Here is a 57,671-nt window from a genome sequence, read left to right on the forward strand (position 1 = left end):
GCTGACGGTGGCCCGCAGCAGCGGCAGCGTCAACCAGACTATTTATGTGCGCCTGCGCAACACGATTGCGGCCGGCAGCTACAGCGCGGGCAGCGTCACCAACGTCAGCGGTGGCTTCGCGGCTTCGGTAGCCTTGTCGGGCACGGTAGCGGCTCCGGCTTCGCTGGCCGCCGAGCCCACCACGGTGGGGGGTATCACCTTCGGGGCCATCACCAGCACGTCCATCCGCGTGAACGTGACGTCCGGCGACGGCAGCGGCCGCCTGCTGGTCGTGCGGCAGGCAACGCCCATCACCGCCGACCCGATTGATGGCATTGCCTACACGGCCAGCCCCGCCTTTGGGGCCGGCAGCGAAATCGGGAGCCAGAACTACGTGGTGCTGCGCAGCCCGGCCAATACCCCCGGCGTGACGGTGACCGGCCTGACGCCCGGCGTGACGTACTACTTCCGCCTGTATGAGTACAACGGTACCGGCGGCAACACCAACTACCTGACCAACCTCACCGCCAACAACGACGCCACCACCAGCGCTCCGGTAGCCACCACCGGCCCCGGCGAGCTGTACATGGAAGAGGCCTTCGACTACCCGCTGGGCACCACGCTCACCGCCACCGGCAACTGGACAGCGTTCAGCGGTGGCACCACCAACGCCATCCAGACCGATAACCTGACCCTGAGCGCCAGCCAGTACGGTACGCCCAGCCTGGGCACGGCCGCCAAGCTCGACGCCGACGGCCAGGATGTGCGCCGCACGTTCTCGCCCTCGCTCACGGCCGGTACGCTCTACACCTCATTCCTCGTAAACGTGGGCGCCAACGGTATCGGCAGCAATGATGACTACTATGTCAGCCTTTCGGGTGCCGGCAACGGTGAAACCCGGGGTCGAATTCACTTCCGCGCCAACGCCAGCGGCCCCGGCTACAACATCGGGGTGAGCTTCGCCGGTAGCACGGGTGGCAGCAATACCCTGATCAATTATGCGGCCGATGGCAGCGGCCCGCTGGCGTACGCCTACGGCCAGACCTACACCGTCGTGATCCGCTACACCCGCAACCCGGGCTCCAACGACGACGTGCTGCGCCTCTACGTACTCGACCAGAATACGCCTGTGGTGGAACCTACTGTTCCGCAGGTCGCCGACTTCCCTATCACTTTCGGCGGCAGCGGTGCCTCAGAGGTGGATATCAACTCAGTGGTGCTGCGCCAGAACTCCAACAACCAGAACCTGGTAGTTGATGGTATTCGGGTGGGTAGCGGCTGGGGTGCCGTGGTAGGCCGCCCGCGCTTCGTCGATGAGCAGTTTGCGCTGCGCGCCGGCAACTACTACGATGTAGAAGTGAACCTGCCCTCGGCTTCCGAGGCCGTAGCCGTGCTGGGCATGGCCACGGTGGAGAGTGCGCTGCTTCTGACCCAGGGCCGCCTGCTCACGACTACCGCCAACCTGCTGACGCTGCGCTCTTCTGCTGCCATTGTGCCGGCCACGCCTACCATCACGGCCACGAGCTTCGTGGATGGCCCGCTGGCCTGGGAGTATGACGGCAACACCAACCGCACGTTCCCCATCGGTAAAGACGGCATCGTCCGGCCCTTCACGCTCAACGTGAGCCAGACCGGCACGGCCGTTTATCAGATGGAGGTTATCAATGGCGTGTCGCCGGACTTCGGGCTGCCGGCCAACATCACGCGCCGCTCGGCCGTGCGCTACTACACGCTCAGTCGCCTCTCGGGCACGGCGGCCGTCACGGCGGCTCAGGTCACTCTCACCTACGGCACCGACGACGGGGTGAATGACCCCTCGTTCCTGCGGGTGCTGCGCTCCGTGAACGGGGCGCCGTACGAAGACCGGGGCCAGAGCAGCGGCGGTACCGGCAACCCTACGGGAGCCATCATCTCCGACGCGTTTGCCGCTGACTTCAACCTGCAGAACATCTTCACGCTCGGCAACCAGACGCCCGGCACCAACCCGCTGCCCGTCACGCTGATCAGCTTCGCGGCAGAGCGGCAGGGCGAGGTAGTGAACGTAGCCTGGGCTACGGCTTCGGAGAAAGACAACGCCCGCTTTGAGGTGCAGCGCTCCGCCGACGGCAACGCCTTCAGCACCCTGGAGAGCGTAGAAGGGCACGGCACCACCACCCGCCGCCACGACTACCGCATCGTGGACCGTCAGCCGCTGGCCACGCTCGCCTACTACCGCCTGCGCCAGCTCGATACCAACGGCAAAGCCACGTTCTCGCCCGTCGTGACGGTAGCGCCCGGCAAGGAGCTGGCCCTGTACCCGAACCCCACCCGCGCCTCCCTGACGCTGGTAGCGCCCGCAACGGCTGCTACCTACCGCGTCATCAGCACAGTGGGTAGCGTAGTGCTGGAAGGGCAGGCCCCCACCGGCACCGCCACCCTCGATGTAGCGAAGCTGCCGGCCGGCCTCTACCAGCTGGAAGTAACCTCCGGTGCCGGCCGCACTGTTCGCAAGTTCACCAAGCTGGACTAGCGCCTTCCGTTTTCGGAGCGGGGCTCTGCTCTGCTTCCCCGCCACACCGCGCCTCTCTCACTACCGTGGGGGAGGCGTTGTGCTTTCCGGAATCCGGCAATGGGTGCACGCTACTCAGCGGCGTACAACCGTAGAGGACAGGGAGCGGCTATACTTCACGGTGTAGGCCACACTATGTGCTTTGAGGCTGGAGTGTGCGTGTAAGCGGCTGACATACAATAGGGTAATTTTAATATTAGTGTTAGCGCAATAGCGGAGTTCGGAATAAATCATAGTTGATATAAAAATGAGTATAGCAAAGACATAGGATGTAGGAATTATTTGCCTTTATTTATGAAAAAATAAGCCAACCTTCTAGCACCATGCAACGTACCTACGCTCCCTTTTCCAGACTTAGTGTGTTCTCTCGCACCTTGCTTCTTGCAGCAACAGTAGGGGCGGGTACTCTGGGCGCACAGGCACAATCTACTGCTGTGCAGAGTTTCAACGGAACCAACAACAACACCGCAACTGAACTGGGGTACGAAGGAACGCCCGCATTTATTGGTAGCACGGCCCCAACTGGGTGGCGCAATGCCGGTGACAACCTATCTGCAGCAAGCGGTAGTGCCTGGCGCATTCAGAATGGCACAGAAGGCCTGATGTTCCGCAACCGTACTACTACAGCTACTTCTACCGGCAACTACATCCAGTTTCGGGTGGCTGCCTGGGGAACTTCAGGTAGCGCCGGGTTGGACGTTGATGATGTAATCAATGTGAATGTGAGCATTGATGGAGGACAGACATATGCAAATACCTTACGCATTACAGGCAAGCAAAACGGTACCGGTAATGGCTATTGGAATTTCACGCCAGGCGCTCAGAAAACCGTTGGCTACACGTCTAGCGCCAACCCGACAATAATTGGTCCCAGCACAGGCAATGATAACCACAATGGCGACGGATACGACAATTTTCGTATCAATCTGCCGAACGGTGCGCTGTCTGTCCGCTTTTCCATCATTGCCAGCAACAACAGCGCCGACGAAATCTGGATTATCGATGAGGTAACAGTAGGCAGCAGCGCCCCGCTGCCGGTAGAGCTGAAATCCTTCACGGCCGAAGCCACCAGCAAAGGCACGCAGGTGCGTTGGGCCACGGCTTCCGAGAAAAACAACGCCGGCTTCAAAGTGCAGCGCGGCACCACCGCCGATAAGTTTGAAACAATAGGCCAGGTAGCCGGCCACGGCACCTCCACCCAGGCCCACTCCTACGAATGGCTTGATGCGCGGCCCCTGAGCGGCACCAGCTACTACCGCCTGCTCCAGACGGATACCGATGGCACCGAAACCTACTCGCCGGCAGTAGCGGTGCAGTCGGGCGGGGGCACCAAAGCCACGTTCTTCCCCAATCCTACCACCGGCAGCATCGTGCTGGCCCCTGGCATCGGCACGGTGCGCTACCGCATCCTGAACCCGCTGGGCCAGGCTGTACTGGCCGGTGAAGCCACCGGTGGCAGCACCCTCGATGTACAGACGCTGCGCGCCGGGTCATACTTCCTGGAGCTCAACACTGGTGCCGGCCGCCAGATTCAGCGCTTCGTGCGCGAACTGTAGTACGGCTGTTTATAAGTTTCTATTACAACAGAAGGGGCGCTATCCATTCGGATAGCGCCCCTTCTGTTGTAATACAGTTGTTGGCCGTTAGCCCGTAGGCTGGTTAAACGGAGAAGCTCTCGCCGCAGCCACAGGTGCGGGATGCATTCGGATTGTCGAAATAGAAGCCTTTGCCGTTCAGCCCGTCGGAAAAGTCGAGCTGGGTGCCGGCCAGGTAGAGGAAGCTTTTCATGTCCACCACCACGCGCACGCCCTTATCCTCAAACTCCTGGTCCATGGGCTTCACTTCGTTGTCGAAGTCGAGCTTGTAGCTAAGGCCCGAGCAGCCGCCACCTGCCACCGAGGCACGCAGGCGGTACGTGGCGTCCAGCTCCGCATCGTGCATGAGCTTTTCTACTTTCTCTTTGGCTTTATCAGAAACAGTAATCATGGGAAGAAAAGGCTAACTCCATCAGAGCTACCGACCCGGCAGCATTGAGGAGAGTTCTAGAAGCAGAACACCAAAGGTACAACGCTTGTTCAGAAAGAGTCTAAAAAGCTTGAGGCAATACTGTGTCACCCGTGAAAAAACGGAGACGCTGTGATGCGCTTCCGTTATACTTAGTCAGACCAATTGGGTACTATGAACTAGGGTTCAGCACTACGCTGAATACCGTAATGGTGCTCAGGTCACGGCCGTAGTAGAGCTTGTCGAGGGCTTCGTAGGTGTTGTGGGCGCGGAAATAGGAGGTTTGCAGCTCCTTCGCGTCGCGGGCCCGCCACTGTATGGTATAGGAGCTTTCCTCGTCGCGGTAGCGCTGCACATAGGCCAGCATCTTGCGTAGCGCATCCAGCTTATCGTGCCCCATTTCGTAGCGAAACAGAAAGCTCTGCTGGTGACGCGGGTTTACTGTTATAAGGTCTAGGCGTGTCTGCCCGTCCAGTTGCCGGAACTCAAACAGCAAATTGCCCGGCCCCAGCCCCAGATAGTCTTCTATCTGCCGCTGAATCCGGGCACTTTCTACGTGTACGTCGGAGGGAGTGACGTCCATTGTCTGGAAGTAAAAAGATGGAAAATGAATGTGAGAAGCCAATGCCACCTTATCAGCAGCATCCGGCTTCTCACATACGGTTTCTGGGCTCTACTAGTGGTGCGACTTCGCCATTTCCAGCTCCGGCATACCGTTTTTCACCCGGTAGTCGTTGATGGCCGATTTGATGGCATCTTCAGCCAGCACCGAGCAATGGATTTTCACGGGCGGCAAGGCCAGCTCTTCCACAATCTCCATGTTGTCAATGGCCAGGGCCTCATCCACGGTCTTGCCTTTCAGCCACTCCGTCGCCAACGACGACGAGGCAATGGCCGAGCCGCAACCGAAGGTTTTGAATTTGGCGTCGGTGATGGTGTTGGTAGCTTCGTCAACCTCGATTTGCAGACGCATCACGTCGCCGCACTCAGGCGCGCCCACTAGGCCGGTACCTACGTTCTTCTTGCTCTTGTCCAGCGTGCCCACGTTGCGGGGGTTGCTGTAATGGTCGATTACTTTATCGGAGTAAGCCATGGCTTTGATTGAAATTTAGATGTCAGCTTTTAGAACTCAGAACCCAGACGGAGAATCATGACTACAGTCGTGGTTCTCAACTCTAAGTTCTAAAAAATTAATGTTCAGCCCACTCAATGGAGTTGAGGTCGATGCCCTCCTTGAACATCTCCCACAGCGGCGACATTTCGCGCAGCTTCGTAACGGCTTCTTTTACGTGGTTGATGGCGTAGTCGATCTGCTCGTCGGTGGTGAAGCGGCTCAGGCCGAAGCGCAGGGAGCTGTGGGCGAGGTCGTCGCTGAGGCCCAAGGCTTTGAGTACGTACGAAGGCTCCAGAGAGGCTGAAGTACAAGCAGAGCCGGATGATACGGCCAGGTCTTTCACGCCCATCATCAGGCCTTCGCCTTCTACATACTTAAAGCTGATGTTGGCCACATGGGGCAGGCGGTGTTCTACCGAGCCATTCACGTAGCTTTCTTCCAGCGTCAGCAGCTCTTTCTCCAGCCGGTCGCGCATGGCGCTCAGGCGGGCCGTATCGGCCGCCATTTCCAAGCGAGCCAGCTCACAGGCTTTGCCTAGGCCAACAATGCCAGGCACGTTGAGGGTGCCGGAACGCATGCCCCGCTCGTGGCCACCACCGTCCATCTGGGCGGTTACTTTCACACGTGGGTTTTTGCGACGCACATACAGCGCACCTACGCCTTTGGGGCCATACATTTTGTGCGCCGTGAAAGCCATCAGGTCGATGCCGTCGGCAATGACGTCTACCGGGATTTTACCTACTGCCTGCGTGCCGTCCGTCATGAACAGCGCGCCGTGCTTGTGGGCAATGGCGGCAATTTCGCGGATGGGCTGAATGGTGCCGGTTTCGTTGTTGCCGTACATGATGGTTACCAGAATGGTTTCCGGCGTCATGGCGGCTTCCAGCGCTTCCAGGCTAATCAGGCCTTCCGCATCGACGGGCAGGTAAGTAACCCGGCCACCGAGTTTCTCGATGTGCTTGCAGGTATCGAGTACGGCCTTGTGCTCCGTGGTAGTTGTGATGATGTGGTTGCCTTTTTGCGCGTACATCTCAAACACGCCCTTGATGCCCAGGTTGTCAGACTCAGTGGCACCAGAGGTAAAGATGATTTCTTTGGGGTCGCAGTTGATCAGACCGGCAATCTGCTCACGGGCGTAGTCAACGGCTTCCTCGGCAGCCCAGCCGAAAGGATGGTTGCGTGAGGCCGCATTGCCGAACACCTCGGTCAGATACGGCATCATCGCCTCCAGTACACGCGGGTCGAGGGGCGTAGTAGCGTTGTTGTCGAGGTAAATAGGTAGTTTGAGCATGGCTCGGGGTCTGGTTTCAGCGGAGAATCATTCGCAGGTAGAACACAAAAACTGATAAACAGGTTTTACTTTCTTCCCACATTTGCAACTGCAAAAGTAGAACAAATACAAAGAAGCCTCGCTATGGGGCGCGCCCGCATTTTCAACCACCCTATGCTCACCAATCTCGAACACCTGGGCCTCGCCGTTAAGGACCTGACGGCGGCTACTGCTTTATACACAAAGCTGCTGGGGCAGGAGCCCTACAAACACGAACATGTGGCCTCAGAGGCTGTGGACACGGTGTTTTTCCAGGTGGGGGGCTCCAAGATTGAGCTGCTGGCCGGCACCTCGCCCGACAGCGCCATCACGCGGTATCTGGAGAAGAAGCCGGAAGGAATTCACCACGTAGCGTTTGAGGTAGACGACATCCGGGCCGAAATGGCGCGGCTGCGGGCCGAGGGCTTTCAGCTGCTGAACGAGGAGCCCAAGCGCGGAGCCGATAACAAGTTGGTGTGTTTCGTGCATCCAAAATCGGCTGGTGGCGTGCTGGTAGAGCTGTGCCAGTCTATTGAGGCGTAAGCCGCCGCCGCTCAGAGCACGTAGTACCTTTGCTGTGCCTCCGATTTTCCTGTCGTCTTTCAAGTTGCCTGGCCTATGAGTACCAAGTTTTTCCGTGAGGAGGTAGATGCCGCGGTGGATGCGCTGCTGATGCAGCAGGTGATTCTGTACCCGACCGACACCGTCTGGGGCCTGGGTTGCGACGCGGAAGCGCCGCCGGCCGTGGAGAAGGTGTACAAGCTCAAAAACCGCCCGGCCGAAAAAGCCTGCATCGTGCTGGTGGCCGACGAGGCAATGTTTGCCCGGTATGCCGCCGTAGTACCGCCGAACCTGGCAGAATTGCTGGCCGCCCAGACCCGCCCCACCACCTACGTGGTGCCCGGCAGCCGGCTGCTGGCTCCCAACCTGCTGGCTCCCGATGGCACCATCGGACTACGTGTGGTGCTCACCGACGAGTTCTGCAGTAAAGTGGTGCGCCGGCTGGGGCACGGGCTGGTTTCTACATCGGCCAACCTGAGCGGCGACCCTACGCCGGGCATCTACGCCGAAATAGACCCGCAGCTGGTGCGCAAAGTCGAGTATGTGGCCCACTGGCGCCAGAATGATGCCACGCCGGCTACGCCTTCCCGCGTGGTACGGGTGCTGCCCAACGGCGGGCTGGAGGTGCTGCGCGACTGACGCCGGGCTACGGCCGGAAACTACCGGCATGGTGGCAGGGCGCAAAAAATATTGGTGGGGCGGGTTACCATTTGAGCAGAGGCGTATGAAGCGGGAATTCTTTCATCAGAAACTTCATTCCTCCCTCAACTATGAAACGCTCTTTCAAATCCCTGCTCGTTCTGGCTGCTTTCGCTCCTTTCGCTCTGGCTTCGTGCTCGGAAAAGACGCAGGAAAACGCTGAGGCTACTGCCGAAAGCGCTACCAACGATGCCGCCAACGCTACCGAAAATGCTGGCGACGCTGTAGAAAATGCCGCTGACAACGCTGCCGCTGACATGAAAGCCGAAGTAGCTCCTACGACCGGCGACACGGCTGTAGTAGTTAACAAAGAAGCCAACAAAGTAGTAGAAGAGGTTCCTGCCAAGCAGTAGTCTTCTCCGCTTCACAGCAAAAGCCCCTTCCGAACCAGGTTCGGAAGGGGCTTTTGCTCTTTCAGGAAGCCATTGCATCCGGGGTGTCGGCCGCCGCAATAAGACGAGTGCCTTACCTTTGCGCCCTAACCCGTTTTGTATGCATACTCCGCAGCTGCCAGACCTTCCATTATTCCGCACTATTGCCGATGCCGCCGGCGAATTGGGCTTTCCGGCTTATGTCATCGGGGGCTACGTGCGGGATTTGGCGCTGGCTCGGGAGAGTAAGGACGTGGACGTGGTGTGCGTCGGCGACGGAATTCAGCTGGCCCAGGCGGTGGGGCGCAAACTGCCCGGCCGGCCGCGCGTCACGGTGTTCAGAAACTTCGGAACGGCTATGCTGCCCACCCTGGAAATAGAGGTGGAGTTTGTGGGAGCCCGCAAGGAAAGCTACCGCGCCGAAAGCCGCAAGCCCGAAGTAGAGGCCGGCACACTGGAAGAAGATCTGGCGCGGCGCGATTTCACCATCAACGCTCTGGGCCTGAGCCTGAACCCCGAAACCTATGGTCAGTTGGTGGACCGCTACGACGGCATGGGCGACCTGCAGCGCAAGCTCATCCGGACGCCCCTCGACCCGGATATCACCTTCTCCGACGACCCGCTGCGCATGCTGCGCGCCATTCGGTTTGCCACCCAGCTGGATTTCGATATCGACCCCGACACGTTCGACGCGCTGGCCCGCAATAAGGAGCGCATCAAAATTGTGTCGCAGGAGCGGATTACGACCGAGCTGAACAAGATTATCATGGCCCCGAAGCCGAGCTACGGCTTTAAGCTGCTGTTCAGTAGCGGCCTGCTGCAGCTCATCTTCCCGAAAATGGCCCTGCTGCAGGGTGTGGAAAAGGTGGGCCAGCACGCACACAAAGACAACTTCTACCACACCCTACAGGTGCTCGACAACGTGGTAGCAGCCGGCGGCGACCTGTGGCTGCGCTGGGCGGCCATCTTGCACGACATTGCCAAGCCCGCCACCAAGCGCTACGACAAGCGGGTAGGCTGGACTTTCCACGGCCACGAGGACAAGGGCGCGCGCTGGGTGCCCGGCATCTTCACCGACCTCAAGCTGCCGCTGGGCGAAGAGATGCGCCAGGTGCAGAAGCTGGTGCGCCTGCACCTGCGGCCCATTGTGCTGTCCAAGGAAATCGTGACGGACTCGGCGGTGCGCCGCCTGCTGTTCGAGGCCGGCGACGACATCGACCGGCTCATGCTGCTCTGCCGCGCCGACATCACTAGCAAGGACTACGACCGCAAGAACCGCTACCTGCGCAATTTTGATGTGGTGGAGCAGAAGCTGAAGGAGGTAGAGGAGAAGGACCACCTGCGCAACTTCAAACCAGTTATCACCGGCGAAATCATCATGGCAACCTTCGGCTTAAAGCCCAGCCGCGAGGTAGGTGAGCTAAAAGAAGCACTGCTAGACGCTATTCTGGAGGGGACAATCCGCAACGAGTACGACGAGGCTTTTGCTCTGTTGCTGGAGCTGGGGCAGCGCAAAGGGCTGGAAGTAGTAACATCCTGACATGAATGAAATATAGCTGCAGGCCACAAGGCCGGTAGCCCCCTGAAACAAAGCAGTCCGCCCCGCTGCCGGCCCCAATCGTTTGAATGATTGAGGTCGGCACTGGGGCAGACTGCTTTATTGTGTGAAACTGCTAAGAATGAAGAAGCCACTTATCTACTGGTTGCAGCACAGTAGATAAGTGGACTTCTTCGAGTTGGCCTCTCACTCACCAGAAAAAGGCCATGTTGTTGGTTTCTCTAAAGAACAGATGGCACTTCGGGTAATAGCGTTGCCTGAAGAATAGGAAATATACAGATTAAGCTGATAAGATGCTGGCTTGCAGCCAAACATTACCAGCAGAAGCTGCTGCTAGTCGCGCATCGACCGAATGCTGGAGGCGCCGACAGCATCTTTATCAACGTTTTTAGGATTGCCGCTGTATTCTACTACACTGGCACCCACCGCGTCGGCGTTGAGCGTTTCGGTTACGTTGATGCGGGCTTTGCTCACACCGGCCACATCTACATCGGCATTTCGGGCCGTGAAATTGGCGGCTGATACTTCGCAGGCACCGGCACCATCAATGTTGAGGCGCTCGGCCTGCCCTTCGAGTGTAGTGCGGCATTTGCCGGCTAGCTGTATATCGAGGTTGTCGAAATTTCCTTTGAGGCGTAGGTCGCTGGCCCCAGCTTGCACTACTTCTAGGCGGCCGTTGTCTTCGAAGCCCCGCACATCGCCGCGGACGGCTCCGGCTAGGTTGAGTTTGTTCAGATCAGGCATTTCTATGGTCACCAGTAGCTTGCGGTCGGAGGAGCGCCAGTTGGAGCCAAAGAAGGCGCGGCGGCCCGACCGATGATGAACGACTAGTTCGTCGCCTTCGCGCTCCACGCGCAGGTCGCGTACCTCGGCCTCAGAGCCGGCGGCGCGTACAGAGTAGTTGTTGCCTTGCCGGATTACTACCCGATAGTTGCCTACCACACTCACATCGTGAAAGTCGCTTTCGGAGTACGTACGGCGGGCGGAGCCGTAATAGTCTTCGTTGGTATTGAAAGAAGCAGCTCCGCCGTAGTCCAGGTGGATATTCACGTCGCCGTCTTCTCCTTCTTCGCTGTCGATGTCAATATTGACACCCTCATTGTCGGAGTCTTCGTCGATGTCACGGTCTTCTTCAGGAGGGCATTCCAGGCATTCTAGCTTGTTGCCGCTGAGGCGGAAGCGGTACTGCTCCACGTCCTCGGGCTGGTGTCCGTTTACAAAGTTGTCGTCACCGAGCCAGTTGGCGGTGGCTTCGCTCAGGCGGAAAGTCCGGTCGCGGGGCAGACGCAGGGTCAGTTCCACGTCTTGGTCGCGGAAGCGTGCGTTGGGCTGATACGAGAAGTGGTCGTCCAGAATCAGGGTAGAGTCGCCGCGGGTACGAACTGTGTAGGCCACCGACGTAGCAGCAGTGCGGCTGGCTTCGGCTTCAGAAGCGCCTTTAGCCGAAATCAGCTGAAGCACTTCCACTACTTGGCCACTGTCAGCGGCGGCCAGCTGCACATCCACGTGCTGGTCCCAGTCACGCTCGACGCGGCGGGTTTCCAGGCGCAGCACCGGGGCCGTGAGGCCAGCATACCGGGCCGTTTGCTCTACGTCGGCGCTGTACTGGAACTCGCGGCTCTGGCGAGCTACTGCCACCGTTACACCAATAATGCTCAGCAGCCACAGCCCAAACATCGACCAGCCTACCATGCGGCTTATAAGAGCCCGGCGCAGCAGTAATCCTACTCCGATCAGGAGCAGAGCCAGCGACGGAATAGCCGTGGCAGCGTAGCCAGCCATCCAAGCCCAGGTGGGCTGCTCTTCCAGCATCTTCAGGAAGCCGGGGTTGCCGATGGTGGGGTTCTGCGACTCTGGGATAAGGCCCAGCACCGCACCCAGCGTAATAGTGAAGCCAACCAGCAGGCTAAAGCCAATGACGGCCAGCATAACCCCGGCAAAAATGCGGATGGCAGTGCCCACAAAGCTCAGCAGCGGGTTGAGCGCCTTCGCTAAGTCCTCGAAAAAGGTGCCAACCGGACGGCGGTTACCAGTCGTGGTGTCGTCATAGTCGCGGGCGTTGCTGGCAATGCCCGACAGAGTCAGGGCATCGCCGCGCATCCGCATCCGGTCGGCCACGGTTTTGGCCTCCGGTACCGCAATCCACAGAATGATGTACAGAATCAGGCCAAAGCCAACGAACAGGCCGACCAGAAACAGAATCCGGACGAGCGAAACGTCGGTGCCGAGGTAGGCGGCCAGACCTGCCGAAACACCTCCGATTTTGCCGGTATCCGTGTCGCGGAACAGTTGTTTCTCCGTTCCATCCGTGGGCTCAGGCGAGTCGTAGCGCTTGGGCAACACAATCCAGAGAACGACATACGACAGGATGACCACGCCCGGCAGGAAGCCGATAAAGTCGCCGATGACCGGCGAGAGGAGCGAGGCCAGCGCAATTAGCCGCACCCACACCGCGCTGATGCGGAAATATTGGGCCAAACCGGCACATACACCCGCAATTTTGCGGTGGCTCATATCGCGGAACAGCTGGCGGGGCTCATCGGGAGCTGTGGCTGCGCCAGTACCGGTGCTGCTGTAGGCCCGGCCGCTGCCGGCGTAGGTACCCTGGGCGGTGCCGCTGGCTACGGCGTCGGCCAGTAGCTCGTCATCGTCCTCGGCATCGTCGGCGCTCTGGAAGTCACTGACGCGGCCCATTTTGGCCACTACTGCTTGCACGTCCTCCAGCGACACCACCTGCTTCATATCGGAGAGGCGGGCGGCGAAGATTTCGGCAATGCGGCCTTCGATGTCGGACACAATTTCGTCGTGGCCGCGGTAGCCGCTGAAGTGGGCTTTTACTTCCGCCAAGTAGCGGCTCAGTACTTCATAGCCATCTTCTTCAATGTGGAAGATGATGCCTTGGAGGTTGATGCTGATATTCTTTTTCATCTCAGTTGCTGCAACTAGTCGGAAAAAAATCGGGAGAGGGAGCTGGTCGTTACAGTACGACCGGCAGTTCGGGGCTCCCGCTGGCGGAAGGCTTGGTCCGGATAATGCGAATGGAATCCTCGACTTCCTCCCACGTCAGGCGCAGCTGCTGGAGAAACTCCGTGCCGGCTTCGGTGAGGGTGTAGTACTTGCGGGGCGGGCCACTCATGGATTCCTTCCAGGTGTAATCCAGGAGGCCGGCGTTCTTGAGGCGCGTCAGCAGCGGGTAGAGCGTACCCTCCACCACAATCATGCGGGCTTGGGTGAGCTCTTCGAGCATGTCCGACGCATAAACCTCGCCGCGGGCGATGATTTCCAGAATGCAGAACTCCAGGATGCCTTTCCGCATCTGCACTTGGGTGTTCTCAACTTTCATGGGCTTGAGGCGGTAGTCGGTGAAGAATAAGTCAAAGGTAGCAAAAGGTACTATGCAACGCAAGGTACTGGGTGTAAAATATTTTCAGAAAATGTTGCTTCGCAATGCTTGTGCTTTTATTTAATTGATAGTCAATAAATTAAATAAAAGCACGCTGGTGTTTTTCCATAGATGATATGGGTTTGGATGACCAGAATAGCCCAAAAAAACTGATAAAATGTCTGCGCAGATCTGGCCGAGAAGCAAAATCGTAGCTCCGACGCCGGACGTAGTGCGTACTACTCGCGCTGCAGAGCCTTCGAAAACTGCAACGGGAGCCGAGACATGGCGCGGTTTGTGCTGGCTTCTCGCGCGCGACGCACTATTAGTTAGTACCTTGCGTTGTGAAGCGGATTACCCGTTTTTAGCCCATTTTCTATGTCGCACGTTTTCCGTATTGCTCCCTTGCTGCTCGGTGTGAGTGGCGCGCTGGCCCTAGCACCTCATATGGCCTCCGCGCAGGATTCTACGCCCAAATACAGCAACGAATTCCTTAATATCGGTGTCGGGGGACGGGCCCTGGGCATGGGCAAAACGCAGGTGAGCCTGGCGCAGGACGCCACCGCCGGCTACTGGAACCCGGCCGGCCTGCTCAGCCAGAGAACCAAGTATGATGCTGTGCTGATGCACTCTGAGCTATTCTCAGGCATCGTTAAGAATGACTACGCGGCCTTTTCGATGCCGCTCGACGACCAAAGCGCCATCGGTATTAGTGCCGTACGGCTGGGCGTTGATGACATTGCCGACACCCGCGACCTGATTAATGAGTACGGATACATTCAGTACGACCGGATTCGCTACTTCTCCGTGGCCGACTATGCTGTGATGCTCTCATATGCCCGCCGCATCGGCAACATCGAGGGGCTGAAAGTAGGCGCCAACGCGAAGGTTATATACCGCAACATTGGGGAGTTTGCCAATGCCTGGGGCTTCGGTATTGATGCCGGCGTACAGTACGACAAAGGCAGCTGGCGCCTTGGCCTCATGGCCCGCGACATTACCACCACCGTTAATGCCTGGTCCATCAACTCCGAGCGGCTGCGCCCCGTAGCCGGCGACTCCACCGACATTCCGGCCAACAGCACCGAAATAACGCTGCCTCGGTTTGTGCTGGGGGTAGGCCGCCTGATTCAGCTGCCCGGCGAGTTTACGGCGCTGGCTGCCATCGACCTAGAAATGACGACCGATGGCCAGCGCAATACGCTGATATCGAGCAAAGCTGTGAGTATCGATCCGCGGGCGGGTCTGGAAATCGGCTACAAGAACCTAGTGTTTCTGCGCGGTGGCGTGAGTAACATCCAGCAGGTGAAAGCCTTTACCGGCTCCGATGAGTGGAAAGTGCAGCCTAGCCTAGGGGTAGGTGTGGCCTTGAGCGGCCTGCGCCTGGATGTGGCGCTTTCGCAACTGGCTATTGAAAAGCTGGGCGGACGCAGCCAAACTAACAACATCATCGTTTCATTGGGCTACGGCATCAAGTAGGGCCCAAACCTGAGGAAATAAGGGAAGTACCTTCCTGAGCATATCGTTTTACGATTAGAATATGAAACAACACTACCGCGTCCGGCTTCTGGTGAGTTGGTGCAGTCTGCTGCTGGCATTAGTGGCCTTCCGGCCAGCTCTGGCGCAGGCTCCCGCCCCCTTCGGCAACGAGTGGATTGTGCCCAGCCAGCAGTACTATAAGATTCAGGTACTGAAAGACGGGCTCTATCGCCTCGATCAGCAATATCTGACGCAGGCCGGCATCAGCGGCGTGAACCCGCAGCGGATTCAGTTGTGGCGGCGGGGCCGGGAAGTGGCCATATTCGGGGGCGGCAACCAGACCGCGCTGGATGCTACCACTTACTTCGAGTTCTACGGCCAGCGCAACGACGGCAAGCTGGACCAATACCTATATAAAGGAGGCACCGCCACCCAGCCCCACGACCTGTATAGCCTGTATACCGACACCGCCGCGTATTTCCTTACATGGTCGGCTACTGCTAACGGCCGGCGCATGGCCCAACCGACGGTTGCGCCTACAGCCGCGCCTCACCCACACCGGATGGCGCGCGAGCTGGACTTATTCACTTCCAGGATTGCCTATGTAGACGACGCCAGTTTTGTCTACCAACCCTGGGGCGAAGCAGGAGAAGGCTACTTATCTGCTGCGGCTGCGGCAAATGCAGCTCTTACAGATTCCCTCTGGAGCCGTAGTGCCACTGGCCCGCGGCCGGTAGTGGAGGTACTACTGGTAGGAGCGTGGCCCGGGCAACGATCTGTGGACGTGTCTGTCACTATTCCGGGGGGCACTGCCACGCGTTTTCTGGGTACGGCTGCGCTAACAAACTATGGAAAGCAACGGCTGCGCCTGCCATTGCAGGATGCAGATATAGATGCCAGTGGAAGAGTGAACCTTGTGTTTACTGCCACTGGCTCCCCTGCAGGAAACAACAACAGATTCAGAGTAGCATATGCCCGCTACATGTATGCGCAAACCAGCCGCTGGTTTGCGGGCCGCAAGCACATACAATTTGCCAACGACTCTACCCTTACCGGCCCGGCTTATTATACCCTAGATTCCATTCCGGCGACTGTCGCTGGCTTTGACGTAACGGACCCCTACAATGCGCAGCGGATAGCAGGAACTAGCTTGGGCGGTCTGCGGCGGGGCTACGTATTTCCGGATGCCAGCAATCGGACTCGGACGCTACTCCTCGCCGACGAAGCAGTGGCCTCCGTACCCCGGCCAGCTAAGCCGGTTCGGTTTCGAACTTTGAATGCAGCCAGCTCCAACTTCCTCATCGTTAGCAGCAAAATTTTGATGCGTCCGGTGGGAGGTGTGAATCCTGTGCGGGCCTACGCCGACTATCGGGCTTCCACGGCCGGCGGCCGCTACGACACCGTAATAGTGACAGCCGAACAGCTCTGCAACCAGTTTCACTACGGTGAGCGGTCAGTGGACCAGGTGCGCAACTATGTGCGGTGGGAACTGGCCAACTCGCCGGCGGCTCAAACCAACTACCTGCTGCTATTAGGCAAAGGATTGATAGTAGGAGAGGCCTTCCGCAACGGCAGCAACTTCGAAATTGACCTGATACCCTCCAGCACGCGAAGCGGTTCAGATAATTTTCTGTCGGCTGACTGGGAAAACAATAGCTATGTGCCCCGTATGCCCACTGGGCGCCTATCGGCTACCAATCCGCAGGACGTCATCAACTATCTGGACAAACTCAAAACGCATGAAGCGTTAGGGCCGGAGCCGTGGCGCAAGAATATCTTGCATCTGGCAGGAGGTGAGGACGTGGATGAGTACGCAGAGTTTGAGGGCTACGTCGACAAATACAAACGGCTGGCCGAACGCCCGCTGTTCGGTGGAAAAGTGGTTAATACCTACCGCCGGGGGCAATCTGGTGGCAGCAATCTACCAGTCAATATCACTATTGCGCCCGAGGTAAATGCAGGTGTTTCACTCGTGACCTATTTCGGGCACGGTTCTACTACCACTTTCGACCTGAATTTTGGCGACCCATCGGAACCGGGTAAAGGCTACAACAACCCCGGCAAATACCCAGTATTTCTGCTCAATGGTTGCGCTGCTAATGCCGTGGACCGGCGGAACTACTCAAAAGTGGTTTCCGAAAACTGGATTTTTTCGGCTAACAAAGGCGCAATAGGCTTTATGGCCGCTTCCGATGAAGCCTTTGCCTACGACCTAGACGCCTTTAGCACCGAATTTTACAAAGTTGCCTTCAACGAGCCTGCGTGGTATGGCAAGCCCATTTCGGTGCTACAAGCAGAAGCGGCGCGCCGTATGGTGGCCTCTGTAGGGCAGTCATCTTCAATTGCGCTAAGCCAGATGACGGTGTGGCTCGGCGACCCGGCGCTGCGGTTCTACTCACCCGAAAAACCCGACTTCATTGCCAATCAGACCGGCGACGTGCAGGTATTGTCTAACAATACCGGCCCGCTGCAGGCGGCTTCTCCCGACCTGAAGGTGGTGGTGAACGTGAAGAATCCCGGCAAAATCACCTACGATTCGCTCGATATCCGGCTGACGCGGCGCTACCCGGCTACCAGCACAGGCACCCGCACGCCAGACGTGTTTACCTATACCGTGCGGCAGGCCTGGCGCGACACAACGTACGCTTTCGTGCTGCCTAATTCGGGTAACGTGTTCGGGGAAAACTGCTTTGAAGTAGCCCTCGACTACCGCATGCGGATAGACGAGCTGAGTGAAACCAACAATGTGGGGCAGGCCTGCTTCAACTTCCTGCAAGGCGGTGTCACGACGCTCTGGCCGCCGGAGTTTGCCATTGTTCCGGCTACCGGCCTGCGGCTGGTAGGCCAGACCAACGACCCGCGTGGCGCCTCCCGCGTCTATGAAATGGAACTGGACACGGTACCAACGTTCAACAGCGGCCCGGCTATCAAGCAAACCCGGACCGTCACCACGACGCTGCTGCCCGACTGGCGCCCCACGCTGCCTGCTCTGGCTGGCCGCGATAGTGTGGTATGGTACTGGCGCCTACGCTTCCAGACACCTGACCCAGCACTCAACGAGAACGGTGACTGGGCCACCAGTTCGTTCCGCGTGATTCCGGGCAGCCCCGGCGGCTGGTCACAGAGCCACCACGGCCAGTTTAAGCGCGACCAGCTGACCAACGTAGATGTAGCCGCTCCCTCGGGCCGCTGGAACTTCGCCGATGTAAGCCAGGCCGTGACGATGGTGACACGTGGCGGTGGCACCGGTGCGTCACCAACGTTCAACCAGATAACAGACGGTATTACGGCGGCCACTTCGCCTTTCGTGGGCAACTGCAGCATTGGAGTCCCGAATATTATTGTGGCCGTATTCAGCGGCCAGACGCTACGGCCGGTGCGCAATGTGGGCGGCGGAACCTACGATTCCTGCGGTCAGGGCAATCTGCGCTTTTACCACTTCGCCTTGTCTGGCACCGACAACATCAACACGCCTGCCCGCCAGGCCCAGTTACAAACACTGCTCACCAACGTACGCCCCGGCGACTACGTGGCGCTGCTGTCGGTGAACAAGGTGAATTTTACCTCGTTCAGTGCTTCGCTAAAAGCTGCGCTGACCTCGTTGGGAGCCACCCGCATCAACACCCTGCAGGACAGCGACCCGTATGCGCTGCTGGTGCAGAAAGGCCCTGGTGCCCGCCCCGTGCAGGAGCTCACTGCGGACCCAGCCAGCGCTACACCCCGCGCCAATCAGGTGATTACGCTGAACGGGCAAATTCAGACTCGCGCCGGTAGCGGCACCGTCACGTCTGCCCGCATCGGGCCGGCGCGGCAGTGGCAGAACCTCTTCCATACGGTGCGCACACCCGATGCTTCCGATGCCTACACGCTGCAGTTGGTGGGCATCGATACGTTGGACGTCGAAACGGTACTGAACCCCAATGTCACCAACCGGAACCTAGCGCTGGCTGGTATTTCGGCCGCCCGGTATCCATATCTGAAGCTGATGCTGACCCTGCGCGACACAGTGAACCGCACGGCTCCGCAGCTGGAGCAGTGGCTCGTGACCTACGAAGGCGTTCCGGAAGGCATTGTACGCCGCGACCTGGCCACGCCTACTACCGCCTACGACGCTGCCACGCTGGCCCGGCAGGCTACCGAAACCGGTGTCATTACGGTGCCGGTGGTTTTCCAGAACGTTTCGAACATCAACTTCAGCGGCCCCATGAAAGCCCGCATTACGGTGCGCGACAACACCAGTGCCCGCACGCAGCTGGTAGATGTTCCCGGCGGCCCACTGCTGGCCGACAGCCAAGTTAGCTTTGAGGCGAAGCTGAATGTGGTGGGCATGGCCGGCACACTCAGTGGCAACGTCATCGTGAATCCGCGGCCGACTGCGCCGCGCGAGCCCAAGGCCCTGCCCGAGCTGTACTACTTCAACAACGAGCTGACGCTGCCTGCCTTCCAGGTAGATGGCCGCAACACGCCGCCGGTGCTGGATGTGGCCTTCGATGGCCAGCACATCCTCAACGGGGATATTGTGTCGCCTTCGCCAACCATTGTGGTGCAGCTCAAGGACGATGACCGGCTGCGGCGCATCAAAGACCAAAGCCACTTCGATTTGCTACTGACCTCGCCCGGCCAGGCCACGCCGGTTCCTATCAACTTGAACGGAGCCAATGTGCGCTTCGAGTCGGACTCGACGAAAGGCATGGCCCGCCTGACGGTGGAAATGGGACGCGGCCAGCAGGCGCTTGATAATGGCACCTATACGCTGGAAGTACAGGGCCGCGACGCCACCGGCAACGCCGCCGGCTCTGAGCCCTACCGCGTGACGTTTGTGGTCGTGAAAGAGTCCACCATCACCAACATCTATCCCTACCCGAACCCCATCACCAGCAAAGCACGCTTTGTGTTCACCCTGACCGGCAGCGAGATGCCGCAGAACATGAAGATTCAGATTCTGTCCTTGACGGGCCGGGTAGTGAAGGAAATCATGATGGCGGAGCTCGGGCCGCTGCGCATCGGCAACAACATTACAGAGTACGCCTGGGACGGCACCGATACGTACGGCGACCGGCTGGCGAATGGCACCTACCTATACCGCGTCATCATGGACGACCCCAGCAACAAGTTCAGCCGCCGCGCCTCCAATGCCGAAGCCGACAGCCGCGCTTTCAAAAAGGACTGGGGCAAGCTGGTAATACTGCGCTAAGAACGCAACAGGTCTGTATCGGAAATAGAAAAGGGCCGCCCATGTGGGCGGCCCTTTTTATGGTTATTACTACTGCTTGGCTCAGAAGCTGCGTGGATTGGGGACCAGCAACTGCCTATCTTCTGCGCAATACAATGAAGCTGAAGGCATAGGCGTGCTTCTCATCCGGCTCGTGCCGCTCGCGCGACTCCTCCCGCCATTCGGTGTTATTCAACTCCGGAAACACCACGTCGCCCTCAAAAGTGTGATGCACCTCCGTCAGGTAGATAACGTCGGCGGCGGGCAGGGCCTGCCGGTAGATTTCGGCTCCCCCAATAACGAATACTTCTTCGTCTAGTTGGGCCGCTTGCTCGAGTGCATCGGGCACGGAGTACGCCACCTCACAGCCGGGCGCCTGCCAGCCGGCCTGGCGGGTGACTACAATGTTAGTGCGGTTGGGCAGCGGCCGGCCGATACTTTCGTATGTGCGGCGGCCCATCACTACGGGGTGGCCCTGGGTGAGTCGTTTGAAATGTTTTAGGTCGTCGGGCAGGTGCCAAAGCAGTTGGTTATCGTTTCCGATGACGTTGTTTTCAGCAATGGCCACTACAAATGCGAGCATTCAATCTGGTTTTATAAAGTGGTAGTAGACTTGACAAGTCTACTTCTGGTCGGGTTGTTTTAGGCAGGCTGCGCTGCATAGTTGCGGGCTACTAACCAGCACGGCAAAAGACAGCAAGGTGCCTACTCGCCGGACTTCTGCGTTAGCACGGCAGCATTGAAACCGCGCAGAAACTCCTGCACCGGCATCCGCTTTTTGCCTTCCAGTTGCACGTCGAGCAGGTCGAGCAGGCCGGCGGCAGTCTGCACGCGCAGGTAGGTGCGGCCATCGGTGTGCCAGGTGCCAGCACCGCCCGCATCGGGGCCGCTGGCCTCTTCATCGTCGAAGGGCTGGGTCTTGAAGACTTTGAGCGTGCGGCCGTCGGGGAGTTGCGTGAAGGCCGTGGGAATGGGCGAAAGGCCTCGCACGCGGTTGGCCAGCGCCGGCGCCGATTCGCTGAAATCCAGTCGGCCGGTTTCCTTCTGAATCTTGGGAGCTGCCCGTAGTTGCGTGCTTTCCTGCTGGGGCAGGCTGGGGGCGGTGCCGGCCGCAATGGCCTGCACCGTGCGCAAAGCCAGCGCCGCGCCGGCCGTTTTCAGCTTCTCATAGAGCGTCCCGAAATCGTCTTCATCGGCAATAGGCACGATGTCCTGAAAAATAAGGTCGCCGGTATCTATCTCGTGGCGCAGGAAAAAAGACGTGACGCCAGTTTGGGTTTCGCCATGGATGAGGGCCCAGTTGATGGGTGCCGCGCCTCGGTACTGTGGGAGCAAGGAAGCGTGAATATTGATGCTGCCATGCGGCGGCATGTTCCAGACGGCCTCAGGTAGCATCCGGAATGCTACCACCACCTGCAAATCGGCGGCGTAGCTCTTCAGCTCCGCCTGAAACTCCGGCGACTTGAGGTTGGTGGGCTGCAGCACCGGCAGCCCGTGCCGCACGGCCGCCTGCTTCACTGCCGACTCCGCCAGCTGCCGGCCGCGCCCGGCCGGTTTGTCGGGCGCCGTCACCACGGCTACCACCTGGCAGCCTTCCCAGCTAAGCAACGCGTCCAGCGTGGGCACCGCAAACTCGGGTGTGCCCATGAAAATGATTTGGAGAGGCATACGATATAGTGACGCTAAGTCTAGCTTCGCGAAGCGTGAAACGATGAGTGAGCTGGCTACCCTACGGACTGGCGCGCTATTGCTCAGGATACAGCAGGTACTTCTTGCGCATGGCCTTGTACTGGGCTAGCGCCGGCTCCCAACTCTGCCGGATTTCCTTTTCCGTCTTGCCCACAATAACCATCTGGCGCACAGTAGACGTGCCGGTCAGCTGCTCGAAGTATTTACCGAAAAACTTGTCCTTGGCGGTGCTTTGCTGGTAGAAATCCAGCAGATACTTCACCGTGAAACCCACGTCGTTGCCGGTCTGGCGCAGGTCGAGGCCGTAGCATAGCTTGCCGTTCTGGGGCGGTGTGGGCGAGCCGGTATTGGGCTTGGGCGTGAAGCGAAACGGCCGCGCAGTCGGTTGTGTAGGCGCGCCGATTACCTCAAACGGCATATCGGTGCCGCGGCCTACGCTCACGTCCGTACCCTCAAACAGGCAGATGGTGGGGTAGAGAATTACCGAATGGGCGTTGGGCAAGTTGGGCGAAGGACGAACCGGTAGTTCGTAGCGGGTAGCGTGCGTGTAGCCCGCCACAGGTACTACCGTGAGCTTGCACTGCTTGCCGCCGGCCAGCCATTTCTCGCCGTTTATCATTTGGGCCAGCTCGCCTACCGTGAGGCCGTGCACCACCGGAATAGCGTGCATGCCCACAAACGACTTGTGCTGCGGTTCCAGCACGGGCCCGTCTACGTACCAGCCATTGGGGTTAGGACGGTCCAGAATGATGACTTCCTTGCCCTGTTCGGCGGCGGCCTCCATCACATAATGCATGGTGCTGATGAAAGTATAAAACCGAACGCCCACATCCTGAATATCGAAAACCAGCACGTCTACATCGGCCAGCATTTCTGGGGTAGGCTTTTTGGTGGCGCCGTAGAGGCTGCGCACCGGCAGGCCGCTACGGGCGTCTTTGCCGTCTTTAATCGTGGCCCCATCGGCGGCTTCGCCCCGGAAACCGTGCTCCGGCCCGAATATCACCTTCACGGGCACACCCTGTGCCAGCAGCGTATCGACCAGAAAAGCCCGGCCAACCAGCGCGGTCTGGTTCACTACCAGTCCTACGCGCTTGCCTTTCAACTGGGGCAGGTAGCGACCGAACTGTTGGGCCCCTACCTGAAGCGGCGTGGCGGCCGGAGCGGGCTCAGTGAGCACCTGCGGCGGCGAAACCACTGTGGCTGAGGGAGCCGCACCAGATGAGGTGGCGGCCGATTGGGCAGGTGGGGTGGCGCTGCAGTTGGCGAGCAACAAAGTGGTACTCAGCAGGCTGGAAAGATTGGCTAGAGGCATCAGGAAACGAAGCTAGGAAACTGATTGTAGACGCGTAGCTTTACGGCAGTGAACGTCTCGCGGTACATATCCCACAAGATTGACGGAGCCGACTCGGGGTCTTTTACCTCGTCGGTGACAAAGATAGCCATCATCAGCATTGCCATGGGCGTTGCCGTGATGATTGTGTCCTTTGCTATCCTCGAAGGATTTCGCAACGAAATCCAGAGTAAGATATTCTCTTTTGGCGCGCATTTGCAGATAAGCAAGTATGACACCAACAACTCACTGGAAGTAGAGCCGATTGGTGGGCCACGCCTTGTGCAGGACCTGCACCGCTTCCCGCAGGTGCAGACTATTCAGCCCTTCGCTCGCAAAACGGCCATCATCAAAACCAAAGAAGAAGTGCTGGGCGTCGTACTCAAAGGCATTTCGGAGGAGGATGGCCGCTCACCGATGCGCGAGAACCTGCTGACCGGCAAGTTTCTGAGCTTCCCTGATTCTACGGCCAGCAACGATATTCTGCTCTCGCGCAAAGTGGCCGATAAGCTGCGGCTCAAAGTCGGCGACGATGCGCTGTTCTACTTCATTCAGAACCCGCCGCGGGTGCGCAAGTTCACGGTGAAAGGTATCTACCAGACCGGACTGGACGAGTTTGACGAGGTGTACGTAATCGGCGACATCCGCCAGATTCGGGAGCTGAATGCCTGGCCCGACTCGCTGGTGGGTGGGGTGGAGGTAGTGCTCAAGGACTTCAATCGCTTGGATCCGGTGGCGGAAAACCTCTACGAAAACCTGCGCTACGACCTGAAGCTGGACAAGATAACAGACCAGTATGCCCAGCTCTTCGACTGGTTGCAGTTGCTCAACCGCAATGTTATCATCTTTCTGATCCTGATCATATTCGTTGCCACCTTCAACATGGTGGCTACTATCTTCATCATGATTCTGGAGCGCACCAATATGATTGGGGTGCTGAAGGCCATTGGCGCTACCGACCGCCAAATCCGGAGCATGTTCTTTTTCCGGGGCCTGAGCCTGACGTTGCGCGGCATGCTGTTCGGCAACTTGGTGGGGCTGGGTTTCTGTGCCCTGCAGTACTACACCCACCTCATTCCTCTCGATCCGGAGAACTACTACATGGACCGGGTGCCGATTTTCTGGGACCCTAATATTATCATCATTCTCAATGCAGCCGTATTTGCCACCTCGCTGCTGGCAGTACTGATTCCGACCTACCTGATTTCGCGCATCAAGCCCGTTACAGCCATCAAGTTCGACTAAAGGCAACACCATTATCAATGGACTGGGCGACTGTGCCTCCAGGAAATACTCCGGAGACGCAGTCGCCCAGTGTGTTAGTGAGAGTCTATAGCCATTGGCTCTGCAGAATCAGGTTAGGGTTGGGGCAAATCGCCGCCCATTTCTCCTGCTCTTCCGGCAGCGCTACGCCGGGAAAGTCGCCGCTCAGGCCTAGCATATCAGCTATTACCTGAAAGTGCAGATGCGGTGGCCAGTCACCATTCTCGGGGGCTGGGCCCACTTCCGTGAATGTCTGGCCTTTCTCGATAACCATGCCAGGCCGCAGCAGCGCAGTTTCGCGGCGGCTCAGGTGGCCGTACAGCGTATAGAACGTGTCGCCTTCCAACTGGTGCTGCAGAATAACAGTCGGGCCGTAGTCGCCGAAGTTGTCGTTGTCCTGTACACTGTGCACGGTAGCATCCAACGGGGCCAGCACTGGCGTGCCAGCCCGTAGCCATACATCTACGCCGAGGTGCAGGGAGCGGGCCGGCACGGCCGGGTCGCCGAACAGGCCGGGGCTGCGGCGATAAATAACCCGGTTTTCAAGGTAGCCGCCCACGCCGATGTGTGCCTCCTTGTTGGCCAACAACTGGGCTACCAGTGCTTCGAAAGCGGTTGTGTCGCGCAGGTCAGCGTCGCGGATGAGAGGATTGGCGGCCGTAAAATCGAGACGGGTTACATCCGGCGCATTTAAGTCGACGGGCAGCACCGGGCCAAATTCGTGCTGATGGCGTTCAAGCAGGTCGGAGAGCATAGAAATGAGAAAAACGGAAAAGCTGCCGCGCGCTGTGAGCATCCCGGCGCGGGTTTGGCCAGAAGGGAAAACCACGCGCGGCGCAGTAGAGTTGAAGAGAAGAAAAACAGGTCCCGATACGCAACGCTGTAGCCCTGTGGCATCGAAATGAGGCCAAACGGCAATATCTTATACGTTGCGTATTCGTAGCGCAAGCTAAAGCTTACGCTACAGAATCACGTACTTTGCAGCCCTGTTTCCCAGTCCTCAAGACTCCAAGCTCCTACCAATTCTAATGAGCAGCCCATACCTTACGCTTACTGTCGTGGCCCTCACCCAGGAAACCCCCGACGCCGTTACGATTCATCTGGAAGCTCCCGGCCGCCAGACCATTGCCAGTGCCCCGGGCCAGTTCCTGACCCTGATTTTACCCTGCGGACCCGGCGGCAAAAAAGAGCGTCGCGCCTACTCGCTCAGCAGCACGCCCGGCGAAGCGCCGCGCCTGTCGGTTACGGTGAAACGTGTTACGGGTGGCTTGGTGAGCAACTATCTGCTTGATACAGTACGCGTAGGGCAGCAGTTGGAGGCCATGGCCCCGCTCGGCAATTTCACGCTCAGCACCAACCCTGGTACAGCTCGCTCCCTGGTGCTGGTCGGTGCTGGTTCGGGCATCACCCCGCTGATGAGCATGCTAAAGGCCGCGCTGCGTGACGAGCCCCGTAGCCAAGTGCTGCTCGTGTATGGCAACCGCAACGAGGAATCAGTGATTTTTGCTGAGCAGCTTCGGCAGCTGGAAGCGCAAAGCGGCGGCCGCCTGCAGATAGAACATGTCTATAGCCAGCCCACCGGCCCGGTAGCCGCCCACCAGCATACCGGCCGCCTCAACCGTACCATGCTGCTGCGTATTCTGGAGCAACGCCACCAGATGCCGCCTGCCCAAGCCGAATACTTCCTGTGCGGCCCCGATGGCATGATGGCCGAAGCCAAATCGGCGCTGGAGTTGCTGGGAGTGCCCGAAAGCCGCATCCGTCGCGAGAGTTTTGTGGCTGCCGCCGATACGCAGGAAGCCGCTGCCGCCCAGCCCAACGGCCATGGCGACGTGTCGGACGCCGACGATGATGGCCAGATTGTAACGCGCACGGTAACCGTTAACTACGAAGGCACGGAGTACCAGTTTGAGGTGAAACCCAGCCAAACCATTCTGGAAGCCGCCCTCGACCTAGACATTGACCTGCCGTACTCGTGCCAGGCCGGCCTGTGCACCGCCTGCCGTGGCAAGTGCCTCTCGGGCAAAGTCCATCTGGATGAGCGGGAAGGCCTTTCCGACTCGGAAATGAAGCAGGGCTACGTACTGGTGTGTGTGGGCCATCCGCTGACCCGCGACGTCGTTATCGAAATTGACTAACTGAACGAAAGAAGCCGCTCTGGTTTTATGTAGCAACAGCAATGCCTGCTGCAAGGCATTGTGCCAGCATAGTGTACGGTGTCGCTCAGCTCACAAAAGATGCGGCATCGCGCCGGACATTTTCTCGTATCTTCTTCCTTATGACAACTAATTCCCTCGATCTGCAGGTGGCTTCCGCTACCGATACGCAGCGCCCGCCCCGGCACTATTTGCCCGAAGATTTTAGTGTAACGGACTGGACAACTCTGGAGCCCTTCTTCATTGAGCTGCGCGACCGGTCTATTGCCTCCGGTCCGGAACTGGAGCGCTGGCTGCTCGACCGTTCGGAATTGGAATCGGTGCTGAGCGAGGACCTCGCCTGGCGCTATATCCGCATGACCTGCGACACACAGGACGAGCAGCGGAGCACGGCATTTCAGTTTTTTGTCAGCGAGATTGAGCCCAACGTAGCCCCCTACGACCACGCGCTGAACGAGAAAATGATGGCGTCGGAGTTTTTGCCGGAGCTGGACCAGGAGAAGTACCGCGTGTTTCTGCGCTCGGTGCGGCAGGCGCTGGAAATCTACCGGGCCGAAAATATTCCGCTCAAAACCGACATCAGCACCAAGCAGCAGCAATATGCTGCTATTGCTGGCGCCATGACCGTGACTTTGGATGGCGAGGAAATGACGCTGCCCCGCGCTGCCGACCGTCTCAAAAACACCGACCGCGCCGTGCGGGAAGAGGCCTACCGCGCCATTCAGGCCCGCCGCCTCCGCGACGCCGAGCCGCTGGACTCGCTCTACACCGAGCTGATTGGCCTACGCCACCAAATGGCATTGAATGCTGATTTTCCCAACTTCCGCGACTATATGTTTGCGGCGCTGGGCCGCTTCGACTATACCCCGCAGGACTGCCGCAATTTCCACCAGGCCATCCGCGAAACCGTCGTGCCGCTGATTGATGACCTAGACCTAGAGCGCCGCCAAGACTTGGCGCTAGCAGAGCTGCGCCCTTGGGACCTGGATGTAGATGTGAGCGGCAAAGCACCCATGCGGCCGTTTGAAACAGGGGAGGAGTTGCTGGAGAAAACCATCGACGTGTTTCAGCGCCTCGACCCGTACCTCGGCGACTGCCTGCGCACCATGCGCCAGATGGGCCACCTCGATTTGGAAAGCCGCAAGGGCAAAGCGCCCGGTGGCTACAACTACCCGCTCGATGAAACCGGCGTGCCGTTCATCTTCATGAATGCCACCAGCTCCCTGCGCGACGTAGTGACGATGCTGCACGAGGGCGGCCACGCCGTGCATTCTTTTCTGACCCGCAACCTGCCGCTGGGTGCCGACAAGCACCCGCCATCTGAGGTAGCCGAGCTGGCGTCCATGAGCATGGAGTTGATGAGCATGGACCATTGGGACGTGTTTTTTACGGACGCTGACGAGTTGCGCCGCGCTAAGAAAACTCACCTTGAAAGCGTGCTGGAAACCTTCCCCTGGGTAGCCACCATCGACAAGTTCCAGCACTGGGTATACGAAAATCCGGAACACACCGAGGAGCAGCGCCACCAGCAGTGGCAACAGGTCTTCGACGAGTTCAACCAACGGACCGTGAGCTGGAAAGGGCTGGAAGGCTTCAAGCCGTATTTGTGGCAGAAGCAGTTGCACCTCTACGAGGTGCCCTTCTACTACATTGAGTATGCTATGGCGCAGCTTGGGGCCATTGCCGTGTGGCGCAACTACCGCCAGAATCCGCAGGAAGGCCTCGCCGCGTATAAGCGCGCATTGGCACTGGGCTACACCGCACCCATCGGCGACATCTACGCCGCTGCCGGCATCCGCTTCGATTTCAGTACCAGCTACCTGCGTACCCTCGCCGACTTCGTGCGCGACGAAATGGCAAAGCTCTAGGGCCAAAACGTAAAAAAGCGGCCGGAATATTCCGGTCGCCTTTTCCACAACCAACTCAACCAGACAAAATGCGCCGCAGCGCGCCGCATCAGTAGGTTTCACTAAAGAGCTGTAGATGAACAGTTAGGTTGCATGGGCCTGAAATTTCCTTGCCCTTCAGGTTCTTATGAAGCTAAAAAATCCCCGCTGCACAGGTTGCAACGGGGATTTTTGTTGGTGGAAACCTATCCGCTATTCCTGCAACTCAAACAGTGGCAGTGGAGCAAGCTGGCTGTACTTGCCTCCCAAGCTTTGCAGCTCACTCTGGTGCAATTGCAGATAATTGTTGAATTGCTTGGCGGCGCGGTCATACTGCACACGGTAGCCCACCACCTGCCCGTCGTATTGGCCGATGGTATCGAAGGTGTTCTGGACCGTAGTGCTGGGGGAGCTTGGCCCGGTTGCCGTTAGGATTCCGCGCAGCGAAGTCAGCAGCGAGTCCTGCGCCATATCATACTGGTCTATCTGGGTCGACTGCATGGTAAGCTGCTGATAGCGGCGGGCCTTGAGGCGACTGTTGGCGCGGCTGAGCTGCTGTAGCTGCTCTTTGTTGGCCGTGGGGTTGCGTTCCAGCTCACTTAGTATCTGGGCGGTAGCAACAATTTTGGCGTCGTCGCTGGCCATCATCTGGGTCCAGCGGGTGTCTACGGAGTCGCGCAGCACATCCAGTTGCGCTCTGGCAGCAGTAGCAGAAGCCGGGTCAAGGGGTTTGGGAGTACGGTTGCAAGCAGTGAGGACAGCAGCCAGCAGAAGAGCCAGCCAAAGCGTGTGTTTCATAGTGCTAAATAAGTGTCGAACAGACAAGCTATGAGCAGAGGAGGTTCCTGAATACTGCTAACCAGCCAACAAATATGCAGGCTGTAACCGGATTCGTATGCCAACCCGATAACGGCATTTGTGCTATTTCCGCATGATAAGGCTACGGGCCGGAAAAGCGACACAGATTACACTTACCACGTGCTGTACGCCGCCGCCAAGGACAAGAAGCTGCTGGTGGTAAAGAAATTCTGGCATGGTTGCATGTCGGTCGGCGCTGATAATCAGTATGCTTACAACAATATAGGGCAACCCCTTTATCATTTGGTAACGTATAAAGCCCGGCCAAAGTCCTTATCTTTGAGGCCGGTTCAGTCAAACATTCACTTCCCCCTTACATGAAAAAGAATTACTTACTGGTGTCGGCGCTGCTGCTGGCGGCTGCTACTTCCCGTGGCCAGGGCACCGAATTGTTTCTCTCGGAGTACAATGAAGGAGCTCACCAGTCAGGCCTGAGCTACAATGGTGGCGTTTCCAACTCGACCGGCAACGAGCGGGCAGTGGAAATCTTCAACCCCACCACGTCGGCTGTTAACCTGAATGCCTATTCCATCCGTCGCTACTCCAACGGCAGCACTACGCCGGTTGATGAGGAGCGTCTGATGCGCACAACGGGTGCTAACACGCTGAACTCGGCGGCGGCTTTCGTGTATGCCAACGGTGAGGCTACCCTCACGGACCTCACCACCAAGGCTAACCAGCGCGGCGCTACGCCTTACAATACCAACGGAGCCAACTACATCAGCCAGGGCGGTGCCCCAACCGGCAACGTAACCTACTTCAACGGCGACGACGCTCTGGGCCTGGTACGCTGGACGGGCGGCACGGCTGGCGTTGGGACGGCAGTATTGGTTGATATTTTTGGTGTAATCGGCAACCAGCCGCTACCATCGGGTGGCGGTACGGGCACGGGCCAGTGGAGCGGTACCAACCCCGCTGATGCTCCTGTTATCGTGAACGGTGTGAGCGTACAGCCTTTGGTAGCTTCGGCTAACCAGTCGCTGATGCGTCGGGCTTCGGTTTCGTCGGGCACTCGTGTCAATCCAGCCGTTGCTTCTTACAATATTGCCGATCAGTGGGAAGCGTATAGCTTTGCTTTCCCTCCCGGAGGTACCTCCAACCCCGCTGGCCAGAGCTACTCGCGCCTCGGTGAGCACAACGACTACACCGGCCCTTTCGGCACCTACGGTCCGTTGAAAGTTCTGGAGAAATTTAACAACGGCATCAGCGTGTATCCGAACCCCGCTAGCGGCTCGGCTACCATCGAGCTGAAAGATGTAAAAGTGGGTTCTATCGTCGTGCTCAACGGCCTGGGTCAGCGCATCTCGGCTCAGCCGCAGGGCTTGGCTTCTGAGAAAATTACCCTCGACATCTCGGGCCTGAAAGCTGGTCTGTACTTCGTGCAGTTCGTGTCGAAGGATGGTCAGACCACGCTCTACAAAGAGCTGATGGTGAAGTAAACGACTGACAGAACCGGACGCGTCATCTGTGTTTCGCTTCTGTACTGTCTACCTGAAAGGCCGCTTCCAACGAAGCGGCCTTTTTGTTTGCACATCTGGCTGAAGCCCACGCCAACCGTAACAGCGGGGCTCAGGCGCAGTTGCGTACCTTTGCCTTCTGGTAGCTCATGTCTGTTTTTGCGTAATGCAGGCCGGCCCGGCTACCCAATTTCTTCAACTCACTGATCTTATGAGCGACGTCACTCCTCTCGATGAAGTAGGCGAATTCGGCTTGATCCGCCGTATTCAGGACACTGTACAACTCAACCAACCCAGCACCATCCTCGGTATCGGCGACGACGCGGCTATTCTGGCTCCAGCGGCCGGGCAGGAGCTAGTTATTAGTACCGATCTGCTGGTGGAAGGCGTGCATTTCGACCTCACGTTCTGCCCCCTCAAACACCTGGGCTACAAGGCCGTGGCCGTAAATGTATCGGATGTGGCGGCTATGAATGCCCTGCCCACCCAGATTGTGGTGGCGCTGAGCGTACCGGCGCGCTTCTCGGTAGAAGCAGTAGAGGAACTCTACGAAGGCATTCGGCTGGCCTGCGAAGCCTACAACGTGGATCTAGTGGGTGGCGACACCACCGGCAGCCGCTCGGGCCTCACAATTGGCATCACGGCGCTGGGCCAAGTGGAAGCCGGCAAAGCCGTGCGCCGCAGCGGAGCCGGCCCCAACGACCTGCTCTGTGTAACCGGCGACCTGGGCGGGGCCTACCTGGGCCTTCAGGTGCTGGAGCGCGAAAAGCAAGCCTGGCAGGCCGACCCCGAAACCCAGCCCGAGCTGGAGAAATACCCTTATGTGTTGCAGCGCCAGCTCCGCCCCGAGGCCCGCATGGACGTGGTGCACGAACTGCACGACCTGGGCGTAGTGCCCACCAGCATGATTGACATTTCCGACGGACTGGCTTCCGAAGTGCTGCACCTGTGCGCCGCCAGCGGCACCGGGGCCCGCGTGTTCACCGAGAATCTGCCTATTGCCAACCCCACACTGGAAGTGGCCGAGGAGTTCAACCTCGACCCCATTATGTGCATGCTCAACGGCGGCGAGGACTACGAGCTGCTCTTCACCGTACCGCTGTCAGACCACGACAAAATCAAGAACCACCCCGATATCACCATCATCGGCCACATGGTAGCCAGGAGCGAAGGCGCCAATCTTATCACCAAAGCCGGCCAGCCCATTCCGCTGCGGGCGCAAGGGTTCAACCATTTTGAGTAAAAGCCCTAGGCTGTTAACATTATGAGTAGCTGAAAATTATCGTTATGAAACGGAGATGCGCTTTGAAATAATATTCAAAGAGGGTATTAAGTTATATCCGTCTGAAATTGATATTTCGGATGGATATTTTACCGCACACGATGGATTCTATTCACAGAAACTAATAGATGAATGGGAAAAAGCCGAAAAGCGAGCTATATCTATTAGTGAATGGCATGAACTAATCTGCTGGAATTTGTATCAGGTAATGCATAACGCAGCGAAAGAAGATTTCATGAATAATGTTTTCTGCTTGCGCCCCGCAGGTATTAATCCTGAGTCAGTTAAGATATACCTAGAGCAGCACCTTAACGGACCTGAGTACAAGGATATGTTGCTACTCTATGAACACTAAAAAAGGGCTTGCCTTCTGGCAAGCCCTTTTTTAGTGTTCATAGACTGTGGATCAGTCTTCCGGGTAGGGGATGTAGACGAAGTTGGTGAACTCCTCGTCCAGCACGAACAGGCAGCAGTACTCGTCGGCGTCGCGGTAGGTGCTTTGGAAGGCTTCAATGCCTTCCTGGCCGACGATGCCCTGCTGCACGAACAGCTCCAGATAGCTGGCAAATACGTGCCACTCCAGGTTTAGCTCGTCGGCGTTGATGAGCAGGCCGCCCAGCGGCACCTCCTGGCGGGCAAACACGAAGATGGGATACTTGGAAATATCCCGCTTGCGGATCTGCGAGGAAGCCTCGCTCAGCGTATCAGAAACGGTAGCAAAATCCTTGGTGATGGTGCCAAGGTATTTGCCGTTCAGTTCAGGGTCGTTGGTGTAGTCCATATATTCTGTCTTCAACTTGGCAATCTGCCCATAAGAGCTGCTATACGCAAATACTCTTCGGATTCAACGAAATCCAGTGATTCTTGAATCAAGTTTTGTGTAGCTATTTGCTGGTCTGCTGGCAGAGTCTCTTTGAATTGCATATTACGTAGGGCTCTTAATAACGCACTTTCACTATCGGACCTAATAGGTACTTCCTGCCCATTAAGCAAGAAGCATCCCGGTGTATTACCGTACGGCTGCTTTTCAAGAAACATTGTTTGACCGAACTCTACATTGAATGCGCTGCCATTATTATCAATGAGCTTGAGCGTGACTGAGCCGCCATCCATCCAAGCTATTAAATCATCTAGCAACAGTGGGTTCTCAAAGTTTATATCTGCCAGAAAATTTTCCATTCCACAAATAATTAGCAGCTACCGCAGCTCCAGCAGTACCACATTCTCCACATGGTGCGTGTGCGGGAACATGTCTACGGGCTGCACTTTCACCACTTTGTAGGCTTCGTCCAGCAGCTCCAGGTCGCGGGCCTGGGTGCCGGGGTTGCAGCTGACGTACACGATGCGGGGGGCGCGCATTTCGAGAAGGCGAGCCACTACGTCGGGGTGCATGCCGGCACGGGGCGGGTCGGTGATGACCACGTCGGGGCGTCCGTGCCTGGCAATGAACTCGGCGTTGAGCACGTCCTTCATGTCGCCGGCGTAGAACTCGGTGTTGGTGGTGCCGTTGATTTCGGAGTTGATGTAGGCGTCCTTCACGGCCGATTCCACATACTCCACGCCCACGACGTGCTTGGCCTGCCGGGCCACGAAGTTGGCGATGGTGCCGGCGCCGGTGTAGAGGTCATACACCAGCTCCGAGCCGGTAAGCTGGGCGAAGTCGCGGGTGATTTTGTAGAGGTTGAAGGCGCCCTCAGAGTTGGTCTGGTAGAAGGATTTCGGGCCGACGCGGAAGCGCAGGCCTTCCATTTCCTCGTGAATGTGCGGCTCGCCCTTGTAGCACACCACCTCCAGGTCGTGGAAGGTTTCGTTGCCCTTGTCGTTGAGTACGTAATTGAGGGAAGTGATTTGCGGGAACCGTTCGTGCAGGAAATCCAGCAGCGGAAACAGCGCGTCGTGGGCGTAGTAGCACTGCAGAATCACCATCAGGTCGCCGGTATTGGCCGTGCGGATGATGAGGTTGCGCAGGAAGCCTTCCTGGGTCACGAGGTTGTTGAAGGGCAACTCGTGCTCCAGGGCGTAGTCGCGCACGGCCAGCCGGATCTGGTTGCTGGGGTCGGGCTGCAGCCAGCAGTGGTTGATGTCGAGGATCTTGTCGAAGCGGCCGGGCGTATGGAAGCCCAGCACGCGCCGTTCGTAGTTGTGGCCGCTGGCAATCTGCTCGTTGGTGAGCCAGCCGTTGTGGCTGAAGGTGTACTCCAGCTTGTTGCGGTAGTAGGTCTGGTCGGGCGAAGGCTGAATGGGTAGGATTTCGGGCAGGGCTACCTTGCCGATACGCTGCAACGTGTCGGCCACCTGCTGGTGCTTAAACTTGAGCTGCGTATCGTAGCCCAGATGCTGCCACTTGCAGCCCCCGCAGGTGCCGAAATGCTCGCAGAACGGCTGCACGCGCAGCTCGGAATACTTGTGGAAGTGCGTGGGCACAGCCTCCAGGAAGTTCTTCTTGGCCTTGGTCACGCGCAGGTCCACCACGTCGCCGGGGGCCACTTGCGTTACAAAGATGACCAGGTTCTCGCGGCGCACCAGGCACTTGCCCTCGGCCACCATGTCGGTAATTTCGACTTCGCGGAGCAGCTCCGCCGGGATGTTTTTAACTGATTTCCTCACCGGACAAAGGTAATCACGGATTACAGCGGATTTGACCGATTGGTCGGATTTTGTGGACGACAGCTCGGAAGCCGTGTCGACCACCGCGGAACTCGTGTCGACCCCTGCGGAAGTCGTGTCGACCAGTCTGGGAGTTGTGTCAACCGGCCCGGGAGTTGTGTCGAACGCTCTGAAAGTCTTGTCGACCGGCCCGGAACCTTTGTCGACCGGCCTGGAAGCCGTATCGGAACCGAGGCGAATAAAAAAGGCGCTTCAGATGAAGCGCCTTTTTCAAATCAAACGAAGCAGAATGGGCTACGAAACCAGGTGAATCTGCAACATCCGTGGTCCTATTTCACCACTTCAAACCAGCCTTTGTAGGAACGGCCGCCGGGCAGTTCCAGTAGGTAGTAGTAGACGCCGGCCGAGGCATTGGCCCCGTCGTAGGTGTTGCGGTAGTCGGTGGTTTTGTAGACTTCCTTGCCCCAGCGGTTGAAGATAGACAGCTTGCTGCCGCTGTACAGCTCCACGTTCTTGATGATGAACTGGTCGTTGAGGCCGTCGTTGTTGGGCGTTACCACGTTGTAGAACGTCAGGTCGTTGGCGAAAGTAACGCAGGCCTCATTGGAGTTGGAACGCAGGGTGCCCGGCCCTACGGCCTCTACGCGGAAACACTGGTCGAAGCCGGCGCTGCCCGTGGTGAGTTGCACGCTGGTGCCACTGGCCCCAACGGTTTGCATCAGTTCAGCAGTCCCACCGGCGGTGCGGCGGTAGATGCGGTAGAGCTGTACTGGGAAGCCTTGGTACGGGTTCCAGGTCACGGTTACTTTGCCTTCGTCGCGGCCTGTACCGCCTTCCACGGCCGTAGCCTGCGCCCGGATGGTGGTGTGCGTTGGGCTGAAGAGCTGGGTGCCGCAGGAGTTGGTGAGCAGCAGTTGGTACTCGTACACGTTGGCATCGGCATCCACACCACTATCGGTGTAGGAAGTGCTGGTATTGGCAATATTGCCCACCGGCTGGAAGGGGTTGCCACTGCCCGACACGCGCCGCCGAATGCTGATCTGACTGGTGTTGTTGGTGTTGTTGAGAGCCTGCAGGGTCAGGTTGATTTTGCGGTCATCCTGTGCATCTACAGAGGCAACAAACAGCGCCACGTTGGCATTGTCGGGGCGCACAGTGAAGGTGGCGGCGCAGTTGGCGCTGGCCGTATCGACCACGGAAATAGTAGCGTTGGTGCTGCCGGCCGGGAAATCAACCCGGATGGTGCCCGTGCGCTGCCCGCTCACAATGGTGCCACCCGTGACGCTCCAGCGGTAGGTGGTCAGCAGCGACGACTGACCGATGGTGTAGCTCAGGCCGGTGCGGCTTTCGGGGCAATAATTTGCCGGGCCGGTAATAGCCAGCGGCGGCACCACGCTTACGGAAGTGGAGTACAGCGGGCCCGAGCAGCCACTGGTATTGGTTTCGCGCACCGTCACGGTGTATGTACCCGCCGTCGTAGCCGTTACGGGCAGTGTGCCGCCAGGGCTAGTTTGCGGTACGCCGTTTACGGTCCAGGCATAGGTGGAGCCAGTGGCGCCGGGCAGCGAGAAGGTGAGCGGGCCTTGGCTGACGCAGGCGCGGTTGGGGCCAGCCACCAGCAGGTTGGTAGCGGGCGAGGGCAGCACGTTTACGTAGAGGGTGTCGCTCTGGCCCAGGCAGCGGCCACCGGCCGGGTTGCTAGATTCCGTCACAACGAGCTTGGCCCGGCCGGGCTGGGTGAAGTTCACCTGCACTGTATTCTGGCTGGAGCTTACCTGCGTGCCGCCGATAATTTGCCAGCCGTAGGTAGAGCCGTTGGTGAGCTGGGTCTGGTACGTGAACGGGCCGTTGGCGAGGCACACGGTGAGCGGACCAGTGGGCCGCTGGGTTACGAGCTGCTGATTCACGCGCACCGGGAACACCACCGTATCGGAGGAGCAGCCGAGGCTATTAACCTGGAAGGCTCTCACGCTGGCTGTGGGAGTGGCCGTACCCCAGTTGACGGTGATGGCCGCTGTGCCCTGGCCGCTGGCCAGGGTGCCACCCGTCACTAGCCACTGGTAGGAAGTGCCACGCGGATTCCGGATGCTGTAGGCAATGCCCTGCACGGTGGGGCACACCGAAGCGGCCCCCTGAATGCTATCCAGCAGCGGCCGCGGGTTGACGGTGATGCGCACCGTGTCGCTCCCGACGCAGATCTGGGACGTGGTGGCCGTCACGACATAGGTCAGGGTGAGTGGCGTTTGAGTGGTATTGACGGCCGTGAACACCGGGCGGGCCGTAGTGGCGCTGCTCAGGTTAGTGGCCGGGCTCCACGAATAGCTGTAGCCAGTGAGGGCTGTGCTGCCAAGCGTAATGGTTTTCCGGTCGCAGATCACACTGTCGGCCCCCGCATTAACTATCGGCGCCGGGTTGACGGTTATGCGTACCGTTCCGGTGCTTACGCAAGTTTGGTCCGTGGTGGCCGTGAGGGTGTAGGTGAATGTCTGCGGGGCGCTAGTAGTGTTGGTGAGCGTGAGCGTGGGGTTGGCGGCCGTGGCACTACTCAGGCCGATAGCCGGACTCCAGGAGTAGCTGTAGCCAGCTAGCGCAGGCGTGCCCAGGGTGGTGGTTTCGCCGGAACACACGTCACGGTTGGTGCCTGCGTTGGCTACGGCCGCCGGATTGACGGCAATGCGCACCGTGTCGCTGTTCACGCAGTTGGTGCCGTTGGTAGCCGTCAGGATATAGGTGAATATCTGCTGGGCGTTGGTGGTGTTGGTGAGCGTGAGCGTGGGGTTGGCGGCCGTGGCGCTGCTCAGGCCGGTAGCCGGGCTCCACGAATAGCTATAGCCAGTCAGCGAAGCTGCGCCGATGGAGGTAGCTATACCCGAGCATGTTGTGCGGTCAAGTCCTGCGCTGGCTACGGCCGCCGGGTTTACCGTCACCCGCACCGAATCGCGCGCCACGCAGCCCTGGGCCGTCGTAGCTGTCACGTAGTAGGTGTAGAACTGCGGGGTAGACGTGGTGTTGGTTAAAACCAAGACAGGCTGGGCGGCCGAGGTGTTGCTCAGGCCGGCTGCGGGGCTCCAGGAGTAAGTATAGCCTGTCAGGGAGGTGGTGCCTAGCGTGGTTGGTATTCCCGAGCAGGTTGCGGTAGTGATAGGGCCGGCATCGGCTACGGCGGCCGGGTTTACGGTCACCGTCACCTGGCGCGTGGTGGTGCAGATGCCATCGGAAGTAGAGACGCTGTAGGTAGTAGTGGCCGCCGGGCTAACCGTGATGGTATTGCCGGTGAAGGTCTGGCCGGTGCTGGAAGTCCACTGGTAGGTGGTGCCGCCGGTGGCGGTGAGGGTGGTAGAAGCGCCGGGGCAAATGGCCGCGTTGGTAGGCGTTACGGCCAGCGCGCCGGCTGGCCGCACGTCAATCGTGCGCACCACCGAGTCGGTGGGGCAGCCAAACGCCGAAATACCGCGCAACACCACGCGGCCGGCACCCGTGCCGTTCCAGAGCACCTGCACCGTGTTGCCGGTGCTGGCTCCCTGAATAACGCCGCCGGTTACGCTCCACTGATATGCTGTAGCTGAAGGGCCGCCCGCCGAGTAGGTGCGAGCCACGGCCCGGTCGCAAATAATGGAGTCGCCACTGATGCGGTTCGGGCCAATAGCTTTGGTCACCAGAATCTGGAATACATCGGCCACGGTTTTGGAACCACAGGCTACGTCGGAAGCTGTAATAACCACGTCGTAGGGCGTGGCGCGGCCGTTGCCGCACTGGCTGTTGAATACGAACTGCCCGCTTACGCTGCCGTTGCCCTGCACGGTGGCACTGCCCGTAGGAGCGCCCGGCAATACCGTGCCCTGGCTGCCGCCAAACGTGGCATTGAACGGCCCGCTGCCATCCAGCAGCACGCTATTGGCCCGCAGGTTAATTGGATTGCCGTCGGGGTCGGTAGCGGCCAAGCCGAAGCTCACCGACTGACCTTCTTCCACGGTATAGAGCCGCGGCTGCGAGGTAGTGGCCGGGGTAAACTGAGGCGAATTGTTGGGCGAACAGGTGCGCGAAACCAACTGGATTTCGCGCCTAGTGGAGCCAATCAGCACTTCACTGCCATTGATAGTCCGATATTCCTTCACTTCCACGGCTACTACATAGCGGCCTACCCGCGACGTGGCGTAGCGGCTGATACCGTTGCTGGCATTGAGGAAGGCGTAGTTCCCGGCTCCCGTGCCAAACGGATTGGTGGCAGAATAGCCGCCCGTGGTGGCGTAGGTAACGGGGTTAGGCGGAGGCATAAACGAAGGAGCATTGCCCTGATTGCCGTTGTAAGGCGTACTGAACGAGTAAATCAGCCGGTCACCGTCGGGGTCCACGGCGTTGTTTACTAGAATGCTGGTGTCGCCCTGGCAGATTACTACTACGGCCGTATCCGAGAAGGTAGGAGAGGAATTGGGCAGCAGCGGCGGCGCCATTTCCACGTACAGCGTCTGGTTCTGGTTGCTGGGGTTCTGCAGGTTGTCGATGTTGAAATTGCGCGTACCATCGGTGTACACGGCGTAGTAGCCATCAAACGAAACCGGCAGGTTCACAATGGCCTCGTAGCGTGCCAGGCGCACAGGCGGCACCGAGCCAGCCGGAATGCTGCAGCCACCCGGCTGCGGTGGCGTGATGCTGGGGTTGGAAATGCGCGGCAGCCGGAACGTGCCAGTTGGCTGCTGGTCATTCTGAATCGGGTTTTGCAGCGTAGGGCAGCTGATTTGGGTACACGGGAAAGTGTTAGCCCCTTGGGTGCTGACAATGCGCTGGCCCGTCGTCTTGTTGTAGAGGTTCAGGAAGATGTTGCAGCGGCCATCGGGCACGTTCGACTGCGTGGCCGACGAGCCACCACCTGCCGGCGGACACTCCCAGTTAAGGTAGATGAACACCGTAATGCGGTAGCGGAAGGGCGTACCCACAGGGCCGTTGGCGTCGAGATATTCGTATTTCATCTCGCCGCCCAGCAAGTGGGAAGCCATTGCCGGCCCCGGGCGCAGCCCCGTCAGCAACAGCAGCAGGAATATAGCGCGGAGTAAAGTTTGGCGCATAGAAAGAGAGTGGGAAGGGAGAAAGAAGGAGCTGAGGCAGTCTGGCTGCCAGCAAAGGAAAATAGCAGCAGCGGACCGCATCAGCCGTCCGCTGCTTTGCATCAGGTATTAGTTGCGCTGCACCCGGCGGACGGCAGTCTGGCCTTGGGCGTCCTGGAGGCGCACCACATATAGGCCCCGTGGCAGCGCCGAGAGGTTCAGTTCCGCATCCTGCGCCGGGCTCAGGCGCACCGTGCTGGTGAGCAGGGTAGCGCCCAGCACATTCTGCACCGTTACTGCGTAGGTACCGGCCGCAGACGGGTCGGGCAGGCGCAGGTGCAGCTTGCCATCGGTAGTAGGGTTAGGGAAGATGCTGAGAGCCGGCATCGACCGGGCCTCTGCTGTGCTCTGTGTGGGGCTCACCAACACGGAGTAGTCTTCCGTTTCCGAGTTATTCTGGTTTACCTGGCAGGCGCTGGGAGTGGGCAGGTTGTTGAGGCGCACCATCACCCGCATGCGCGTGAAGCCGCGTGTAGCTACTGTAGAAGGCACCGTGAAGCCGGCCGTGAAGGTAGAGGCCGTAGTGATGCCATTTGAAATCTGCTCCGTAGTTTCAAAGGTGCCGTTGCGGTTCCAGTCAACCCATGCCCACAGCACGTGCTGAAAATTGGCATTCACGGTCATGTCCAACGAGGTATTGGCGCCCTGGTACAGGTTAATCACCTTATCCACGTAGTTGCCGTAGCCAGCGGGGCTAGCCGCAGACGCATTGGCGAAGTCCTGCGTGGCATTGCGGCGCACGGCTACGTTGGTCAGCCAGATATTCGGCGTCGTGCCGGTGGCCTCGCAGTACCGAACGCAAGGCTGCATCAGCACCACGGAGTTGGTTTTGGTGATGGAGTTGTTGCCGAAGGCGTTGGTGGTAGTCAGCGTGACGCTAAAGGCGCCGCCGGCCGTGTACTGGTGCGACGGATTCTGCAGGGTGCTGGTAGCACCATCACCAAATTCCCAGAACCAGCTGGTGGGCGCGTTCTGGCTTTGGTCCGTGAACTGCACTGGGTTCTGGCAGGCACCCAGCACGTAGTTGGAGGCAAAAGCCGAAACCGGCGGATTGGTATTAGGCAGCACGGTTACGGTGTAGTCCTCAATCTGGCCCAGCTGCGGGGCGGCGCACGGCGCATCAGCTCCACCTACATAGTCAGACAGAACCCGCAGGCGCAATGGCACGTTTTTCAGCGCCGAACCTGGAAGCAGGAAGCTGCCCGTCGGATTGGTGCGGTTCAGGGCCGTAAACAGCAGCTCGTTGCTCGTAAATGTGCCGTCGTTGTTCAGGTCCAGCCATATTCTGGTGTCCTGCGGGTTGGTGCCCGTCGTGACGCTAACAGCATAGGTGTTTCCTTCCGTAAGCTGCACCCGGCTGCCACAGGTGAAGTCCTCGTAGCCAGCCTGGCCATTCTGGGAAGTTTTCGTGAGGGAGCCCAGCGTAAACTGCGTGATACCGTAGCCGCAGCAGAAGGCCGTGGTGGCCGGAGTGCAGGTAGCCGCTACCGGAACAGCATTGTTATAGACGATGTAGTTGGTGCGGGTCCGGACGTTGTTGCCGGCCGCGTTGGTCGCCGTGAGCGTGACGGTGTAGGTGCCGGGTGTGGTGTAGCAGTGGCGCGGGTTCTGCAAGGTGCTGGTCGTGTTGTCGCCGAAATTCCAGAGCCAGCCGGTAGGAGCGTTCTGAGTTTGGTCAGTAAACTGCACGCAGCCCGAGCAGGTCAGCGTCGCATCGGCGCTGAACTCAGTAACCGGCGGCGCTACGTTGGCCTGCACCGTTACGGCGTAATCCTCGGTCTGGGAATACTGTGGCGTAGAGCAAGGCGTCGGTAGCGGGACATTCACGTAATCGGCAGCTACACGCAGGCGAAGGGCCGTATTCAGCACGGTGCCCGTCGGCAGCGAAATAGTACCCGAGTGCGTTTTGGCCGAATTAGAGCTGAAAATCAGCTCGGTCGTGGGGTTTAGCGTACCATCGTTGTTCAGGTCCAGATACACCCGCACGTTTTCGTTGGCGTTGGCATTGGTTCGCACCGAAATAGGATAGTTCTGCCCTACTGTAAGGGTGGTGCCAATGGTGCAGGCATAGTCCCGGAAGCCTTCTTGCACGCCCAGGGTCGTGTTGTTGATGCTACCCAAGGTCACGTTCAGAATACCCATGCCAAAGGCAAAGCTGGACGACGGGGCCGACCCGGGCGTGCAGGCGCTGGTCGTCGGCGGGCACTGTGCCCAGGCCGTCTGCGTGAGAGGCAGAATCAGCAGAAGCAAGCTAGCCCAGAAAGCAGGCGCACTGCGCCGGATAAGTAGAGTTGGGATCATAGAAAAGGGTAGGAAAGTGCGCGGTGTGAGGGAAGTAAATGTAGCGACATTGCGGGGACAAAATGCAATTTATCACACCGACAATCCAATATAGATAAGGATTAATTATTGCGCCGAAAGAATCGATGATTTGGCGAAGTATACCGATGTCCTGCCCCCAAATAGGTAGTTTTGCTGGCCGCTTGCCAAGGCATGCTCCAACTAGATAAGTGAAATGAAAGATAAAGTAGTGCTAATAACCGGTGGTACATCCGGTATCGGGCGCGCCTGTGCTGTCGCCTTTGGTCAGGCCGGGGCCCGGGTCGTTGTGACGGGCCGCGACGAAGCCCGTCTGCAGGATACTGCTCGTGAATTGGCCGGACTGGGCATCAGCCACCACACAGTGCGCGCCGATGTAGGCGTTGCCACCGATTCGGAGCGGGCCGTGCAGGAAACCATTGCGGCTTTCGGCCGTCTTGATGTTCTGCTCAACAACGCCGGTATCAGCATGCGCGCCCGTTTTCAGGACGTGGACCTGAGCGTGATTGAGCGCCTGATGCAGACCAACTTTTTCGGTACCGTGTATACCACCAAGTTTGCGCTGCCGCATGTGCTGGCCAGCAAAGGTTCTGTGGTCGGCATCAGTAGCATCGCCGGCTACCGGGGCCTGCCCGGCCGCACCGGCTATTCGGCCTCCAAATTCGCCATGCACGGCTTTCTGGAAGCGTTGCGTACTGAGTTGCTGCCGCAGGGCGTACATGTGCTGCTGGCTTGCCCTGGTTTTACGGCCTCCAATATCCGGCAGGTGGCGCTGGCCGCCGATGGCTCCGCCCAGGGCGAGTCGCCGCGCGACGAACAGAAAATGATGAGCAGCGAAGAAGTAGCTCAGCACATTCTAAATGCTGTCCGGCACCGCCGCCGCGACTTGGTGCTCACCAGCCAAGGTAAGCTCACCGTCTTCCTCAACAAGTGGCTGCCTGCCATTACCGATAAGCTGGTCCTCAGTCATTTCAGGAAAGAGGAAAAGGATTTCGAGGTGTAAGCAAGAGCGGCGCAATAGGTGGCAGAAAGCAGAGTAGGCACCTGTCACTGCACCAGCAGCAGGTCCTGAACCCGGATATAGGCATCTTGGCCTTGCCACTGCACACGGTACCAAGTGTCCTGTTTGCCCTGCACCACCAGCCGGTCGCCGGCCGCAGCGGTTGTCAGCCAGGTAGCACCGGCACTGGGCCCACTCATCAGGGCCGCGTGTGGATGGGCTACCAGGGCGGCTCGCTCATTACCCAGCAGGTTAAGGTAGGCTCCGGTGAACAGCAGATACGCTCCGTAAGCTGTCCACCAGCCCCTAGAAAGCCGATTGCGACGCAACAGCAGCAAGGTGCCACCGACTACGGCCCCAATCAACAGTGCCTGCAACCCTAAGTAGTAGTAGCGCCGAAAGGTCAGCATCAGATCCTGCCGCCAAGTCTCAGGGTAGCCGGTGAGGCGGTTGTCGCGGGCAATGGTGGCCATCTTGCGCCAAGTAGAAAACCGAGGCTGCCGGGCTTGCGCCATGCTTAGGTAGTAGAGCGCCATGGGGTAGTGGCCTAGCCCTTCCTGCACATAAGCCATCCGCAGCAGCATGCGCGGCGAAGCCAGATGCTGCTGGCGTAGGATCTGGCGGTACAGCGTATAAGCGGGCACATAGGCACCGGCTACAAAGGCAGAATCGGCACGAAGTAGCTCAGGAGTAACTTTTTGGGCCGTAGCGAGTTGGGGCCTCAGTACCCAGACCAGAAAAAAAAGAGGGAGTATTTTCCGCAAAACGTTTGGAGCGTAGAACGCAGCCAGCTACTTTTGTGCCACAATCAGCGAATCAGCCGCGTTTTGATTGCAAAGTAACTGATTCTGTAGCTCAGCTGGTAGAGCAATACACTTTTAATGTATGGGTCCTGGGTTCGAATCCCAGCGGGATCACCAAAGCTGAAAAAAGCCGCCAACTCTCCCGGGAGTTGGCGGCTTTTTTTGTGATAGGTCCACTGCTTTAAAACAGCTTTCGCAGCGCCCATAGACTCCAAACAATTACCATCAGGCCCACACCCACAAACATCCAACGTACCGGGATACGGCCGGCAAGGCGGGCTGCGAAAGGGGCTGCGGCAATTCCGCCCACAATCAGGCCCAGGATAATCTGCCAGTGTGAGATGCCCAGCGTGGCAAAAAATGTGACGGCGCTGGCAAACGTGACAAAAAACTCCGTGACGCTGACCGAGCCGATAACATACTGCGGTGTGCGGCCTCCCGCAATGAGCGTGCTAGTGACCAGCGGACCCCAGCCGCCGCCCCCAAACGAATCGAGGAAGCCGCCGGCTGCCGCCAGAAATCCTAGCTTCTTGTGCTTTTTGCGCGGGCCCGGTTTGGAAAAGGCTTTGCTGATAATACGGATGCCCAGCAGCAGCAGGTAGCCGGCCAGCAGCGGTTTCACGTAGCTGGCATAGGTTTCGCCGAAGCGGGAGAGGAGGTAGGCACCGGTGATGGCACCCAGCACGCCCGGAATAAGGAGAACTTTGAAGAGTTTCTTATTGACATTGCCGAAGCGGTAATGGTGGTAGCCGGAAGCGCCGCTGGCAAACATTTCGGCCGTGTGGATGCTGGCGCTAACGGCGGCCGGGGCAATGTTCATGCTCATCAGGCTGATGGCCGTGACGACGCCGTAACCCATGCCCAGCAATCCGTCAATCAGTTGCGCGCCGAAACCGATGGCGACGAATAGATAGAATGTGTCGGCGTTGCTGGCTACTTCCCACGCCTGTTGCCAGGTGAAATAGAAGGAGAAAATGTTGAACACCAGTAATACGCCAAATGCCACCAGCGCCCAGGTAGCCCGCCGCCGCCACCTAGCTGCCGCCGGCGACTCGTAGGCCGGTCCGCCGGCTAGTTCGGCGGTTACGGCATTCAGCGACCTTACTTTGTGGGCGAAGTCGCCGCCCACTTTTTCGCGGATACTGGCCATGCGCTGCAGCACATCATGCAACTCGTTGGGCAGCGCCTCCGTCAGCATTTCGCGCAGACGCTTGGAAATGGTGGGCGACTTACCGTTGGTGCTGATGGCAATTTTCAGGTCGCCTTTCTGCACGATAGAGCCCAGGTAAAAGTCGCAGGCATCGGGCTTGTCGGCCACGTTGCAGAGCAGACGCTGGCGTGAGGCCGCCGCCTTGATTTCCAGGTTCAGCACCTTATCGTTGGTAGCTACAATAACCAGGTCGTGGCCTACTAAATCGGTGACCTGGAAGGGCTGCTGGCGAAGCTGCACCTGTGGGTGCTGGCTGGCCAGGGCTAGGAGCTGCGGCGCAAACCACGGTGCTACCACGGTAACGGCCGTGGCCGGACTGTTGCTGAGCAGCACCAGCAGCTTTTCGTGGCCGACAGCGCCGCCTCCTACCAAGAGCACGTGTAACTGTTCCAGCTTCAGGAAAATAGGAAACAGCCGGTTGGTTTCCGAGGGTGGGAGTGCCCCGGACAGGCGCGCGGCGGAGGTGTCGGCGGTGTTCATGAGGCAGATTGTGCGTTAGGAAAGGTAAAATAGGGAAAAGGCCTGAGTTGTTGCGAGGTGAGCCCGCAGAAGCTGACTGGAATACAGCGAACCGAAGCAAAAACCCTGGAATGATACATATGAAAACGCGGACCATGTGTGGTGGCCTGCACGTGGCTCCGGCGAGCGGCGCTGCCGCCGTCTTCTAATAGAGCGTATCCAGCCACGGCGGGTGCTGGTATTGGCCGCTCCTAACGAGGCCTAGTAGGGCAGTTTTCAACGAAGGCTTCATGGTTAGTTGCTTTCACAGGTAGGCTAACACACCGCTTCTGAAGTTGCGCTGCTCACCGGTATTTCGTCGAGCCTGCGTCGCCTTGCCTCAGCATCACACTAATCCCTTGGGTGGTGAAGAACAGACGCTCTGAAGGAAACGGCGAAATTGTGTATGTCTGGATTTTCCTCCCACCAGCGCCACAAGTGAGGGTGAGACTTTGGAGCCCATTCTTAGTGTTGAGCGAGCCGCGTTGACAGTTTGTCGGCCCTAATAATCAAACGGCCCGTTGCCCTATGCCCAATCTGTGCGTGGGGAAACGATGATTTTTCGGGTCTCAAGAACCGGCGCTTGTAGCGGTAGCCGGCGGCGGTTTAAATGGGCCCTGTAGGTGCCGAACGGGCGCCGCCAGCTGCTGCCAAGTAAGAGCCATTTTGGCCGGAATGTCGGTCAGCGCGAAAACTTCATGTAACCTACAGGCTCATCTGGTAGTCTTGAAAGGAATCTGAACAACTTTCCTATGACTGACTCAACCAGTGTACTGCGCCTCCGCAACCAAATAGCCCTCGTGACGGGTGGCAGTTCCGGCATTGGGGCGGGGGTAGCCAAAGCCATAGCCGCCGCGGGGGCCGTGGTGTATGTCAACTACTCACACAGCGCCGATGAAGCGGCAGCCGTGGTAAAGGAAATAACGGATTCTGGCGGCCAGGCCACAGCCGTACAGGCAGATGTGAGCAAGGAAGCCGATGTGCAGCGCATGTTTCAGCAAATTCTGAAAGAGCAGGGCACGTTACACATTCTCGTCAACAACTCCGGTATTCAACAGGACGCCAAGTTCCTGGATATGACGCTGGAGCAGTGGCAGAAGGTAATTGATGTAAACCTGACCGGTCAGTTTTTGTGTGCCCGCGAGGCGGCCCGTGAGTTTGTGCGGCGCGGCCCTCAGCCTGATATTTCGGCCGCTACCGGTAAAATCATTTGCATGAGCTCGGTGCACGAGGTAATTCCGTGGGCCGGGCACGTCAACTATGCCACCAGCAAAGGCGGCATCATGCAGCTCATGAAAAGCATGGCGCAGGAGCTGGCCCCACACCGTATCCGCGTCAACAGTATCGGGCCGGGTGCCATTGCCACGCCCATCAACGAAGAAGCCCGTGACACGCCCGAGGAAGAGAAAAACCTGCTGACTCTGATTCCCTACGGGCGTATCGGGCAGCCCGCCGACATTGGCAAAGTAGCCGTGTGGCTAGCTTCTGATGAGGCCGATTATGTGACTGGAACCACCCTGTTTGTGGATGGTGGCATGACCCTCTATCCCGGTTTCGCGGACAACGGCTGAGCCGCCAACCCGACCCGCAGGCGGTTATTAGGTGCTGGCAGAGCTGCTCGATGGCCTGTTAGTTAGCATGGCGCATTTTCCTGGCGCTGCAGGCTCTTTATCAAAGGCAACCGACACACATGAACGAAGAGCAAATCCGTCAGCAGCAGGCCCGAAAGGGTGAGGAGCCGTGGCACTGGTTCGGCCCTTACGTGTCGGACAGGCAGTGGGGCACGGTGCGCGAAGACTATAGTCCTGATGGCCAGCCCTGGACGTATACTACCCACGACATGGCCCGTAGTCTGGCTTATCGGTGGGGAGAAGAGGCTATTGGTGGCGTCTGCGACGAGCAGCAGCTGCTGTGTCTGGCCCCGGCCTTCTGGAACGGGCAAGACCCCATTCTGAAAGAGCGGCTGTTCGGTCTCAGCAACCCTGAAGGCAACCACGGCGAGGACGTAAAGGAGCTGTATTACTACCTGGACAGTACGCCCACGCACTCCTACATGCAGATGCTGTATAAGTATCCGCAGCATGCTTTCCCGTATGACTGGCTGATACAGGAAAACAACCGTCGTGGCCGCCAAAAAACCGAGTTCGAGCTGCAGGATACGTGCGTTTTCCGCGAAAACCGCTACTTCGATATCTTTATTGAGTACGCCAAAGCCGGCCCGCAGGACCTGCTCATGCAGATAACGGTACACAACCGGGGCACGCAGGAAGCGCCGCTGCATGTGCTGCCCCAACTGTGGTTTCGGAACACCTGGCGCTGGGCTCCGGGCAGCTACCAACCGAGCCTGGGAATTGCGGAAGGCGGCCATATCTGCGTCGACCATGCCAAGCTGCCGGAGCTGCAACTCTACTGCGAGCAAATGGCCGAGCAGGCAGCCGAACTGCTCTTCTGCGACAATGAAACCAATGCCGTGCGGCTATACCAGACCGCCAACGCCACCGCCTACTGCAAAGACGGCATCAATAACTATGTAGTTTCCGGCAAAGAGGACGCTATAAATCCGGCGCAGCAGGGCACGAAGGCGGCCGCGCACATTGTGCTGCAGGTGCCCGCCGGCGAAAGCCGCACCGTGCGGGTCCGCCTGGCCGCTCCTGGCCTTTCAGATCCATTCGGGAAATTCGCGGAGCTGCTGAACACGCGCAAGGCCGAGGCCGATGCCTATTACGACGACCTGCAGGCAGGTCTGGCCACCGACGATGCCCGTAATGTGCAGCGCCAGGCGCTGGGCGGCATGCTCTGGAACAAGCAGTTCTATTACTACGACGTTAGTGAGTGGCTTGCTGGTGACCCGGCCGGACCGAAGCCGCCGGAGCAGCGGCGACACGGCCGCAATAGCACGTGGCCCCACCTCAATAACGCCGACATCATCTCGATGCCGGACAAGTGGGAGTATCCATGGTACGCAGCCTGGGACTTGGCTTTCCACTGCATACCGCTGGCCATGGTCGACTCGGAATTTGCCAAGCACCAGCTTCGCCTGCTTTGCCAGGACTGGTACATGCACCCCAGCGGCCAGTTGCCCGCCTACGAGTGGAAGCTAGAGGATGCCAACCCGCCGGTGCACGCCTGGGCCACGTGGCGCGTCTATAAAATGGATAAAAAGCAGCACGGCCGCGGCGACACGGCTTTTCTGGAAGGCGTGTTTCACCGCCTGCTGCTCAACTTTACCTGGTGGGTAAACCGCAAGGACCGCCACAACCGCAACGTGTTCGAGGGTGGCTTTTTGGGGCTCGACAACATCGGCGTGTTTGACCGGAGTGCACCGCTGCCTACTGGCGGGCATATCGAGCAGGCGGATGGCACGGCCTGGATGGCCATGTTTGCCCTGAACATGATGCGCATAGCCCTGGAGCTGGCCCGTACCAATACCGTGTACCAGGACATGGCCAGTAAGTTCTTCGAGCATTTCCTGTACATAGCGCATGCCATGAGCACTATGGCCGATGAGGAAATAGATATGTGGGACGAAGAGGACGAGTTCTACTACGATGTGCTCAACCTCTCCGACAATGGCCGGGTGCCGCTGCGCATCCGGTCTATGGTAGGGCTCATTCCGCTTTTTGCCGTGGAAGTGCTTGATCTGGATACCCTGACCGAAATGCCATGGTTTGTGGCCCGGCTCAATTGGTTTCTCGACCACCGGCCCCAACTGGCTGCCTTGGTGAGCCGGTGGCAGGAGCCGGGCAAAGGGCAGCGCCACCTGCTTTCCCTGCTGCGCGGGCACCGCATGAAGCAGCTGCTGCGTCGCATGCTCGATGAAGCCGAGTTTCTGTCGGATTATGGGGTGCGGGCTCTTTCCCGCTGCCATCTCGAGCATCCGTACCAGTTTCAGCACCAGGGCGGTATTGATGCCGTAGTGAAGTATGAGCCCGGCGAGTCTTCCACGTCGTTGTTCGGGGGCAACAGCAACTGGCGCGGCCCCATCTGGATGCCGGTCAACTTCCTCATTATCGAGTCGTTGCAGCGCTTTCATCACTACTACGGCGACGATTTTAAGGTGGAATATCCTACCGGTTCCGGGCGCTATAGTACGCTGCTGGAAATCTCACAGGCCCTCACCGAGCGACTTATGAAGCTGTTTTTGCGCGATGAGCACGGCCACCGCCCCATCTTCGGCGACGACCAGCAGCTGCAGAACGACCCCCACTTCACCGACTACCTGCTCTTTCACGAGTACTTCCACGGCAACACCGGCCGCGGCCTTGGGGCTAGCCACCAAACCGGCTGGACTGGCCTAGTGGCCAAGCTTCTGCACCCGCGCCATCCAGACGAGTAGGCAAGTCGCTGGGCCTTTGGCAGCGCTTCTACTAGGTTTTCTACCGTTCTGTTCTGCCTATCCCACCCGTTTCAAGTCCACACTTTACTGGTTCACCACGCATGAGCAAGACACAAATTGGAGTTATCGGCCTAGGAAAAATGGGGGCGGGCCTGGCCCGGCAGGCGGCTGAGAAAGGCTACCCCGTAGTGGGCATGGATCTGCATCCTCGCCCCGATCTGGAAGGCAACAATCTGCATGTAGTGGGCAGCCTGCAAGAGCTGGCGCAGCAGCTGGAACGTCCCCGCAAGGTATTCCTCTACATTCCGGCCGGTGCGGCGGTAGATGGCATCATCGAGAACCTGCTGCCCGTGCTGCAGCAAGGCGACATCATCGTGGATGGTGGCAACTCCTATTGGGGCGACTCCATTAGAAGGGCGGCGCGCCTGAAGGAGAAAGGATTACATTTTATTGACTGTGGCACCAGCGGGGGCCCTGGCGGCGCCCGCACTGGCGCCTGCTACATGGTGGGCGGCGACAATGAAGCCGTAGACCAACTCAAAGACTTTTTCATTGAAACGGCCGTACCAGACGGATTTCTGCATACTGGTCCGGCTGGCACTGGCCACTACGTGAAGCTGGTGCACAACGGCATCGAGTTCGGGATGCTGCAGGCCATCGGGGAGGGGATGGGGTTGCTTACCCACTTCCGCGAAAAGCTGGATGTTAGTGCCATTCTGGGCCTCTGGAACAACGGCTCGGTAGTGCGTTCCTGGCTGGTAGAGCTGATGAAGAAGATGTACGACGAGGAAGCCGGGTTCAACGTGCCCAGCTACATCGAAGACACGGGCGAAGTGAACTGGCTGGTTGCCGATGCGCTACATATGGAGGTACCCATCCCGGTTATCACGCAGTCCGTCATGCAACTGTTCACCTCCCGCGACAAAGACCCCACCTGGGCCAAAGCCATTGCCATGATGCGCCACGGCTTCGGGGGGCACCCCTATGGCGAAGACAAAGGCATCCAGCGCGAGCGACAGTACGGCCGCGTGGGTGAGTACGAAATGCCCGAACAAACCGGCGAGCGGGCCGAGCAGGAGCCTGGCAGTAAGGGGTAGGAATCTGTATTTTTGTCGGTGCTCTGCTCCGCACGAAAGGCCAGCCAGGCGTGAGTACGTCTCATCGAAGCGGCTTTTTTACGTAGGTGTTGGCGCTACGGGCCGCTTAGAACAGCACGCAGAGCAACCTGTTCCCTAAAAAAGCCCTATACTACCTTGATTCCAATCCACCCACCCTGTTGCCGGAGCCTTTTTGCTGGCTTCGCTGTTCTTTCCGCGTGACTGATTCTACAACTCCCACTACTCCGCGCCCGGACTTGTTGCGCGTGCCCTACGACGATTACCGCGCCCTGCCGGCCATTGCCAATTCCGACCTTTCGCGTCTGCGCGACGCCCTGAATGGCCGCCCACCCCGGCCTACTACCTCGCTCGGGGCATTAGGCCTGGGCACTGCTTTCCATACGGCGCTGCTGGAGCCCGACTTGTACGAAGCCGGTCTGCCCGGCATCAACGATACGCTGGTGTGGTGGATGGTGGAAGGGGTGCAGCTGAATGCCGAGGTAAACCAACTGCTGCAAACCGGCATTCCGGAGCCCAGCTGCATCTTCACGGAGCCCGTCACGGGCACGCTCTGCAAGCTCCGCGCCGACCTCATCGTAGACCAGCCCGGCCAGCCCTATACCATCATCGACTTCAAGACCACCATGGCCCGCGACCATCAGCACTTCGTGGAGCAATGCTCGGGCTATGACTACGACCGGCAGGCCGCTTTCTACTCCGATGCTCTGCACGCCGACCGGTTTATTCTGGTGGGAGTACAGAAAGTGGAGCCATTTAAGCTGTTTGTGTTTGAGGTGCCCAAGTTTATGCTGGCTGAAGGCCGCGCCAAGTACCTGCGCCTGCTCAAGCTACTGCAGCCCGAAGCGCCAGTGCCTGCTTCCGTGGCCGGTGCCGTGCGCGACGTGCGCGAAGCCCTGAACGGGAGTGACTAAGAGTTGAAATAAATAGAAGAAACAAAAGGCTGATAGTATTATAAGAAGTAAATTGCCTTAGAAATAAAATAATCCTGAAAATTCTTAGGAGTTATTGTCGCTTGTCTTTATACTTGCATACATCTGACGAAAACAACACCCAGACAATGCGTCTTTTCAGCAATAATCTTCCTAATAATAACTCGAATAATAATCCGATTCGAGACTGGAAGGCTATGGCTCCATAGGAGAAGAGAAAAATTCGTAACTGATTTTCTTTTAAAGCCTTCCCTCATCCGGAAGGCTTTTTTTGTGCCTGACACCCCGATTATAGTTTTTCATAACCCGGTGTAGCGCTATATTTTCCAGGCACATCTAATTTCTGAAAAATTAAAAACTTCCGTCGGGAAGCCTGGAAGACGCGTGCCTTTTTTTAAATAAAATTCATCACACACTTCATAAAACAATAGCATCATGACTGCTCAGGAAATGCTCAAAACCGAAGAAGCCATCAGCTTCGTAAAAGACTCGTTTGCCAAAGAACTGGCTACGCAGTTACACCTCATTAAAGTGTCGTCGCCGATTGCCGTACTCGACGGTACTGGCATCAACGACGACCTGAACGGCATTGAGCGGCCGGTTGGCTTTCCTGTTAAATCTCTGGATGAGCGCCGGGCGGTGGTAGTACACTCGCTGGCCAAGTGGAAGCGGGTGCGCCTGCAGGAACTGGGCATTGAGGCCGGCCGTGGTCTGCTGACGGACATGCGCGCCCTCCGCCCCGACGAGGACTACTCGCCCATTCACTCCATCTATGTAGACCAGTGGGATTGGGAAAAGCACATCAGCCCAGAGCAGCGCACCACCGGCTTCCTGAAAGCTACGGTGGAGCGTATCTACGAAGCCTTGCGCACTACAGAGGCCCACGTAGCCGCTGAGTACCCGGAAATTACGCCAATTCTGCCCGGCAAAATAACCTTCCTCCACGCCGAAGATCTGCTGAAGCAGTACCCCACGCTCACGCCCAAAGAGCGGGAGCATGAGGTGGTGAAGCAATACGGAGCCGTGTTCCTGATGGGCATTGGCGGCGAACTGAGCCACGGGGAGCCACACGATGGCCGCGCCCCCGACTATGACGACTGGAGCACTGAAACAGAAGACGGCCACCGCGGCCTCAACGGCGACATTCTACTGTGGCACCCCGTGCTGGAAACCTCGTTCGAAGTCTCCTCAATGGGAATTCGGGTGGATAAGCAAGCGCTGGTACGCCAGCTGGCTTTGCGCGGCTGCGAAGACCGGCAGGAACTGTCATTCCACGCGCGGCTATTGGCCGGCGAGCTGCCGCAGAGCATTGGCGGGGGCATCGGGCAGAGCCGGGTGTGCATGTTTATGCTGCGCAAAGGGCACATTGGCGAAGTACAAGTCAGTATTTGGCCGGAAGCCGTGCGCGAAGAACTGGCGGGGGCTGGGGTAGGGCTGCTATAGAGTAGCCAATAGGTTCGCTACCTCAACTAGCGGAGCGGAGAAGCGGGCTTGGCGGCCGGAGCTTCTCCGCTTTTTTTTGAGGTAAAGGGAGAGATGTGCTTCTGTATGTAATATTTTTTTGGCTCGGGTTTGTGCAGTAAATACCTGGCTGCGAGTTGTGAGAGTTGAATTCGGGGTTTGCTTGGCTTTGTAACTGGTGTCAGAAACGTGAACCATGAGCAGCATCGGCACTATGCTTGCAAGGGACTGGAAAAGCGCTTGAACCTGGTAGCTGCTCGTGCACAAAGGAGCCACCATAGTTTTCACTTCACGCCTTCCTGTCCATGAAAACCTTCCTGCTTTCACTTGCCACTTCTGTGCTGCTGGTTTCCACCGCCGCCGCCGCCCCGCTTGCATCACGTCCTACTGATGCCCGCTGGGAAAAAAAGTCGGACCACGACAAAAAGTACAAAGGCGATAAGCGCCACGGCTACGATAAAAAAGGCAAAAAAGGCCACGATAATCATAACCACGGCTATTCAAATCATGGGTCTTCAAACTATGGCCACTCGCGCCACCGTGATGACCGGCATGACCATGACCACGACCGGCGCGACAGCCGCTACTCGCGTGGGGGCCGTGACTCCCGCAACGACCGTTACTCCCACCATGACCGCAACGACCGGGACCAGCGCGACAACCGTGACCGGAACAACAACGGCTACGGCTATGGCACTCAGAATAACCCACGCACTACGGTGCCCGCTCCAGAGCAGCCACGTTGGAAAGTATTGGGACGCAATCAGTAAGGCGTAGAATTTATAGTTCGAAAGCCCCCGCAGCAGTGTGCTGTGGGGGCTTTTTGTTGGCAGAGCAAGAGGTTCTGTGGCGTAGCGCCAAGCGCTATTTTTCGCCTATAGCATACTGAATGCCGCCAAGCAGGTGCTGTACAAAAAGCGGTTCGGAGTAGCTCTCAGCAGTATGGCCGCCTGCGGTATAAAAGGCGCGCCCTCCGTCATAGGCGTGGTACCAGGCTACGGGGTGGTTGGCACCGTTTGTGCCGCCGGAATACGTGCCTTCGTCGAGGGTGGCCAGCACCGTAACGGTGGGGTGTATGTCGCGGAAATTATACCATTCATCAGTACGCGTCCACGAGTCGGGCAGGTGACGCGTGGCTGCGTGGGCCTTGTTGCTGACACGTATAGTGGCCTGCTGAATAGCCGGATGGCTCGCGAAGTAAGCTCCCACCAGTTGGTTGTACCAGGGCCAGTCATATTCCGTGTCGGTAGCGGCATGCACTCCCACAAAGCCGTTGCCAGAACGGATATAGTGCTCGAAAGCAGTTTGCTGCTCCTGGTTCAAGACATCCTGAGTGGTGTTTAGGAAAACTACCGCACGGTATTGCCGCAGGATAGCAGGTTGAAAGTTTGCGGCTCGCTTTGTAGTGTCAACCAAAAAGTTATTGGCCGCACCAAGCTGCTGAATTGCCCGGATGCCATCCGGAATGGAGGTATGATAAAAGCCGCTGGTCTTGTAAAATACCAGAATCCGGGGCACGGGTTGTACTTCGGCTGGCTGCGTCGTTGTAGAGGAGCAGCTGGCAGCTAGCCCCAGTGCCAGCAGTACTGTATTTGATAGCAAGCGTCTCATCCGGAACAGCAGTTGATAGAAACTCTGACGTTTTTACGCCGGGCCCCGCCGTAAGTTGAGCAACCCAGTTGGCCGAAGAGAGAAACGAAGCTGGCCCCTCAGTGACAATTCGCTCAGAAAATCTGTAGTCCGGAACACCAGTTTACAGCATCTGAAAAATGAAAAATTCATCGAGCGTAAGAGAGCTATGGCCATGCGTAGCTAGAGCCAGATACATCTGCTCTTCACGGATATAGGGCCGCTGAGCACTGGAAACGCTGGCATGCGGACGGATACGTTTCTTTTTGCATCTTGAAGCACAACAGCTTGGGCAATCTAGGCGCTTTTCTCTCCTGTTTCTCATTAACCCCAACTATTATGAGCCAGCCAGCTTCTCTCCTAGATCCTATCAAAGGTGCCGACCACCGCGTAGTGGGCGGCGTGGCCATAGACATGGTGCGCACCGGCGACGCACGGGTAAAGCGCGTGGTGTATCCGGTGGGTTTCCGCTGGTCGCAGAATATGAAGCCGGTAGTAAGCACCGACTTATGCATGCACGCACATGTCGGCTTTTTGGCCCAGGGCGAGTTTCATATTCAGTATGCCGATGGTAAAATAGAGGAGTTTGTGGCGCCACAAGTAGTAGCCATTGCCCCGGGCCATGATGGCTGGGTGGTAGGCGAGCAGCCTGCTATACTGATTGAGTTTGACTTCGAAGGCGAAACCGTGCAGCGTATGGGGCTGTAGGTGCTGGTACAGCGGGCCACCTGGCAGGTCTAGTGAAGTTGTCTGGGTTATCGTAGCCCAAATAGAGCCGGGCCCGCTGGTATTACTGCCGGGTGAACCTGTATCGGCACTACCGACGACGAGGCGATGATAGTGCCAGCCGAGTCGCAGTAGCATACTTTGTATTCAATGGTACTCCCCATCGGCGGATTGCGGTCTAAGTGGGGGCTGCAGGCGTTGTGGGCTATGCACTCCCAGTTTGCGCCATGCTGCCGCCGGTAGATGTAAGCAAACCGGCCGTGCAGCCGCGGAAAATCCAGGCGGCAGCCAGCGGGTACCAAGTGCAGGTGCAAGGCTGTTGAGAGAATGGTAGACATGGCTAGGCAGATCAGACGTGAAACCACGGCGCCCCGAAAGCCGAAGCGCCGACTTAACTAGTAATGCCAAGATTTATGAGCATGAGATTCACTGGTTTTTTATGCGTAAACAACTGATTTGCAAGGTGTGATATACGAATTATGGGAGCTTGGTGTTTCCGGAAAACAATACTCAATTACTCACCGCCATAGCGGCTTTTGCCTCCGCCGCCGGCATCCATGCGCACGATGCGCGGCGTGAAAGAGCCCAGCACATCCACTAGGTCGCGCTGGTGGGCCATCACCTGATGAATGTCTTTGTAGGCCATCGGGGCCTCGTCAAGCCCGCCCCCAATCAGCTCGATACCATGGTCGCGCAGGTGGCGGCGCACGTCGCCTTCGGAAAGGTTCTGCTTGGCCTGGGTGCGCGACATTCTGCGGCCCGCCCCATGCGAAGCCGACTGAATGGAGTCCCGCTCGCCGCGCCCCCGCACAATAAAGCCGGGAGCCGTCATCGAGCCCGGAATGACTCCCAGCACTCCTTTTCCGGCCGGCGTAGCGCCCTTGCGGTGCACTATGGCTTCCCGGCCATCGGGCAGCGTTTCTTTCCAGGCAAAGTTGTGGTGATTCTCTACTTTGGCCAGCGGCTTTTCGCCCAGCGCCTGGCTTAGGCGGCGGTGGATGTCGCGGTGGCAGGCCGAGGCGTAGTCGCCGGCCAGGTTCATGGCTGCCCAGTATTCCTGGCCTTCCTGGCTGTCGAGGTCGAGCCAGGCCAGGTAGCGGGCTTCGGGCGGCAGCGGGCACTTGCTCATGGCCACTTTGGTGTAGTGCTGCGCAATGGCCGCGCCCAGCCCCCGCGAACCGGAGTGCGAAAGCAGCCCCAGATACTGGCCGGGCGCCAGGTCCAAGTCGTTGTCGTCGTCGGTGATTTCGACGACGCCCCACTCCACGAAGTGGTTGCCGGAGCCCGACGAGCCGAGCTGGTTGTAGGCCGCGTCGCGCTTGCCGCGCACCACCGCAATTTCTCTGAACTCGGGACGCTCCAGAATAGGGTCGTCAGTCGGATTCTTGAACACTTCCTTGCCGCCGAAACGAGTGTGGTTGTGCAGCAGCTTTTTCAGTTCCTGTGTATGCTGGTCCAGATAATGGGACGGCACCGGAAACACCGACAGCGCCATCCGGCAGCCAATATCCATGCCCACGCCGTAGGGAATCACGGCATTGTCAACGGCCAGCACGCCTCCGATGGGCAGGCCGTAGCCCTGGTGCGCATCGGGCATCAGGGCGCCATCCAGCGTCACGGGGAGCTGCATGGCGGTGTCCATCTGGCGGCGCGCACCGTCCTCAATAAACGCCTCGCCGTAGCGGCGGTAGTCCTTGATTTCGGAGTTGAGCGTCACGTCGCGTTTGGGGTCGGGCACGAATTCCTTCGCCAGCTCCCGCCACAGCGAGTCGCGCAGGTAGGCATACGGGTCGGCT

The 57,671-nt window shown here is 58.4% G+C and carries 43 protein-coding genes and 1 tRNA gene (2 of these 44 running past the window's edge); 23 read left to right on the forward strand and 21 right to left on the reverse strand.

Annotated features, from left to right (window positions below; genetic code table 11):
• Both H4317_RS07400 and H4317_RS07405 read left to right on the forward strand, forming a co-directional pair.
• Positions 1-2,488, forward strand: the 3' portion of a protein-coding gene (locus H4317_RS07400) for a T9SS type A sorting domain-containing protein (RefSeq protein WP_185889487.1). 2,021 nt of this gene lie to the left of the window's left edge; 2,488 of the gene's 4,509 nt are visible here — the last part of the coding sequence; its start codon lies off the left edge, out of view; its stop codon occupies positions 2,486-2,488.
• Between the two features lie 362 nt (positions 2,489-2,850).
• The gene (locus H4317_RS07405; protein WP_185889488.1) at positions 2,851-4,083 is read left to right on the forward strand and encodes a T9SS type A sorting domain-containing protein; all 1,233 of its coding nucleotides are present in this window, start codon (positions 2,851-2,853) and stop codon (positions 4,081-4,083) included.
• A 103-nt stretch (positions 4,084-4,186) separates the two neighbouring features.
• Here the strand turns inward: H4317_RS07405 and H4317_RS07410 are convergent, their stop codons facing one another.
• The 4 genes from H4317_RS07410 to H4317_RS07425 all read right to left on the reverse strand — a co-directional run bounded on the left by H4317_RS07410 (position 4,187) and on the right by H4317_RS07425 (position 6,936).
• Complete coding sequence (locus H4317_RS07410) at positions 4,187-4,513, reverse strand: HesB/IscA family protein (RefSeq protein ID WP_185889489.1); 327 nt, start codon at positions 4,511-4,513, stop codon at positions 4,187-4,189.
• A 190-nt stretch (positions 4,514-4,703) separates the two neighbouring features.
• Positions 4,704-5,114, reverse strand: a complete 411-nt coding sequence (locus H4317_RS07415) for a hypothetical protein (RefSeq protein ID WP_185889490.1) — start codon at positions 5,112-5,114, stop codon at positions 4,704-4,706.
• A 93-nt stretch (positions 5,115-5,207) separates the two neighbouring features.
• On the reverse strand, positions 5,208-5,624 hold the full coding sequence (gene iscU / locus H4317_RS07420) for a Fe-S cluster assembly scaffold IscU (protein WP_185889491.1): 417 nt from the start codon (positions 5,622-5,624) through the stop codon (positions 5,208-5,210).
• Between the two features lie 97 nt (positions 5,625-5,721).
• The gene (locus H4317_RS07425; protein ID WP_185889492.1) at positions 5,722-6,936 is read right to left on the reverse strand and encodes an IscS subfamily cysteine desulfurase; all 1,215 of its coding nucleotides are present in this window, start codon (positions 6,934-6,936) and stop codon (positions 5,722-5,724) included.
• A 153-nt stretch (positions 6,937-7,089) separates the two neighbouring features.
• On the opposite strand from H4317_RS07425, the gene mce reads away from it, so the two are divergent.
• The 4 genes from mce (at position 7,090) to H4317_RS07445 (ending at position 10,125) form a co-directional block, all read left to right on the forward strand.
• Entirely contained in the window at positions 7,090-7,497 is a 408-nt protein-coding gene (mce, locus tag H4317_RS07430) for a methylmalonyl-CoA epimerase (RefSeq protein WP_185889493.1), read from the forward strand.
• Between the two features lie 75 nt (positions 7,498-7,572).
• Positions 7,573-8,154 carry an L-threonylcarbamoyladenylate synthase gene (locus tag H4317_RS07435; RefSeq protein ID WP_185889494.1) on the forward strand — a complete coding sequence of 194 codons (582 nt, stop codon included), beginning with the start codon at positions 7,573-7,575 and terminating at the stop codon, positions 8,152-8,154.
• Positions 8,155-8,285: 131 nt separating this feature from the next.
• Entirely contained in the window at positions 8,286-8,567 is a 282-nt protein-coding gene (locus H4317_RS07440) for a hypothetical protein (protein ID WP_185889495.1), read from the forward strand.
• Between the two features lie 139 nt (positions 8,568-8,706).
• On the forward strand, positions 8,707-10,125 hold the full coding sequence (locus H4317_RS07445; RefSeq protein ID WP_185889496.1) for a CCA tRNA nucleotidyltransferase: 1,419 nt from the start codon (positions 8,707-8,709) through the stop codon (positions 10,123-10,125).
• A 351-nt stretch (positions 10,126-10,476) separates the two neighbouring features.
• Here H4317_RS07445 and H4317_RS07450 read toward each other — a convergent pair whose 3' ends face one another.
• Together H4317_RS07450 and H4317_RS07455 are read right to left on the reverse strand one after the other, a co-directional pair.
• Positions 10,477-13,071, reverse strand: a complete 2,595-nt coding sequence (locus tag H4317_RS07450; RefSeq protein ID WP_185889497.1) for a PspC domain-containing protein — start codon at positions 13,069-13,071, stop codon at positions 10,477-10,479.
• 49 nt (positions 13,072-13,120) lie between these two features.
• Entirely contained in the window at positions 13,121-13,486 is a 366-nt protein-coding gene (locus H4317_RS07455) for a PadR family transcriptional regulator (protein WP_185889498.1), read from the reverse strand.
• Between the two features lie 417 nt (positions 13,487-13,903).
• Between H4317_RS07455 and H4317_RS07460 the strand changes: the two genes are divergently transcribed.
• On the forward strand, positions 13,904-15,004 hold the full coding sequence (locus H4317_RS07460) for a putative type IX sorting system protein PorV2 (protein WP_185889499.1): 1,101 nt from the start codon (positions 13,904-13,906) through the stop codon (positions 15,002-15,004).
• A gap of 61 nt (positions 15,005-15,065) precedes the next feature.
• Positions 15,066-20,198 carry a putative type IX secretion system sortase PorU2 gene (gene porU2, locus H4317_RS07465; protein ID WP_185889500.1) on the forward strand — a complete coding sequence of 1,711 codons (5,133 nt, stop codon included), beginning with the start codon at positions 15,066-15,068 and terminating at the stop codon, positions 20,196-20,198.
• A gap of 115 nt (positions 20,199-20,313) precedes the next feature.
• Here porU2 and H4317_RS07470 read toward each other — a convergent pair whose 3' ends face one another.
• The 3 genes from H4317_RS07470 to H4317_RS07480 form a co-directional block, all read right to left on the reverse strand.
• The gene (locus H4317_RS07470; protein ID WP_185889501.1) at positions 20,314-20,799 is read right to left on the reverse strand and encodes a dihydrofolate reductase; all 486 of its coding nucleotides are present in this window, start codon (positions 20,797-20,799) and stop codon (positions 20,314-20,316) included.
• A gap of 122 nt (positions 20,800-20,921) precedes the next feature.
• A complete protein-coding gene (gene fmt, locus H4317_RS07475; protein ID WP_185889502.1) occupies positions 20,922-21,884 on the reverse strand; it encodes a methionyl-tRNA formyltransferase in 963 nt (320 codons plus the stop codon).
• 76 nt (positions 21,885-21,960) lie between these two features.
• On the reverse strand, positions 21,961-23,217 hold the full coding sequence (locus H4317_RS07480) for an exo-beta-N-acetylmuramidase NamZ family protein (RefSeq protein WP_185889503.1): 1,257 nt from the start codon (positions 23,215-23,217) through the stop codon (positions 21,961-21,963).
• Positions 23,218-23,331: 114 nt separating this feature from the next.
• Here H4317_RS07480 and H4317_RS07485 point away from each other — a divergent pair, with 114 nt between their 5' ends.
• Positions 23,332-24,480 (forward strand): ABC transporter permease, encoded by a 1,149-nt coding sequence (locus H4317_RS07485; RefSeq protein WP_260625854.1) that lies wholly within the window; start codon positions 23,332-23,334, stop codon positions 24,478-24,480.
• Positions 24,481-24,565: 85 nt separating this feature from the next.
• Here the strand turns inward: H4317_RS07485 and H4317_RS07490 are convergent, their stop codons facing one another.
• Positions 24,566-25,252 (reverse strand): peptidoglycan DD-metalloendopeptidase family protein, encoded by a 687-nt coding sequence (locus H4317_RS07490; RefSeq protein ID WP_185889505.1) that lies wholly within the window; start codon positions 25,250-25,252, stop codon positions 24,566-24,568.
• Positions 25,253-25,526: 274 nt separating this feature from the next.
• Here H4317_RS07490 and H4317_RS07495 point away from each other — a divergent pair, with 274 nt between their 5' ends.
• Together H4317_RS07495 and H4317_RS07500 are read left to right on the forward strand one after the other, a co-directional pair.
• Positions 25,527-26,636, forward strand: coding sequence for a ferredoxin--NADP reductase (locus H4317_RS07495; protein WP_185889506.1), 1,110 nt, complete (start codon positions 25,527-25,529; stop codon positions 26,634-26,636).
• Positions 26,637-26,776: 140 nt separating this feature from the next.
• The gene (locus H4317_RS07500; RefSeq protein WP_185889507.1) at positions 26,777-28,522 is read left to right on the forward strand and encodes a M3 family oligoendopeptidase; all 1,746 of its coding nucleotides are present in this window, start codon (positions 26,777-26,779) and stop codon (positions 28,520-28,522) included.
• Positions 28,523-28,753: 231 nt separating this feature from the next.
• On the opposite strand, the gene H4317_RS07505 is transcribed toward H4317_RS07500, so the two are convergent.
• Positions 28,754-29,338, reverse strand: coding sequence for a hypothetical protein (locus tag H4317_RS07505; protein WP_185889508.1), 585 nt, complete (start codon positions 29,336-29,338; stop codon positions 28,754-28,756).
• Positions 29,339-29,715: 377 nt separating this feature from the next.
• On the opposite strand from H4317_RS07505, the gene H4317_RS07510 reads away from it, so the two are divergent.
• The 3 genes from H4317_RS07510 to H4317_RS07520 all read left to right on the forward strand — a co-directional run bounded on the left by H4317_RS07510 (position 29,716) and on the right by H4317_RS07520 (position 32,492).
• Positions 29,716-30,837 carry a T9SS type A sorting domain-containing protein gene (locus tag H4317_RS07510; protein WP_185889509.1) on the forward strand — a complete coding sequence of 374 codons (1,122 nt, stop codon included), beginning with the start codon at positions 29,716-29,718 and terminating at the stop codon, positions 30,835-30,837.
• A 229-nt stretch (positions 30,838-31,066) separates the two neighbouring features.
• Complete coding sequence (gene thiL, locus H4317_RS07515; RefSeq protein WP_185889510.1) at positions 31,067-32,098, forward strand: thiamine-phosphate kinase; 1,032 nt, start codon at positions 31,067-31,069, stop codon at positions 32,096-32,098.
• 55 nt (positions 32,099-32,153) lie between these two features.
• A complete protein-coding gene (locus tag H4317_RS07520; protein ID WP_185889511.1) occupies positions 32,154-32,492 on the forward strand; it encodes a hypothetical protein in 339 nt (112 codons plus the stop codon).
• A gap of 51 nt (positions 32,493-32,543) precedes the next feature.
• Here the strand turns inward: H4317_RS07520 and H4317_RS07525 are convergent, their stop codons facing one another.
• The 5 genes from H4317_RS07525 to H4317_RS07545 all read right to left on the reverse strand — a co-directional run bounded on the left by H4317_RS07525 (position 32,544) and on the right by H4317_RS07545 (position 42,147).
• Positions 32,544-32,918, reverse strand: a complete 375-nt coding sequence (locus tag H4317_RS07525) for a hypothetical protein (protein WP_185889512.1) — start codon at positions 32,916-32,918, stop codon at positions 32,544-32,546.
• An 11-nt stretch (positions 32,919-32,929) separates the two neighbouring features.
• A complete protein-coding gene (locus tag H4317_RS07530; protein WP_185889513.1) occupies positions 32,930-33,316 on the reverse strand; it encodes a hypothetical protein in 387 nt (128 codons plus the stop codon).
• A gap of 18 nt (positions 33,317-33,334) precedes the next feature.
• On the reverse strand, positions 33,335-34,744 hold the full coding sequence (gene rlmD, locus H4317_RS07535) for a 23S rRNA (uracil(1939)-C(5))-methyltransferase RlmD (protein WP_185889514.1): 1,410 nt from the start codon (positions 34,742-34,744) through the stop codon (positions 33,335-33,337).
• A 329-nt stretch (positions 34,745-35,073) separates the two neighbouring features.
• Entirely contained in the window at positions 35,074-39,807 is a 4,734-nt protein-coding gene (locus H4317_RS07540; protein WP_185889515.1) for a T9SS type B sorting domain-containing protein, read from the reverse strand.
• A gap of 108 nt (positions 39,808-39,915) precedes the next feature.
• A complete protein-coding gene (locus H4317_RS07545; RefSeq protein WP_185889516.1) occupies positions 39,916-42,147 on the reverse strand; it encodes a GEVED domain-containing protein in 2,232 nt (743 codons plus the stop codon).
• Positions 42,148-42,361: 214 nt separating this feature from the next.
• On the opposite strand from H4317_RS07545, the gene H4317_RS07550 reads away from it, so the two are divergent.
• On the forward strand, positions 42,362-43,168 hold the full coding sequence (locus tag H4317_RS07550) for an SDR family oxidoreductase (protein ID WP_185889517.1): 807 nt from the start codon (positions 42,362-42,364) through the stop codon (positions 43,166-43,168).
• A gap of 44 nt (positions 43,169-43,212) precedes the next feature.
• On the opposite strand, the gene H4317_RS07555 is transcribed toward H4317_RS07550, so the two are convergent.
• A complete protein-coding gene (locus H4317_RS07555) occupies positions 43,213-43,929 on the reverse strand; it encodes an SH3 domain-containing protein (protein ID WP_185889518.1) in 717 nt (238 codons plus the stop codon).
• A gap of 80 nt (positions 43,930-44,009) precedes the next feature.
• Here H4317_RS07555 and H4317_RS07560 point away from each other — a divergent pair.
• Positions 44,010-44,085: transfer RNA gene (locus H4317_RS07560), tRNA-Lys, on the forward strand.
• A 64-nt stretch (positions 44,086-44,149) separates the two neighbouring features.
• Here H4317_RS07560 and H4317_RS19470 read toward each other — a convergent pair.
• Complete coding sequence (locus H4317_RS19470; RefSeq protein WP_185889519.1) at positions 44,150-45,658, reverse strand: TSUP family transporter; 1,509 nt, start codon at positions 45,656-45,658, stop codon at positions 44,150-44,152.
• 770 nt (positions 45,659-46,428) lie between these two features.
• Here H4317_RS19470 and H4317_RS07570 point away from each other — a divergent pair.
• The 6 genes from H4317_RS07570 to H4317_RS07595 all read left to right on the forward strand — a co-directional run bounded on the left by H4317_RS07570 (position 46,429) and on the right by H4317_RS07595 (position 54,290).
• Entirely contained in the window at positions 46,429-47,247 is an 819-nt protein-coding gene (locus H4317_RS07570; protein ID WP_185889520.1) for an SDR family oxidoreductase, read from the forward strand.
• Positions 47,248-47,366: 119 nt separating this feature from the next.
• Entirely contained in the window at positions 47,367-50,012 is a 2,646-nt protein-coding gene (locus H4317_RS07575; protein ID WP_185889521.1) for an MGH1-like glycoside hydrolase domain-containing protein, read from the forward strand.
• A 101-nt stretch (positions 50,013-50,113) separates the two neighbouring features.
• A complete protein-coding gene (gnd, locus tag H4317_RS07580) occupies positions 50,114-51,109 on the forward strand; it encodes a phosphogluconate dehydrogenase (NAD(+)-dependent, decarboxylating) (RefSeq protein WP_185889522.1) in 996 nt (331 codons plus the stop codon).
• A 218-nt stretch (positions 51,110-51,327) separates the two neighbouring features.
• Positions 51,328-52,041 (forward strand): PD-(D/E)XK nuclease-like domain-containing protein, encoded by a 714-nt coding sequence (locus H4317_RS07585; protein WP_185889523.1) that lies wholly within the window; start codon positions 51,328-51,330, stop codon positions 52,039-52,041.
• Between the two features lie 453 nt (positions 52,042-52,494).
• On the forward strand, positions 52,495-53,502 hold the full coding sequence (gene asnA, locus H4317_RS07590) for an aspartate--ammonia ligase (protein ID WP_185889524.1): 1,008 nt from the start codon (positions 52,495-52,497) through the stop codon (positions 53,500-53,502).
• A gap of 323 nt (positions 53,503-53,825) precedes the next feature.
• Entirely contained in the window at positions 53,826-54,290 is a 465-nt protein-coding gene (locus H4317_RS07595; protein WP_185889525.1) for a hypothetical protein, read from the forward strand.
• Positions 54,291-54,384: 94 nt separating this feature from the next.
• Here the strand turns inward: H4317_RS07595 and H4317_RS07600 are convergent, their stop codons facing one another.
• Complete coding sequence (locus tag H4317_RS07600) at positions 54,385-55,131, reverse strand: ThuA domain-containing protein (protein WP_185889526.1); 747 nt, start codon at positions 55,129-55,131, stop codon at positions 54,385-54,387.
• Between the two features lie 357 nt (positions 55,132-55,488).
• Here H4317_RS07600 and H4317_RS07605 point away from each other — a divergent pair, with 357 nt between their 5' ends.
• A complete protein-coding gene (locus H4317_RS07605; RefSeq protein ID WP_185889527.1) occupies positions 55,489-55,857 on the forward strand; it encodes a cupin domain-containing protein in 369 nt (122 codons plus the stop codon).
• Between the two features lie 47 nt (positions 55,858-55,904).
• Here H4317_RS07605 and H4317_RS07610 read toward each other — a convergent pair whose 3' ends face one another.
• Together H4317_RS07610 and H4317_RS07615 are read right to left on the reverse strand one after the other, a co-directional pair.
• The gene (locus tag H4317_RS07610; protein WP_185889528.1) at positions 55,905-56,213 is read right to left on the reverse strand and encodes a hypothetical protein; all 309 of its coding nucleotides are present in this window, start codon (positions 56,211-56,213) and stop codon (positions 55,905-55,907) included.
• A gap of 176 nt (positions 56,214-56,389) precedes the next feature.
• On the reverse strand, positions 56,390-57,671 hold the 3' portion of the coding sequence (locus H4317_RS07615; RefSeq protein ID WP_185889529.1) for an RtcB family protein. Its footprint extends 149 nt past the window's final position; 1,282 of the gene's 1,431 nt are visible here — the last part of the coding sequence; its start codon lies beyond the right edge, outside the window — the gene reads right to left on this strand; its stop codon occupies positions 56,390-56,392.

This window comes from Hymenobacter sediminicola, assembly GCF_014250515.1.
In the GTDB taxonomy this organism is placed as follows: Bacteria; Bacteroidota; Bacteroidia; order Cytophagales; family Hymenobacteraceae; genus Hymenobacter; species Hymenobacter sediminicola.

Excerpts from the sequence above, each read along its gene's own strand:
- H4317_RS07455 (WP_185889498.1), bottom strand. The coding sequence starts at position 13,486 with ATGAAAGTTGAGAACACCCAAGTGCAGATGCGGAAAGGCATCCTGGAG.
- H4317_RS07495 (WP_185889506.1), top strand. The coding sequence starts at position 25,527 with ATGAGCAGCCCATACCTTACGCTTACTGTCGTGGCCCTCACCCAGGAA.
- H4317_RS07575 (WP_185889521.1), top strand. The coding sequence starts at position 47,367 with ATGAACGAAGAGCAAATCCGTCAGCAGCAGGCCCGAAAGGGTGAGGAG.
- H4317_RS07520 (WP_185889511.1), top strand. The coding sequence starts at position 32,154 with ATGCGCTTTGAAATAATATTCAAAGAGGGTATTAAGTTATATCCGTCT.
- H4317_RS07470 (WP_185889501.1), bottom strand. The coding sequence starts at position 20,799 with ATGCTCGCATTTGTAGTGGCCATTGCTGAAAACAACGTCATCGGAAAC.
- H4317_RS07490 (WP_185889505.1), bottom strand. The coding sequence starts at position 25,252 with ATGCTCTCCGACCTGCTTGAACGCCATCAGCACGAATTTGGCCCGGTG.
- H4317_RS07510 (WP_185889509.1), top strand. The coding sequence starts at position 29,716 with ATGAAAAAGAATTACTTACTGGTGTCGGCGCTGCTGCTGGCGGCTGCT.
- H4317_RS07595 (WP_185889525.1), top strand. The coding sequence starts at position 53,826 with ATGAAAACCTTCCTGCTTTCACTTGCCACTTCTGTGCTGCTGGTTTCC.
- H4317_RS07610 (WP_185889528.1), bottom strand. The coding sequence starts at position 56,213 with ATGTCTACCATTCTCTCAACAGCCTTGCACCTGCACTTGGTACCCGCT.
- H4317_RS07425 (WP_185889492.1), bottom strand. The coding sequence starts at position 6,936 with ATGCTCAAACTACCTATTTACCTCGACAACAACGCTACTACGCCCCTC.
- H4317_RS07500 (WP_185889507.1), top strand. The coding sequence starts at position 26,777 with ATGACAACTAATTCCCTCGATCTGCAGGTGGCTTCCGCTACCGATACG.
- H4317_RS07570 (WP_185889520.1), top strand. The coding sequence starts at position 46,429 with ATGACTGACTCAACCAGTGTACTGCGCCTCCGCAACCAAATAGCCCTC.
- asnA (WP_185889524.1), top strand. The coding sequence starts at position 52,495 with ATGACTGCTCAGGAAATGCTCAAAACCGAAGAAGCCATCAGCTTCGTA.
- H4317_RS07480 (WP_185889503.1), bottom strand. The coding sequence starts at position 23,217 with ATGCCTCTAGCCAATCTTTCCAGCCTGCTGAGTACCACTTTGTTGCTC.
- H4317_RS07605 (WP_185889527.1), top strand. The coding sequence starts at position 55,489 with ATGAGCCAGCCAGCTTCTCTCCTAGATCCTATCAAAGGTGCCGACCAC.
- H4317_RS07405 (WP_185889488.1), top strand. The coding sequence starts at position 2,851 with ATGCAACGTACCTACGCTCCCTTTTCCAGACTTAGTGTGTTCTCTCGC.
- gnd (WP_185889522.1), top strand. The coding sequence starts at position 50,114 with ATGAGCAAGACACAAATTGGAGTTATCGGCCTAGGAAAAATGGGGGCG.
- H4317_RS07445 (WP_185889496.1), top strand. The coding sequence starts at position 8,707 with ATGCATACTCCGCAGCTGCCAGACCTTCCATTATTCCGCACTATTGCC.
- H4317_RS07410 (WP_185889489.1), bottom strand. The coding sequence starts at position 4,513 with ATGATTACTGTTTCTGATAAAGCCAAAGAGAAAGTAGAAAAGCTCATG.
- H4317_RS07540 (WP_185889515.1), bottom strand. The coding sequence starts at position 39,807 with ATGCGCCAAACTTTACTCCGCGCTATATTCCTGCTGCTGTTGCTGACG.
- H4317_RS07435 (WP_185889494.1), top strand. The coding sequence starts at position 7,573 with ATGAGTACCAAGTTTTTCCGTGAGGAGGTAGATGCCGCGGTGGATGCG.
- porU2 (WP_185889500.1), top strand. The coding sequence starts at position 15,066 with ATGAAACAACACTACCGCGTCCGGCTTCTGGTGAGTTGGTGCAGTCTG.
- iscU (WP_185889491.1), bottom strand. The coding sequence starts at position 5,624 with ATGGCTTACTCCGATAAAGTAATCGACCATTACAGCAACCCCCGCAAC.
- fmt (WP_185889502.1), bottom strand. The coding sequence starts at position 21,884 with ATGCCTCTCCAAATCATTTTCATGGGCACACCCGAGTTTGCGGTGCCC.
- H4317_RS07550 (WP_185889517.1), top strand. The coding sequence starts at position 42,362 with ATGAAAGATAAAGTAGTGCTAATAACCGGTGGTACATCCGGTATCGGG.
- H4317_RS07415 (WP_185889490.1), bottom strand. The coding sequence starts at position 5,114 with ATGGACGTCACTCCCTCCGACGTACACGTAGAAAGTGCCCGGATTCAG.
- H4317_RS07450 (WP_185889497.1), bottom strand. The coding sequence starts at position 13,071 with ATGAAAAAGAATATCAGCATCAACCTCCAAGGCATCATCTTCCACATT.
- mce (WP_185889493.1), top strand. The coding sequence starts at position 7,090 with ATGCTCACCAATCTCGAACACCTGGGCCTCGCCGTTAAGGACCTGACG.
- H4317_RS07545 (WP_185889516.1), bottom strand. The coding sequence starts at position 42,147 with ATGATCCCAACTCTACTTATCCGGCGCAGTGCGCCTGCTTTCTGGGCT.
- H4317_RS07440 (WP_185889495.1), top strand. The coding sequence starts at position 8,286 with ATGAAACGCTCTTTCAAATCCCTGCTCGTTCTGGCTGCTTTCGCTCCT.
- H4317_RS07460 (WP_185889499.1), top strand. The coding sequence starts at position 13,904 with ATGTCGCACGTTTTCCGTATTGCTCCCTTGCTGCTCGGTGTGAGTGGC.
- H4317_RS07525 (WP_185889512.1), bottom strand. The coding sequence starts at position 32,918 with ATGGACTACACCAACGACCCTGAACTGAACGGCAAATACCTTGGCACC.
- H4317_RS07600 (WP_185889526.1), bottom strand. The coding sequence starts at position 55,131 with ATGAGACGCTTGCTATCAAATACAGTACTGCTGGCACTGGGGCTAGCT.
- thiL (WP_185889510.1), top strand. The coding sequence starts at position 31,067 with ATGAGCGACGTCACTCCTCTCGATGAAGTAGGCGAATTCGGCTTGATC.
- H4317_RS19470 (WP_185889519.1), bottom strand. The coding sequence starts at position 45,658 with ATGAACACCGCCGACACCTCCGCCGCGCGCCTGTCCGGGGCACTCCCA.
- H4317_RS07505 (WP_185889508.1), bottom strand. The coding sequence starts at position 29,338 with ATGAAACACACGCTTTGGCTGGCTCTTCTGCTGGCTGCTGTCCTCACT.
- H4317_RS07530 (WP_185889513.1), bottom strand. The coding sequence starts at position 33,316 with ATGGAAAATTTTCTGGCAGATATAAACTTTGAGAACCCACTGTTGCTA.